Raw genomic sequence first — 56,917 nt, forward strand, 5'->3', positions numbered from 1 at the left:
CATTGAAGGAGTGGAAGCAATGAGGGACCTATCTACCGCCCAATGGTTCAAGAGTAGTAAGAGTAGTGGTCAGGGCGATTGCGTAGAGGTCGCGTTCCTGGACGGCGAGACGGTGGGGGTGCTACCCGCGTGGGGGGGGGGGCGGGGTGCGCGGGGGGGCTCGGGCCGCGCACCCTGCCCCGTGCCGCCGCATCCGGCGGTCCGGCACACCCGGGCAGGTCTGGCGAAAACAGATCGAAAGGGAATGCTGTGGGACGTGTTGAGGGCAAAGTCGCATTCATCACGGGCGCCGCGCGCGGTCAGGGCCGCAGCCACGCCGTACGACTGGCAGAGGAAGGCGCCGATATCATCGCCGTCGACCTGTGCCAGAACATGTCGACCATCGGATACCCGCTGGCCACGCCCGAAGACCTCGAGGAAACCGTGCGCCTGGTCGAGAAGACCGGCCGCCGGATCGTCGCGACCCAGACCGATGTCCGTGACGCCGTCGCACTGAAGGCGGCACTGGACGCAGGCGTCGCCGAATTCGGCAAGCTCGATATCGTGATCGCCCAGGCCGGTGTCGCCGGTATGAAGGGCCAGCCCGATATCCAGGCGTGGATCGACGTCATCAATACGAATCTCGTCGGCACGATCAATGCCATCCAGGCCGCGCTCCCTCACCTCGGTGAGGGAGCGTCCATCGTGGCCACCGGTTCCACCGCGGCGATGGTGGACGTCAGCAAGATGGACAATCCGGGCTCGGATCTCGGTGGTATGGCCTATGTGCACTCCAAGCGCGCGCTGTCGTATTACATCTTCGATATCGCCCGCCATCTGGCGCCCCGCGGTATCCGTGCCAACGCGGTGCACCCGACCAACTGCAATACCGACATGTTGCAGAGCGAGCCCATGTACCGCTCGTTCCGGCCGGATCTGGAGAACCCGACCCGCGCCGACGCCGAACCCGCCTTCTATGTCCAGCAGGCCATGAAGACCCCGTGGATCGAGCCGGTCGATATCTCCAACGCCATTCTGTACCTCGTCTCCGACGAAGCCCGCTTCGTCACCGGTATGCAGATGCGCGTCGATGCCGGCGGCTACCTGAAGTGGTACGACCACAAGCTCTGAGCCGCACCCGGCCACCCCGGCACAGGCGGCGCGCGCATTCGCAGGCGATCGACGCGCGCGCCGCCGGCCCGGGGGCGAGTCGGCAATCCGACGACTCCCGGAGCGGCGCAGAGTTCCGGGCCCCCGGCGAAGGTTCGCCGACCAGTGACCAGCAGAGGGACAACAGACCGTGACTTCAACGGATAACGACCAGCGCAAGAAAAACCGGTTCCATTTCGATCGGCACACGCCCGAATACCGCGAGCAGTTCACCGAGATCACCCACGAAATGCACGCGAAATGCCCCGTGGCCTGGACCGATACCTACAACGGACACTGGGTCGCCGCGAGCGGTAACGCGGTATTCGAACTGGCCCGCTGCCCGGAGGTCTCGGTCGACCACGATGTGCACAACGAGCGCCGGGGCTATGTGGGTATCTCCATTCCCACCCCGCGCCGCGCCGCCATGGTGCGCGGCGGCATGCTGGAGATGGACGATCCCGAGCACCGGACCTATCGGTCGGTGCTCAACCCGTACTTGTCGCCCGCCGCCGTGAAACGCTGGCAGCCGTTCATCGACGAGATCGTCCGCGCCTGCCTGGACGAGAAGATCGAAACCGGCCGTATCGATTTCGTCGACGATCTCGCCAATATCGTGCCCGCCGTATTGACCCTGGCCATGCTGGGCATTCCGCTGAAGAAATGGTCGGTGTACAGCGACCCGGTGCACGCCTCGGTCTACACACCCGAGGATTCACCGGATGCCGCCCGGGTCGCGGAAATGCACCGCACCATGGGTATCGATATCCTGACCAGCCTCAACGATGCCAAGACCGCTCCGCGGCCGGGCCTGATCAAGGCGCTCACCGAACTGCGGATCGACGGTGAACCGGCTCCCGATATGGAATTGCTCGGAATGATCGGCCTGCTCATCGGCGGCGGTTTCGACACCACCACCGCGCTCACCGCGCACTCCCTGGAGTGGTTGTCGGACAATCCGGACAAACGCGCGGAACTGAGCCGCGACCGCGACGAACTGCTCGATCCGGCCACCGAGGAGTTCCTGCGCTACTTCACTCCCGCCCCCGGCGACGGCCGCACCATCGCCGACGACTGCACCTATCAGGGCATCGACTTCAAGGAGGGCGACCGGCTGTGGCTGTCCTGGGCGATGGCCAACCGCGACCAGACCATCTTCCCCGACGCCGACGACATCATCATGGACCGGAAGGGAAACCGGCACTTCAGCTTCGGTCTGGGGGTGCACCGGTGCATCGGGTCCAATGTGGCCCGCACGGTGTTCAAGTCGATGCTGCTGGCGGTGCTCGACCGGATGCCGGACTACAAATGCGACCCGGAAGGCACGGTGCACTACGACACCATCGGCGTGATCCAGGGGATGCGTAATCTGCCGGCCACCTTCACCCCGGGTGAACGCGTCGGCCCGGGCCTGGACGAAACCCTGGACCATTTGCAGCGGATCTGCGACGAGCAGGGCCTGGCCGCGCCGGTCACCGAACGGCCCGACGCCGCGGTGATCGACTTCCAGTACTGACCGCAGGTGCCGGCCGACACCTGAACTCGGCCGGCACCCTCGATTCTCGACGAGGAATCGCGATGAAGAATCTGCCCGACGGCACCCGCACTCCGGTGATCGATACCAGCGTGCATATCTTCTTCCGCTCGAACGACGATATGCGCGCACATCTGCGTGAGCCGTTCAAGAGCCGCGGAATCCCCGACGCCGAAATGGACTGGTACGGCGCACCCGGCGGCGAATACGTCGAGGGTGCCCGCGGACCGCACAAGGGATACCCGGGTTCGGATCCGGAATTCGTGGGGCAGCAGTTGTTCGGTGAACGCGGTACCGATGTAGCAGTCCTGCATCCGATGACCCGCGGAATACTGCCCGATCGTCACCTCACCACGGCGGTACTGTCCGCCCACAACGACATGATGGTGTCGCGCTGGCTCGACAGCGGCACCTATCACGAGCGCTTCCGCGGCACCCTGCGCGTCAATCCCGAGGACATCAGCGGCGCACTGCGTGAAATCGACCGGCTGGGCGATCACCCCCGCATCGTCCAGCTCGGCATCCCGCTGCAATCGCGCGAAGTGTACGGAAAACCGCAGTTCTGGCCGCTGTGGGAGGCCGCCGCGGCAGCGAACCTGCCGGTCGCCGCCCATATCGAGACCGGGGAGAGTATCGGCCTGCCGCCGACACCGTCCGGCCATCCGCGTACCTATGAGCAGTACTACGGGTTCATGGGCCTGAACTACATCTATCACCTGATGAACATGATCGCGGAAGGTGTTTTCGAGCGATACCCGGGCCTGAAATTCGTCTGGGCCGACGGCGGCGCCGATCTGCTCACCCCGTTCACCTGGCGGATGGACACCTTCGGCCGGCCACACCTGGAACAGACCCCGTGGGCACCCCGGATGCCCAGCGACTACCTGCCCGGACATGTGTATTTCGTCCACGCCACGATCGACGGCCCCGGCGACGCTCCCTTCGCCGCGGAGTGGCTGGACTTCACCGGGAAGGACGAGATGGTGATGTTCGGGTCCAGCTATCCGCACTGGCATTCCGGCGATACCGACGTCCTGCCGGCCGCGCTGACCACCGAACAGCGCGAAAAACTGCACTGGCGAAATGCCGCGCGGCTGTACAGCATCGATGTAGACGCCGTGACGGCGGTCGGCTGAGGAGGCGCTATGACCACGGCTCAGGACCGAGCACGGGTTCCTTCCACGGAACTGGTTCCGGTACGCGTCGTAGATTCCGATGTCCACCCGGTCCCCCGCCGGGGCGATCTGGTGGAACATATTCCGGAACCATGGCGCAGCTCGTACTTTCTCAGTCGCCGCGTCGGTGACACCATCGTCTACGACGCGCCCGATTACGCACATTCGAAGGCCATGCGTGTCGATACCTTCCCCGAGGACGGTGAATTCCCCGGCAGCGACCCGGATATGGCCTTCCGGCAGCTCATCATGGACGCCGGCTCCGATATCGTGATCCTCGAGCCCACCGTGGTGGCCACCCGGCTACCCGAGGCCACCGCGGCAATGGCCACGGGAGTCAACGGATGGCTGAACGCGCAGTGGCTGGATCCGCACAACAACTGGCATCAGCGCTGGCGCGGTTCGATCTGTGTGGCGATCGACGATCCGGCCTCCGCGGTCGCCGAGATCGAGCAGTGGGCCGGGCATCCCTATATGGCGCAGATCCTGATCAAGGCCGAACCGCGGCCCTCCTGGGGCGACGCCCGATACGACCCGATCTGGGCTGCCGCGGTGAAACACGATATGCCGGTGAGCTGCCATCTCAGCCGCGGCGCCTTCGAGACCATGCCCATGCCGCCGGTCGGGTTCCCCAGCTACAACCACGATTTCATGGTCACCTACTCGCTGCTCGCAGCCAACCAGGTGATGAGCCTGATCTTCGACGGGGTCTTCGACCGGTTCCCCGCGCTGCGCATCGTATTCGTGGAACACGCCTTCACCTGGATCCTGCCGCTGATGTGGCGGATGGACGCCGTCTACGCGGCCCGCGGCTCGTTCATGTCGATCAAGCGGAAGCCCTCGGAATACGTGAAGGAACACATCAAGTTCACCACCCAGCCGCTGGACTACCCGGAGGACAAGACCGAACTCACCCGGGCGTTCGAATGGATGGAGGCGGACAGGATTCTGCTGTACTCCTCGGACTACCCGCACTGGACCTTCGACGACCCGCGCTGGCTGGTGAAACACCTCCCGCCCGCGGCACGGGAAAAGGTGATGTTCCGCAACGGTATCGAGACGTATCACCTGCCGGAAACCGTTCCGGCGCTGCCCGGACAGGTGCGGGTGCACTGATGGCGGACGCAAGCGAGACTCCCGTGCGCCCGCCGGGCCCGAGCGCATCGGCGGTACCCGGCAGCGCCGGCTCGGAGCAATCCGGCAGTTCCAGTTCCGGGGCGCGGTCCGTGGCTGCGCCCGATGCCCGGCTCGACAGCGCCGCTTCGGCACCGGTTGCCGGCACCCCCGAAGACCGATCCGGCGCTTCCGCGGCGGTTTCCGGGGATGCGGCCACCGACGTGCCCCTCGGCTCGGCAGTCGCCGGCAGCTCACCCGGCAGTCCCGCACCGGCGCCCGGCCCCCCGCCACGGCTGGCACAGGGGCGCGAGCATATCGTCGCCACCGTGGACGAGATTCCGCCCGGCTCGTCCAAAGTCGTGCCGATCGGGCGGCACGGGGTCGGGGTCTACAACGTCAACGGCACCTTCTACGCCATCGCCAACTACTGCCCGCACGAGGGTGGCCCGCTGTGTGCGGGCCGGGCGCGCGGGCGCACCGTGGTCGACGAATCGGTGCCCGGCGATTCGGTGATGGTGCGCGACAACGAATTCATCTACTGCCCCTGGCATCAGTGGGGATTCGAGCTCGCCACCGGTACCACCGCGGTCAAACCCGAATGGAGTATCCGCACCTACCCGGTGCGGGTGGTCGGCGACGACGTACTGGTCACCGCCTGACCCGAACAGCAGAGCCCGGCCGGCCGCTCGTCTGCGCCGGCCGCGGGAGTTTCCGCCCAGGGCGGCTCCCCGAACCCTTGGCAGGAGTGTGCTATGCCCGCGGCAACGGTCAACGGCGGCAAGGTGGTTTACGAGATCCTCGGCGACACCGGGGATCTCATCGTGCTCACACCCGGTGGCCGCTACAGCAAAGAGATCCCCGGGCTGCGGCCGCTGGCCGAGGCACTGGTCGTCGGCGGTTATCGGGTCCTGCTGTGGGACCGGCCCAACTGCGGCGCCTCCGATGTGCAGTTCTACGGGCAGACCGAATCGCATATGCGCGCCGAAACCCTGCACGGACTGCTGACCGAACTGGGTACCGGGCCGGTGATCCTGGCCGGCGGCTCGGGTGGGGCGCGGGATTCGATGCTCACCACGATGCTGTACCCGGAGCTGGTCACCGACCTCGTGCTCTGGAATATCGTCGGCGGGGTCTACGGCACTTTCAACCTCGGCGCCTACTATGTCCTGCCCAGCTTGCAGACGGTCCGGGCGCTCGGTGCAGAGGGCCTGTTGCGGATGAAGGAATGGCAGGAGCTGATCGCGGAGAACCCGGACAACGAACAGCGGTTGCGGGCGCTGGATTCCGACGAGTTCGTGAAACTCTCGCTGCGCTGGCTCAACGCCTATGTACCGAAACCGGGTCAGACGATCCCCGGGGTGGACGACGAGATGTTCGAACGGATCCAGGTACCCACCCTGATCATTCGCGGCGGCGCCAAGGATATGGACCATCCGAAACGCACCTCGCTCGAGGTGCACTGCCTGATCGAAGGATCACAGCTGATCGACCCTCCGTGGCCCGAGGACGCCTGGGAACGCGCCCTGGAGGACCGCGCGCAGGGCCGGGCGAAGCAGTACAACATGTTCGACACCTGGGTGCTGGCCGCCCCGGAGATCCTGAAATTCCTGGGCGACCGATGATCCCCGGCCCCGCGGCCTCATACCGTGCTGATCCGGACCTCACAGTTGGTCGAGGCTTCCAGCGCGGTGTGGACCCGGCTCTCCGGGACCCGCTCGAGATCGGCCTCGCGCAAACGCACCTGCAGGATGTCGTAACCGGCCGTACCCGGCACCCGGATGATCTCCCCGGTGAGGCCGAAACCGGCCAGCACCCCGTGCGCGTCGGCGTCGGTCCCGCGACTGACATAGGTGACGACGCCCGCAACCGGTTCGGTACCGAACACCCGCGCGCAGACCTCGACGACCCGCACCGTATCCGCGGCCGCGTCCGCGGTATCGAGCAGTACCTGCACCTCACGCCGGGAGCGCGGAGCGGCACCGAGATCCTTCTCCAGTACCTCACCGCCGGTATCGGCGAGCACGGCGGCCAGTTCCGCCATACCGCGGGCCAGCGATTCGCCGGTGAGCTCACCGGCCGGATCGACATTCACCCGCAACACCGCAGTTCGCATGCATACGAGCCTAACGGGCCCGTACGGGCGCAGCCCATCCCCGGAACGGGCACGGCCACAAGGAACGAGCCGGTCGCGGCGGGCCACCCGCCCCACATGGGACGCCGAGTGCCCCGTCGGCTGGTGTGGCGGGTGCACCGCCCACCGACCGGTACGGGCGGGTTCCGCGCAAGTACGCCGGGAACCACCCTGCTCGGGGTGGCGGGCGCGCCGCCCGGTGACGCGCACATTCGGAGCGAAGGCGGGGGTAGACACCATACGAGCGGCCCGGCGCCGCACCCACTCAGGAGGCACGATGCAGCACACCTTCTCGTCGGCCGGGGGCCTGGCGGTGGTTCCGTATCCCGGTAGCGAGCCACGGCTTCTGCGGCTCGCGACCGGGGCCGAGACCGCCTACGAATACCGCGACAGCGGCGGCTACCGGCCGATCGGCGCGGTCGCCGCACTGGCCGATGCCGTCGAACGCAGTGGGTTGCGGGGGCGCGGCGGTGCCGGATTCCCGTTCGCGGTGAAAGTGAACAGTGTGCGCGCGGCGAGCCCCGCCGGCGCCGGCGTGCCCGCCGGCTGGACGGAAACCGTTGTCGTCGCCAACGGCGAGGAGGGCGAACCCGCTTCCTTCAAAGACCGTTGGCTGCTCCGTAACCGCCCGCATCTGGTGCTCGACGGACTGCGGCTGGCCGCCGCGCTGGTGAGCGCCCGGCGCGGCTTCGTCTATGTTTCCGATCCGGAAGCCGAGCGGTCGGTGATTTCGGCACTCGACGAGCTCGGCGGCACAGTGCCCGGCGGCCCGGAACTCGCTGTCGTCCGGGTCGATCCCGGGTACGTCGCCGGTGAGGAAACCGCCGCGGTACAGGCGATCAACGGCGGCCGCGCCGTCCCCACCGACAAACCGCCACGCCCGTACGAAGCAGGTGTGGCCGGGTTGCCCACCCTCGTCAGCAATGTCGAAACCCTCGCCAACCTGCCCTTCCTGGACCGCTGGGGCGCCGACGCGTACCGCGGCGCGGGTACCGCGCTCTCCCCCGGCACCTTCCTGGCCACTGTCACCGCCGCGCACCGGCCACCGGCCCTGTACGAACTGCCCTACGGCCTGCCGGTCACCGATCTGCTCGCTCTGCACGGCATTCCGGCCGATTCGGTGCGCGGAGCCCTGGTCGGCGGATATTTCACCGGCCTGCTCGACCGCACGTTCACCGGTCTGGCCCTCGATCACGAAACCCTGCGCCGCGCCGGTTCGGGCCTGGGCTGCGGTGCCCTCGCCGTCCTCACCGAGGAGTGTCCGGTCGCCGTCGCGGCGGCGGTCCTGAACTACTTCGACCGGGAAAACGCCGGCCAATGCGGCTCCTGCTTCAACGGCACAGCCGCCATGGCCGCCGCTGCCACCGCACTCGCCGAGGGACGCGCCGCCGGGGACGACCTCGAACGCCTGCGCCGCTGGTCGACGGTCCTGCGCGGTCGCGGTGCCTGCGGCACCCTGGACGCCGCCTGCAATACCGCGGCAAGCCTGCTGGACCGCTTCCCGCAGGAGGTCGCCGCACATCTCGACAACCACTGCCCGGACTGCGCGGGCAGCCCCGCGACCGACCGAGCCCCCTACCGAGTGGAAACGAAGGCGCTGCTGTGAAGATCAAACTGGACCGCACACTCTGCGACGGTTTCGGTATCTGTGCCAAACACGCCCCGGACCATTTCCCCCTCGACGACTGGGGTTACGCCTCCCTCGCCGGCGACCCGGTCATCGCGCCCGGCGACGAGCCCGCGGTGCACCGCGCACTCCTCGACTGCCCGGTGCACGCCATCACCACATTGCCGGAGCGGAACCACTCTGTCGCCGAATCCGTCTCCACTACAACGCACTCCGCGCGGAAATAGCGTCCGGCGACGCATCCGCTGTGCCACGACGTAACTTCGCCTTGACAGCCGGATTCAGCATCGACCAGGGCACTTGGTATCGGCCGAGCACAACACAGCGGGGCGGGCGGCGCCGAAGCGCGAAGTGGCGCTTCGAGGGCTGGGCCGGAGCGGGATACCCGGTCGGATTGCCGGCCGTCGCGGTGCAAAGTAGACAAATGTCGGTGGCCCTGTGGTCCGGTGACGTCCCGGGAGAATCGGAGCAGTGGTACGGGTCCGGGGTCACATACACAGGCACCGCAGCCGGGGAACGCACGGCCGGTCACCGGATGAGAGCTCACCTGCGCAACAGGGTTTCCTCGTGCACCCGCGCGAGCTTGTCCGGGTTGCGCACGATATAGAGCCCCGTCACCCGGCCGGTGTCGATGCGCAGCGCCACGACATCGTCGATCTGCCCGCCGGATCGGACGATGAGGGCCGGCGAGCCGTTGATATGCACCGGTTCGGCAGTGAGCGCGTCGCCGAACCGCGGCAGGCCGAGCGTCAGCAGGCGGGCCACCGCTTCGGCCCCCACGATCGGTTGCAGGGCCGCTTCCTTCACTCCGCCGCCGTCACCGAGGAGCACCACGTCCGGGGCGAGTAGGTCGAGCAGACCCTGGAGCTGCCCGGTTTCGATCGCGCGCTGGAAGGCGGCCAGCGCATCGCGGGTTTCGGCGGGTGAGACGATCCCGCGTGGCCGGCGGGCGGCGACATGGGCCCGCGCCCGATGGGCGATCTGGCGGGCGGCGGCCGGGGTCTTGTCCACGGCCTCGGCGATTTCGTCGTATCCCAGATCGAATACCTCGCGCAGCACGAATACCGCGCGTTCGGTGGGTGCGAGCGTTTCCAGTACCAGCAGCATCGCCATCGACATGTGCTCTGCCAATTCGACATCCTCGGCGACGTCCGGAGTGGTCAGTAGCGGTTCCGGCAGCCACGGGCCGATATAGGACTCCCGGCGCCGGCCGAGCGTCCGCAACCGGGTCAGCGACTGGCGGGTCGTGATCCGCACCAGGTACGCGCGCGGATCACGCACGGTCCCGAGATCGACCCCCGCCCATTTCAGCCAGGTCTCCTGCAGCACGTCCTCGGCGTCGGCGGCCGAGCCCAGCATTTCGTAGGCGACGGTGAAGAGCAGGTTGCGGTGGGCGACAAAGATCTCGGTGGCCGGGTCCGTGCGCTCGCTCATGGTGACTCCTGATTGTTCCTCGACTCGGCAGAACACACACGGGACGCCGGCCGATCCCGTCCTGTGACATTCACGACCGGTGGTCCCCATCACACCGGTGCGCTGTCACAAGCGAAAGGCCGTCGGCATCTCATGGTCGTTCAACGCACAGCGACCACAAGTGAGGACCCAGTGAACAACCGAAACACCAACGGCAGGATCGCCCTCGTCACCGGCGCCAATAAAGGTATCGGCCGCGCGACGGCCGAACTGCTCGCCGCGCAGGGCACCACAGTCCTGATCGGCACCCGGGATCCGGAACGCGGCGAGGTGACCGCCGCGGCAATCCGCGAATCGGGAGGCGAGGCGCAGGCGGTCGTGCTGGATGTCACGGTCCGGGCCACCATCCAGGCAGCCACCGAACAGCTCGCGCAACGATTCGGGCATCTCGACATTCTGGTCAACAACGCCGGTATGACCGGCTATCGGCAGGTCGACCCCGACAAGGCCTACGACCAGGTACCGAGCACCGTGGATCTCGATATGGTCCGGGCGGTGTTCGAGACGAACGTCTTCGGCGTGATCGCGGTGACCAACGCCTTCCTCCCGCTGCTGCGGCGGTCGCCGGCGCCGCGCATCGTCAATGTCGGCAGCCACGCCGGCTCGCTGACCCTCATCGGCGACCCCGAAGGCCCCTTCTCGGGATTGCTGCCCTCAGCGGCCTATTCACCATCGAAGACCGCGCTCAATGCACTGACCGTGAACTACGCGAACGAGTTGCGCAAAGACGGCATCCTGGTCAACGCCGTGGCGCCCGGCTATGTCGATACCGACAGCAACAACCACACCGGATTCCTGACACCCGCCCAGGGCGCCGCGGTCCTCGTACGCCTGGCCACGCTCGGCGCGGACGGGCCGACCGGCGGATTCTTCGCCGAGGACGGCCCCCTGCCCTGGTGAAAGTCAGCGCGTTTCCTGCCAGCCGCACGGCATTCCGCAGGTGATATGCATTTCGCTGTCGGTCGTGCCGTCGGCGAAGGTACGCACGGTGGTCGACGCTTCGGCCGTGTAGCCGCAGCGCGGGCAGACCGAGAAGTAGTCGAGCACCGGATAAACCGTGACGAGCACCGGCGCTTCGGATCGGATCCGGGATGCGCGGACCGGGTCGCCGGTGTTCAGACGGGATCGAACGACGAGATCAGCCATGAGTCCTCTACCTTCGACAGCGTCACCCGGACGCTACTGGCGGCCAGCGCCGGATCGGGTTTTTCGGCGCTGGTGGTGGTCTGGTTGATGAACAGCAGCGCCACCGCCGAATCGGGATGCATCTCGGCCACCGCCGACCGCACGACGGTCGCCGACGTCTTCACCGATTTCTCCTTCGCGGCGGGCGCGATCACCTTTTCGGTGAACTGGGTGTAGTAGGTGAGGAAATCACCGGTCATCTTGGATTTCGCGGACGCGAAATCCTGGTCCAGCGATTCGGGGGAATACGAGAGCAGGGCGACGGTGCCCTCGGTCGCGGCGGAGAGCACTTCGTTCTTCGCCGCGTCACCGCGGGTGTCGGGCCGGTACTGGAAGACCAGCAGCGCGGCGGCGACGGCCACCGCGACCACGGCCACCAGGGCGAGCAGCACCGGTTCCGGGGACCGGCGGACCGTACGGAGGAAGCTGGGGATTGTCACGGCACGAACTCCACTTTCGACATCTTCCACTCCGAGCCCTCACGGGTAACGGTGACGCTGAGCCGCCATACCCGCGGTTCCTGCTGCGCGCCCGCCGAGTTGGTGACCCGGGAGACCGCCGATACCAGCACGACCGCCGATTCGTCGGTCATGGATTCGACGGCGGCCGCGGTGATCTCACCCTGCGTCGCGACCTTCGACTGTTCGACAACCTTGGTGAAGTCCTCCGACCGCGTCTGGAAATCGGTCCGGAAAGCCCCCGTGGAATGGTCCAGGACTCGTTTCACATCATCGACGGCCCGGCCGGAATCCAGCGTGGTGAGCGCGATGACACCTTCCCGGGCGGCATTGAGGAACTCGTCCTCCCGCGCCTGGTCCGCGGCGATCTGCTGGTGGTTCCATATCGAATACCCGCCGGTCACCAGGCAGGCGAGCACGATCACCGCCACCAGTACCCGAGCCACTGCCCGGCGACTCGGCCGCCGCACCGTGCTCGTTGTCAACCGCCTCCGGGCGGCCGCGAACCGGCCCGTCGCGGTATCGCCATCGGAATCAGCATTTTTCGACGAATCGGGGCCCTTCGTATCGTCGCCGGAGCCGGCGGTTTTCAACGAATCGGCGGCCGGATCCGGACTTGTCGCGGTGTCGCCCCCGGGCGTAGAACCCGGACCGGCATCCTCCGGCGCGGCCGTGGGCTCCGATCCGGGACTTTTCGACAACGACGCTGTTTTCGCCTCGGCGGGCACCGTCTCCGACGTCGCCCGCCCGGTGCCCGATGCGGAACGGGCGGCATCGCCCGTCACCGAGTCGTCCGCGACCGCACCCGTGTCCGTGGTGTTCGCGGTGGGCGCGGGGCCCGGTGTCCCCGAACCCGCCGGCACCGCGGCACTGCCGTCCGTGCCGGGCTCCGCGGCCGTGTCCGATCCCGCGGCCCGGTGTTCGCCCGCCTCGCGGCGCAGGTTCGCGGCCCGGGCCCGCGCTCGGGCCGCGGTCGCGGACGCCTGCGCGGCCAGCGCCTCGGCTTCCGCCGCCGCTGCCTCGGCATCGGCTTGTTCGGCCGCCAGGATCAGCGGGTCGGTGGCGGTTTCGGGCATCTATCCCACCTCGATCACTCGTCAGTCGCTTGCGGGCAGCGGCTTTGCTTCCTTGATGGTCAGCGGTGTGGTCCCCACGCTGAGGGTGCCGGCACCCGCCTTGGTCACCAGGACTTCCGCGCCCTGGTCGTCGACGTAGCGTTTACCGATCAGGTTGCCATCGGCGAAACCGTCCTGCGGTCCACCGTCCGCGGGGACCGCGCCACCGTCGATGGGCACCATCGGCACCCCACCGGCGCGCAGATCGTCGAGGCTGTCGGCGGCCCGCACGATGATCACTTCGGTAGTACACACCTGACTCCGTAGCCGGGTCCCGGTTTTGGCCATGATCGTTCTTCCTTTCGCGTGCGGCGCTATGCGCCGGCGGTTTCCCGGGTCAGTTCGGCGACCAGTTCGCGCCGCAGAATCTTCCCGGTCGGGGTGGCAGGTAGTTCGGGCCGGAACACCACGCGGTCGGGGGTGCGGGAACCGCGCAGTCCGGAGCGGACATAGCCGCGCAACTCTTCGGGGTCCGGGTGCCGGCCGGGCTCGGCGGGTACCACGACCGCGACGATGATCTGCCCCCATTCGGCGTCCTCGACGCCCACCACCGCGCAATCGTGCACCGCCGGATGTTCCACCAGCACGTCCTCGATCTCGGCGGGGGCGATGTTCTCACCGCCGCGGATGATGGTGTCGTCGCTGCGGCCGTGGATGAACAGGTAGCCGTCGGCGTCGAGGACGGCGAGGTCCTTGGTCGGGAACCAGCCCTCGGCGTCGAGCACCGAACCGATCCCGGTGTACCGTCCGGACACCTGCGGGCCGCGGACGAACAGTTCCCCGGCGACCTCGGCGGGCAGGACCGCACCGCTCTCGTCGCGGATCTGCACCTCGATCCCGGGCACCGGCTGCCCGACCGAACCGAGCCGCCGCGCGACCTTCTCGTCGCCGGAGGCGAGCGCCGCCCGATGGTCCTCCGGGCCGAGCACCGCGATGGTCGAGCTGGTCTCGGTGAGCCCGTAGGCATTGACGAACCCGACCTCCGGCAGCAACTCCAGTGCGGTCCGCACGAGCGGCAGCGCGACTTTGGAACCGCCGTAGGCCAGGGTGCGCAGGGTCGGCAGCTGCGACCCGGTCGTTTTCAACGCGCTGACGATCCGGTCCAGCATGGTCGGGACCACGGTCGCGGTGGTGACCCGTTCGGCCTCGACGAGCCGGATCCATTCGCGCGGGTCGAAATTGCGCAGGTAGACCATTCTGCGGCCGGCGTAGAGGTTCGAGAGCGCGGCCCCCACCCCGGCGACGTGGTAGGGCGGGACGCAGATCAGCGAAACGTCGTCGTCCGCGGCGGAGGCGAATTCCACCGTGCCGGTGATATAGCTGACCAGGTTGTTGTGGGAGAGTTCGACCGCTTTGGGCTGCGATGTGGTCCCGGAGGTGAACAGGACGACCGCGGGCGAATCGGGGTCGGGTTCCACTCCGGCCGGTTCGGCGCCGCGGGCGGCCGCCAGGAAACGCTCCGAATCCCACAGCAGTTCGGCGGTGCCGGTGACAGCGTCGGTGTAGGCGTCGTCGTGGATCACCAGCGGTGCGTCGAGCCGGTGGATCAGTTCGGCGAGTTTGTCGCCGCTGAGACGGTAGTTCAGCGGCGTGAACGGTACCCCGGCGCGGGCCGAGGCGAAGATCAGCAGCGGCAGGAGCGCTCCGCCGGTACCCACGTACGCGACACTGCGGGCACCCGAGGCGGCGACGGCGCCCGCACCTCCGTGGGCCAGGGTGTCCAGCTCGGCGCCGGTCCACCGCGATTCGCCCGATACGACGGCCGCCCGATCGGGATTGTTCGACGCCGCCATATCCAGCAGTAGCGAAATACTCATACGACTACTTCCTGAATGCCGGGCGCCGCGAGCCAGTGCCCGGCCGGTAGTGATATCGATATTCTCGAAAATCGAGAATAGCATATCCGCTGGCCCGGGAGCCCAAATCGACCAACCGGCCGGTCTGTATCCCGCTCACCCCCACGCGCCCCTGCTCAGCGCGCCGAACGCGCACAGGTTCCATACTTCCGCGGCGGTGATGGGATGAGCGCCGTCATCGGACCGGGCCCCCTGCGCCACGAACATCACCGTCTGCAATGTCATGGCCGCGAGCCGCCGCGGACGCGTCCCCGTGCGCAGGTATCCCGCGCCATCGGCGGCGGCCACCAGATCGGCGAGCAACTCGAACAGTGACGCATGCGCGACCTGGATCTCGATCGGATCCGACATCAGCAACTGGGGCGCGAATTCGGTGAACAGCGGCCGATGCGCTCCGGGATCCGGCCGGCAGAACTCGAACAGCAGTTCCACCGCCGTGCGGAGCTTGTCCAGCGGATCGGCGTCGTTACCGGTGGCCTCGCGGATCTGCTCGGCCACCTTGGCGATGGCCTCCTCGTAGAGAGCCAGCAGCAATTCGTGTTTACCGTCGAACAGCAGATAGAAGCTGCGCAGCGATTGACCCGCCTCGTCGACCACCTCGTGCATGGTGAAATCGGTACTGCCCCGCCGGGTGATCAGCGCACGCGCCGCATCCAGGAAACGCTGCACCTGCGCACTGCCGAACAGTTTGGTGGTGCGCACCGAACGCGCATCGATCCGCTGCTGCAGGGTCAGCCCGCTGCCGGTACTCCGCATGGCCGTACCTCCGATTGCCGTATCCGTCGATCGGTCCCGCGCGGAGCCCGCGCCGGCCGCTCACTCGTACCGCGGCGGGAACCACCGGAGTGGACCCGTTGCCCGGTCCGGCCACCGGCCGCGGAAACTAGAATATCCGGTTGCGAGAATGATATTCTCATATTCGGCCAAAGGAGGTACACAGTGCAGCTGACTTTCGACGAGGATGTGGAAGAGTTCCGCGCCGAGTTCATCGCGTTCCTCGACGAGCATCTGCCGCCCGAGGCGGTCGCCACCGAGCGCCCGCATTCGAGCTCACACGTGCCCGCATGGTCACGCGCCTGGCAGAGCACACAGTTCGACCACGGCTGGCTGGTCCCCGGATATCCACCCGAATTCGGCGGTCGCAACGCCACAGTTCTGCAGCAGTACGTCCACCGGGAGGAGCTCGGCCGGCGCAAGATCTACGAAAGCTGCAACCCGCAGGGGCAGGGCATCATCGCCGCCTCGCTCATCACGTTCGGCACCCCGGAACAGCAGCAGCGCTGGGCGGTACCGATCCTGCGCGGGGAAATGCCCGCCGCCCTCGGGATGAGCGAACCCGGCGCCGGTTCGGATCTGGCCGGCCTGCGTACCCGCGCGGTCCGCGACGGCGACCATTTCGTGGTCAACGGCCAGAAGGTATGGACCTCGGGCGCCCACGACTCCGATGTCGTCCTCACCTTCGTGCGCACCGATCCGGACGCACCGAAACACAAGGGCATCTCGGTGCTGTTGATCCCCACCGATACGCCCGGCGTACGCCGCCGCCCGTTCGCCTCGGCCTGCGCCGACGACGATCTGGACTTCAACGAGGTGTTCTTCGAAGATGCCCGGGTACCGGCGGAGAACCTGGTCGGCGAACTGAACCAGGGCTGGACGGTGGCCACCGGATCGCTCGGCCACGAACGCACCCTGCTGTGGATGAGTTTCGCGCAACGCCTGCGCATGCTGGTACAGGATTTCCGGCCGCGCACCGAACTCGAGGTCGACCGTTTCGCCACCGCGGTCATGGATCTACAGGCCCTCGAACTGCTCGGCTCGACGGCACTGGCCAGAGAAGCCCGCGGCGAAGCGGATGTGGCCGCGCTGTCGGTGCTGAAACTGCTGGGATCCGAAAGCGTGCAGCGCGGTCTGGAAGCCGCCCTCGATGCCGCCGGGGCCGAGGGACTCGAACATCCCACGGTCACCTCCCGGCACAGCCTGCTCAACCTCGAGGACCACGCACCGAGCTGGTTCGAACGGTATCTGCGCAGCTTCTCCGGAACCATCGCGGGCGGCACCTCCGAGATCCAGCGCAATATCATCGCCCAGCGCATCCTCGGCCTGCCGCGTAGCTGACCGAGGCGCAACGGCCTACCGCCAGGGCTGCTCATCCGATCAAGGCTGCAACCGACCGAGGAATCGCCATCTCGACAAAGCTGCTGGACTGATATCCGCCGACAACGGCGACACTTGCCCGGCATGGTCCATATGCAACATCAAGCGCGGCACGGAGCCGCGGGCGTACACGTCGAACTCCCACATGCCATAACCGATGTAGTACTTGCCCGATCCCATGGCGAATACGCTCTCCAGGAGCTGATATTCGCCGGCCACAACTAGTTCGGCTGTGATTCGTCGATCAGTTTCGGGCGGCAGCCGGTAGGCGGCCGCCCGGTAGCCGATACCGGACCGGCGCCAGAAGCGGATCCTGTCCCGCCACGGGGCCTCGACGACATACGGGGAGAACAGAACGGCGACCGGGTGAGTCAGCCCCGACCCGTTCTCGAGCAGCCGGCGCCGCAGGGCCCAGGTGCGTTGGGGAGTGTAAAGAAAACTCAGCCATTCGACCCGTTCACCACGACATTCGGCGCACCACTCGATATTCGGATCGACACCCCGCGCCGCATAATGCTCGATAAGTGCGGCAATCTTGGCGGCAGTGTTGAGTACTGTCGTGAGCCGCTCGGCGACAACCTGCACACCACCATCATTGTCGGGTGAGGTAGCCGGGCCGAAGGCTTCGGGAACCACCAGCCGGTAGCGTGGCGGCCCGGACCTACAGCGCTCGCGTACCAGCGCACCGGCGCTGCTGTCTCGAAGCACCCGGATCTGCGACGGCACGTTGTAAGGGCAATCCTGCGCATGCGGGTTGCCCACACCATCCTTCAGCTTGCCCTGACGCCGAAAATGGGGCCGGCACGGCCGCGACCGCTCTTTCGGCGTGGAATACACCGCATGGACCACCGCGGCACAGTAACGACAGCGCAGCGCTCCGCCCCACTCTCGTTTACGAGTCGGTATGTCCTCGGCACGCACGTACTCCGGAGGGTCGGTTGTCATCAGGCGCGCTATCGGCATTGCCAGCGTTGCGGTGTGCTCTTCTGGATCTACCCCCATCCACCAACTGTGCGGAGCAAGGCCCGGATGCGGACGGATTCGTTCGGAATGTTATCGAATTGTCCTACACGGCAGCGCTTTCGGAACTCTCGCACACGCATGGACCGAGACAGCGGAACAGGACTCAATGGGGGAGCATTTCCTCCCAGCTGCCATGGCTGTCGGCCACCAGGTCCGTCTGGCGGTACAGCTGACCGTCCGGTGCGAGGTATTCGCCGGTATTCGGGTCGTACTGGGCGTAGGCGACCGCCGGAGCGGTACCGGCACCCGGTGTCGTCGCGGCGGCGGGCGCGTTTCCGGGCGGCGGGTCGAAGCGTGAATCCGGCGGAATTCCCTGACCTTCCAGTTCCGGATCGCGCGGGTACGGCCCGACCACCGGCTGCTCCGGCGCCACGGGCACATACTCCTGGTCGCTGTTGCAGATGGCCGCGGTGGGGGCGCGTTTGGCGGGGTCACCGGCGCAGGGGATATTGCGCGCACCGCGTACCGCGACCGGATGATCCTGCGGCAGTTTGCAGTACAGGTTGTCGGGGGTATCGATTGTGGTGACGTCCTGCGGGGACCGCCATTCCGAAGGCGGTAGGAAGCCGACGGTACAGGCCGGCGGATCGGAGACACCGCTCACCCGGAAATCGCCGATACCCAGGCCGGACGCGTTCTTGGTCGGCTGGACGGCCTGGACGAGCGACACCACGGGCGGAAGCAGAACCAGCAGCTGTTCGAGACCGGCGTTGTAGGTGACACCGAGCTGCCCGACCGATGTCAGGTTGGACAGCAGGACCGGCAGTGTGAGATCCACCGAATCCAGCAGCGCCGACACCTCTTCGGCGAAACCCGGACCCGAATGCAATATCGTGCGGATCTGCGGATCGTTGGCCACCAGTTGCCCGGTGACATCCGCGGTGGCACGAGTCCAGATGCGGATCGCGTCGGCGGTCTGCACCTGTGAGTCCAGCAGGGGCTGCGTGTCCTGGACCAGGGTTCTGGCGGCATCGCCCACACCGTTCATCTCGGCGCTCAGTTTCTCGGCCGAGGTGAGCAGCGAATCGAGATCGTAGCTCGCGCCGTTGACTCCGGCGAACATCTCGTCGAGGAGACGGCGCAGATCGTCCTTGGGGATCGTGTCCACCAGGGCACTGAGTTTGTCCAGCATCGGGCCCACCGGCTGCGGGACGGCGGTATCGCGGCGTTCGATCGTCGCGCCGTCGTAGAGGTAGGGCGGGGAGTCGGTGCGCGGCAGCAGGTCCACGTACTGTTCGCCGACCGCCGAGACACTGCGCACCTCGGCGGTCAGGTCGGTGGGTATCCGGTAGGAACCGTCGATCGCCAGAGTGGCGCGGACACCGTCGCCGGCGAGCTCGACTCCGGTGACCTTTCCGACCCGGATCCCCCGGTAGGTCACATTGCCGAACCGGTACAGGCCGCCGGCCTCCGGGAGTTCCACGGTCACCCCGATGGTGCCGATACCGGCGAGGGTCGGCAGGCGCATGTACATCACCGACATCACCGCCAGCCCGATCACCGAGAGAATACTGAAGATGATCAGCTGGGTTTTGACGAAGCGGGACAGCAGCATCAGCCGCCTCCAATCCCGGGGATCTGGGGTAGCTGGATTTCCGGCAGCGGAAACGGCAGACCCGGCACCGGGGCCGGCGGGGGTGCCGGGGCGGGCGGTGGCGCGGGAGCGGGTGCGGGCGCCGGCGGGGCGGGGGCGGGTGCGGGTGCGGCAACCGGGGGCGGGACGATCCCGAAACCGAGTGGGTTCTTGGTCTGCTCGGCGTAACCGGGATCGCCGACGGCGGCCTGGATGACCGCGGTCGGATCACCCCACGGTGTACCGAGTAGCAGCTCCCGGCGCAACCGCGGAATGGTGAGGTCCACGGTGGCGAACAGGTTGATGAAATCGCCCCGGACCCCGTTGTCGACCAGATACTGCCCGTACGGGAACACCGTCGCGAACTGGATCGCCGAGTTGATATCCGGACCTACATCGGCGAGCGCCTTCAAGGTGGGTTCCAGGTTGCGGAGGTTGGTGAGCAGATCGTCGTGCGCGGCGGTCAGGACCCCGTTGGCGGTATCGCTGAAGGTGCGCAGGCGGTCCAGCGCGGTGACCAGATCGGGTCGTTCGGCGATGAGTACGTCCAAGGCGGGCGGAATCTTGTGCAGGGCCTCGGTGAGGACATCGCGCTGGGCTGCGAAGGTGCCGCCCAGCCGGTTCAGGCCGTCGATGGTGGCGACGATATCGGCGCGCTGGGCGTCGAGGGTGCCGAGGAAGAGATCCAGGCGGTCCAGCAGGGCCCGGATATTCGTCTCACGACCTTCGAAGGCGGCGCTGAGGCTGCCGACGATATCGCCGATCTGGCCCAGCCCGCCACCGTTGACCACCACCGACAGCGAGGCGAGCGTCTGCTCCGTCGACGGGTAGGTTCCGGTGTCGTCGAGGTCGATCCGCGACCCGGACGCCAGCTGTCCCTGCGGCGGTTGCCCGGGTGGCGGGTTCAGCGCCAGATGCATCGACCCGAGCAGGCTCGTCTGGCCGACCCGGGCCCGCGCGTTCGCGGGAACCACCTGACCGGGCTGGATGGATACCTCCACCAGGGCGTGCCAGTTCTCCACCGTGATATCGCCGATACTGCCGACCACCACATCGTCGATCAGCACCGGCGAATTCGGGGTGAGCGTGCCGACATCGGCCATCTCCACATACAGCACGGTGGCGTCCGGGCCGCGGCCGATGGCGCCCGGTAGCGGTAGCGAATTGACGCCGTCCCAGTTGCAGCCGGTGGCCGTCAGCGCCATGCACGCGCAGCCGAGCACCGCGTTGCGCAACGACTTCCTACGTTCCGATCTCGCCATGTGATCACCGCCCGCCGGGGAAGAGGATCTCGGCGAGCGAGGGCACCGGCGGAGCAGCCGGTGGCGGGGGCGCCGCCGCCGGGGCAGCGGATGCCGGCGGAACCAGATGCGGTTCGCTGTAGATGACGTTCTTCGGATCCGCCGACGGTCCGAGGGCGGGATTCACCGGGACCGGCAGATAGTTGAAGTTCAACAGCCCGAGGACCGGACCGAGGTAGTCGCGGCATTTACGCGCCGCTTCCTCGGCGCCGATGTTCTCCACGCTGGCGATCCCGCCGCAGACGAATTCGATCGGATTGGAGAAGTTGTTCAGCACGAAAACCCCTGCCTCGGTGCCGGTATCAGGGTTGTAGATGTTGTAGAAGTTGGCCAGGCTGGTCGGGAAGATATGCAGCAGTTCCTCGAGTTCGCCGCGGTTGTCCACCAGGTTCTGGGTGACATCGGCCAGCCGTCCCACCTGCTCGGCGGCCTTGTCCCGGTTGGCCGCGACGAACCGCTGCACCTCGCCCACCGCGATGGACAGATTGGCCAGTGCCGCGTCGAGGTCGGAGCGGCTGTCGGAAAGCACACTGGTCAGGGTCGCCAGCCGGTTCTGGAACTGCACGATCTGCACATTGCTGTCGCGCAGGGCGGTGACGAAGGTCTGCAGGTTCGCGATGGTCGCGGCGATATCACCGCTGCCGTCGGCCAGGATGCGCCCGACCCCCGACAACTGGGACAGTACCTGCCGCAGTTTGTCACCGTTTCCGGCCAGCGCGTCGGCGGCGCTGTCGATGAAGCGGCCGGCCGGCCCGGAGGCCTGGTCGCCGTCGGGTCCGAGTTCGGTCGCCAGCCGGGTGAGCTGGGTTTTGATCTGGTCCCATTCGACCGGGATCGCGGTGCGCTCCAGCGGAATCACCGTATCGTCGGCCATGGTCGGGCCGTCACCACGGTAGGCGGGGGTGAGCTGGACGTAGCGGGAGTCCACCAGGCTCTGCGCGACGATCACCGCGCCGGCGTCGGCGGGGATATCCACACCGCGGTCGATATGCATCGTCATTTCCACGGTGGCGCCGCGGGGTTCGATGGCGGCGATGGTGCCGACCTTCACGCCCGAAACCCGGACATCGTCACCGGGGTAGATCGCGGTGGCGGTGGTGAAGATCGCACGCACCGTCGCAGGCGCGAACAGCGTCCGATTCACCACGACGAACGCGGCGGCCAGCACCGCGACCGCCAGTGCGCCCGCCGACAGCCGGATGATCAGTGTCCGCTTCATCGTGGCGCTCCCGGTTGCGGTGCGGGTTGGGGTTGCGGAACCGAGCCGCCGAACGCCGCGTCGACGAACGGCCGGATCCATTGGGCTGGAATGAGGTTCGCGACGTAGGCGTTGTAGAAGGGTCCGCCGGATACCGCCTCGCCCTGGGTGAGCGAGGTTTTCGCCAGGCCCGGTATCGCCTTGGCGATATTGTCCCGGTTGCGCTGCAGCACTTCGGTTACCGAGTTCAACCGATCCAGTGCGGGTCCCAGTTCCGCCTCGTTGTCGGCCACCAGCTGGGTGAGCTGATCGGCGACAGCGGCCGTATTGGCCAGCAGGGTGGCGATCGCCCGGCGGCGCTCGTCGAGCACCCCGACCAGGGTGTTCGCATTGAGCAGCATGGTGTTCAACTGCTCGCTGCGATCGGCCAGGATCCCGGTGACCTCCTGGGCGGCGGTGAGCAGATCGCCGAGCGCGGTATTGCGGCTGTTGATCGATTTCGACAGCTCCGACAGGCCGTCGAAGGCTGGGCCGAGTTGCGGTGCGATCGAATCCAATGTCGTGGACAGCATGTCCAGGGAACTGTTCAGGGAATCGGTATCCATGGCCGCGGTGGTGCTGGTCAGATCGCCGAGCGCATCGGTCAGCGAGTACGGCGAGGACGTGCGCTCGACCGGGATCGTATCCAGCGGGCGCAGCCGCCGGTCACCGTGCGATATCAGCGTCATGATCCGTTTCCCCAGGAGAGATCCCGTTTTGATCTGCGCGGTGCTGTCCGCGCCGAGCGAGACGGATTCGCCGACGGTGAACACCACCCGCGCCTGTCCGCGGTCGAGCCCGACCTCGGTGACGGTGCCGACCTTGAATCCCGAGACGTGTACCTCGTCGCCGGCCTCCAATCCGCCGGCTTCGTCGAACACCGCCTGGTAGCGAACCGTTGTTCCCCAGGCGATCACCTGCTGCGACTGCAGGCCCAGCGAGATGATGCAGAGGATGAGCACGATCCCGACCAGGCCGTGCCGCAGTAGATGTTTTCCGCGGTATCGAAACATCTCAGGGAGCGCACCTTCCGTCGGTCTGTACGGCGGCCGGTATCTCCACGACCTGTCCGGACAGGTCGTTGACCCGCAGCGTCAAATCGCACAGGTAGTACTGGATGAAGTTGCCGTAGGCCCCGGTGCGCACCAGTTTCCGGAAGTTCTCCGGTGCTTTCTGCAGGGCGGTATCGAGTGTTTCCTTGTCGCCGTCGATATTCGCGGCGAGCTGGTTGACCTGGTCGATCGTGCCCGCCAGCGGCGCCCGGCCCTGGTTCAGCAGGTCGGCGACGGTGGCGGTGCCGGCCTCCAGCGAATCGATGGCGGCCGCGATGGGGTCACGGTCGTTGCTGAGCTGGCTGATGAGTTGTTCGAGCCGGTCGACCAGTCCCGAGAACTGCCCGCCCTCGTTCGCGAGGGTGGTCATCACGGTGTTCAGGTTGTCGATCAACTGCTCGACGATCTCGTTGTTGTCGGCCAGCGCCGCGGAGAAGGAGGCGGTGCGGCCGAGGATGGAGTTCACGGTTCCCTCCTTGCCCTGCACGATCTCGAGCAGCGACCAGGTCAGGGCGTTCACATCACGGGCGTTGAGGCCCTGGATCACCGGTTTCAGACCGCCCAGGAGCAGGTCCAGATCGAGTGCGCCGGTGGTGTTCTCGATCGGCAGCTCACCACCGGCAGGCAGTGTGTTGCCGGGCCGGTCGGTGATTTCGAGGTAGCGGTCGCCGACGAGATTCAGGTACCGCACCGCGATCTCGGTGCCGGTGGTGAGCGAAAGCGAGCGGTCGGCATCGAACTCGACCCGTACCCGGTGATCGTCGCGCAGTGAAACCCCCCGCACCGAACCCACGACCACCCCCGCGACGCGCACCGTATCCCCGGTGCTCAATCCGGAGGAATCCGCGAAAACCGCCGAGTACTCGGTGGTGGAGCCGCTGCGGTACTCGCCGAAAACGATGATCAGGCAGGCCGAGAGCACCACCATGATCGCGGCGAAGACACCGAATTTCAGCAGCGGCGTGTTGCGGTTGTTCATCGGGGTGCCCCCTTCCCGGTGGCGGCGGGTCCGAACAGTGCCTCGGCGAGCGAGGCGGTGTTCAACGTCAGTCCGGACCGGAACGGCCCGGCCTGAGGGTTGGCCCCGACATCGGCGACCACGAACGGCGGGAAATCCTCGTAGGCCACGGGCAGCATCGAGCACTGCGGACCGCCCGACGCCGCGACCTTCGGCAGATGCTCCGGGTAGCGGTACGGTTCGACACCCCAGAGGAAGTTCGCCGACAATCCGATTCCCGGCACCTGTACCGGGGTCACCGAGGACAGATAGCTCAGTCCGTCCAGAGCGCACGTCAGCGCCTGGTGATAGCGGTTGGTCAACTCGGTGGTCGGTGCCAGGACATCCATGGCACTCACCAGACCGGGGCCGCTCTCCCCCACCACCCGGTTACCGGTATCGGCCAGACCGATCAGGCTCATCAGCAGTACATCGAGTTGCTGCTGTTCTGCCACCACGGTCCGGCTCAGCCGGGTCGCGTTGCCGACGGTTTCCAGCAGTGCGGGCGCCGCGTCGGCATAGGTCCGGGTGACCTCCGGCGCCATCGCCAGATCCGCGCGCAGGGCGGGCAGCCCGGGTTCCAGTTTCGCCAGGAACGCCTCCAGGTCCACCATCATCTGGCCCACCCGGTCACCGCGCCCGCGCATCGCGGTGGCCAGCGCGCCCAGGGTTTCGTTGAGCTTCTCCGGTTGGATCTCGCCCAGTACCTGGGTGAGCTGTTCGAACACCGTGTTGATCTCGACGGTCACGTTCTCTGCGGCGAACACCTGCCCGGGCTCGAGGTGGCCCGTGCCCGGTTGCGCGGGCGGCACCAGTTGGATGTATTTCGCCCCGAATACCGTGGTAGAGGCGATATCCACGGTGACATCGCCGGGTATGCGGGTGAGATCGGCCCGGTCGATGGCCAGTTCGATCTCCGCCGTGCCGTCGGCGCGTTCGACGATCGAATCCACCGCCCCGACCGTGACCCCGCGCAATTTCACCTCGGCATCGGGGTACATCACCAGACCGGCTCGCGGCGCGTGCACGGTCACCGCCACGGTATCGGCGAACCCGCCCCGGAACAGGGCCACCGCGAGCACCACGATCGCCGTACCCGCCGCGATCGCCGCGAGCCCGGCGGCCGGACGGGCGAGCGGCTTCAGCCGGCCGGCCCAGCGCCGGCGACCGGCGGCTCGCGGCACCGGTACGTCCGGCGGCGGCGTGGCCGTCCACGGTTGTGTTTCGTTTCCCACCAGCGCCATCACTACCCCGACAGCTCGAAGTTTCCGTTGGACCCGTACACGGCCAGCGAGACCAGCAGCGTGACCGAGACGACCGCGATCAGCGAGGTCCGTACGGCATTGCCCACCGCGGTGCCCACACCCGACGGCCCGCCGGCGGCGAAGAACCCGAAGTATGTGTGTATCAACAGGATCGTGATCGCCATGAGAATCGCCTGCAGGAACGACCAGAGCAGGTCGATCGGATTGAGGAAGGTCGCGAAGTAGTGGTCGTACAGGCCCGAGGACTGCCCCAGGATCACCACCGTGGTGAACCGGCTGGCGAGGAAGGAGGCGATCACCGCGATGGCGTAGAGCGGGGTGATCGCGATCATCCCGGCCACGATGCGGGTGCCGACCAGGTACGCGATCGGCTCGATCGCAATGGATTCCAGTGCATCGATCTCCTCGTTGATCCGCATGGCGCCCAATTGCGCGGTGACACCGGCACCGAACGTGGCCGCCAGCCCGATACCCGCGACCACGGGCGCGGAGATCCGGACATTGATGAAGGCGGACAGGAAACCGGTGAGCGCCTCGATACCGATATCACCGAGCGAGCTGTACCCCTGCACGGCGAGGGTGCCGCCGGTGGCCAGCGTCAGGAAGCTGACGATCACCACCGTGCCGCCGAACGCCGCCAGCGTGCCCGCGCCCATACTGATCTCCGCGATGAGCCGGATCGTCTCGCGTTTGTAGCGCCAGGCCGCCATCGGCGCGAACGCCAGTGCCTTCACATAGAAGATCGCGTGATCGCCGACCCGGCCGAGTACGTCCACCGGTTTACGCAGCCGGCGGATCAGCATCGGATACCGCGTGGCGAGAACCTCGGAGGCTGTCATCGAATCCCTCCCCTCATCCGGTCGTCAACTGGATGCCGATCGCCGTGACCATCACATTGATGACGAACAGCGACATGAACGCATAGACGACGGTCTCGTTGACCGCGTTGCCCACCGATTTCGCGCCACCGGTGACGATCAGCCCCCGATAACAGGCGACGATCCCGGCCACCAGGCCGAACAGCAGGGCTTTCACCGACGAGATGATCACCTCGTTGATGCCGGTGAGCAGCGTGATCCCGGCGACGAACGCGCCCGGATTCACGTTCTGCACATACACCGAGAACACGTATCCGCCGAGCACTCCGATGATGCAGACCAGATTGTTCAGCAGCAACGCCACCAGCCCGGAGGCCAGCATGCGCGGCGTGACCAGCCGCTGCACCGGGTCGATTCCGAGGACCTCCATGGCCGCGATCTCCTCGCGAATGGTTCGCGATCCCAGATCGGCACACATGGCGGTGGCGCCGGACCCCGCCACGATGAGCACCGTGACCATCGGGCCGACCTGGGTCACCGCGCCGAAGGCGGCGCCGGCGCCGGAGAGGTCCGCGGCACCCAGCTCGCGCAGCAGGATGTTCAGGGTGAAGCTCACCAGTACGGTGAACGGAATCGCCACCAGCAGAGTGGGAACCAGCGAGACCCGCACGATGAACCAGGACTGTTCGAGGAATTCCCGGGTCTGGAACGGGCGGCGGAAGGCGAACCGCACCGCGTCGGCGGTCATGGCGAACAGGCCACCCACCGTCTGCAGTGGGCCCTCGAAACGGTCTCGGAGCCGGACCAGATAGGGCGTTCGGATGGTCATACCGGCCTCACGACATCGGATGCGGTTGCCGACATGCCGAGGAATTCGTCATCGAAGTACTCCTGTCGAACGATCGACGCCCGGTGGAATACGCCGGCGCGCGCTTCCACCGAGTCGGGCGGCTCGCGAACGAGCCGCGGCATGACGGGCAGCTCCGGCCGGCGGTAACGGAAGGCACTTCCGGCGTACGGCCGGGAAGTTCGACCCGATGGCTGGACCGTCCCAGCCGGTGCTGCTGTCACATCTCTCGGTGCGGAAATGTCATTCTCAATTTCGAATAGGATGGCATCCGATACTCGAGAACACAATACTTGCGGGCAAGTTTCCAGAAAACCCCAGGACGACTCGGCGCGCCCTCGGCAACCATCGGCCGAAAAGCCCGCGAACAGGCATGATAACCACAGGAGACCGCCTCCGAGGTGCGAGAATCCGCGTCGCACACGTCGGAGAATCGTGAAGATCAGCGTTTCAAAATTTGCCCACGTCTCGACCCCGGCGAGGCCGATCTGTGAATTCACACAATTGCCCGCGAACCCCCGGCGGAACACAACAGATAATTCTGCGGAAACACCCTCGGCAACACCGTAAAAATTCGATACCCGTCAACGGCGGAGCGCCTTGGAACCCGCCTCCGGCCACGCCCCCGCGGCCATTGTCCGGGTCAGCCCATCACCCACCGACCCGGCCGGCCGTCGTTCACCTCATGGACTTCGGAGCGGACCCGCGCTCCATCCATCTATTCCATCCATACCCACCCCGTGCCCGTCAGACCGCCGGAACGAGATCCGCGCAAACCGGCGCGTATTCCATGGCGCCGCTGCGGAATATCTCACTGGGCGTCACGGCAGCAGCCGAGAGCCCGGCCGCCACCAGAGCCTGCGCCTTGAACGCGCGGGCCGCGTAACTCAGACGGTGCAGTACCGGGTCGACACCGTGGTCTTGCCCGGCCGGCCAGCCGTCACCCCAGACGACGACCTCGATCCCCCGGTCCTCCAGCGCCCGCAGGACGCCTTTACGCGCTCGGCCGTCTCGACTACAGACATCGGCGTTCACAGCGAGCGCCTGCGGCAGCCGCCCCGGGACCTCGGTCGCCAGCACGGAGTCGAGTTCGCGGACCTCTGCGCCGAGGATTTTCAGCGGGCGGGTATCGGCGGGCTGCGCGAGCAGGACCGTCACCTCCCACCCGGCCACCGAGCGGTCGAACAACCACCCGCCGGCGAATTGGACCGCGTCGGCCACGGTCGCCGCCACCACATCGAGCCGGTACCTCATCACATCTCCTTCGCCGCCAAGTCGCGGGCCAGCGACTCGGTGTAACCGTTGAACACTTCGGCCAGCGGGATCGAACGATCGAGCAGCCACGAGATCTCCATTCCGTTCAGAAAGGCGACGATCTCGACCGCACGCATCCGCGGATCGACATCGCGCCGGTACCGGCCGCTGTCCTGGCCCCGCCGAATCGCCTGGGTGACGATTTCGACGGCCGTGCGCCACCGATCGAGCATGCGATCGTGCAGTGGCGCCTCGGGCATGAGGTTCTCGACGAGAAGGACGACGAAGGTGCCGACCAGCTCCGGAGAACGTTCCATCCTGGTGACGACTTTGCGGATCTCCACGATGAGGTCTCCGCTGATATCCGCGTCCTCCAGGTCTACGGCGTCGCGGGCGTCCAGGACTGCGTGTAGCAGCTGCTCTTTGGAAGAGAAGTGATGCAGCAGTCCCGCCGAGGTCACTCCGGCCTCGCCGGCGATCTGCGCCAGCGTCGTGCTGCGCCAGCCGTTGCGGGTGAGGAGTCGCTGAGCTACGGCAAGTATTCGTTGCCGGCGATCCTCCCCCTTGGCAAGGAGTGAGGCATAAGGACGAGGAGCTGTCATGGTCCGAACCCCGATCTGACAAACCTAGTGAACACACAGTAGGTTGGTTTCCCGCTTGTGACAAGGGTTACAAAGAAGTTGCGCCCGCAAGGGGCATTCACCTGCCCGTCGAGGGTGGGCGCACGGCGCGAATCAACCCCTCCGAGGGCCTGCCGGCGACCGCTCCGAGTCCCGATGAAAATAGCATTCTCCAGGCCTCAGCCGGGATCGAACGGGAAATCCGGCCGAAGTGTTAGAACGTCACTCTCCTATTGTGATAATGTCGTTTTCAGCTTGGCGGGTCAGCCACCCGGCTTCCGGCCGCCCACTCCGCCGGCGCGGCGGACGTTGCCACATAGCGGTTCGATATGACCGCCGCGACGAGGGTCGGCGGCCGCGGGAGACGACCGCCGACGGCAAATTCGCGAATCAAACGATCCATTGGAGGGTCACGATGCCGACTTCGCCCAGCAGCGCTCCGCTCTACCCCCCGCAGGGATTCGGTCCACCGAAGGACCGCCGGGGCCGGGCCGAGGGCAGCCTCGGACTACCCGCCGGCACAGAGGTCTTCTCCGCCGACAACCACATCTCCCTCGCGGACGACATCTTCTACGAACGCTTCCCGGAGGAGCTGCGGGACAAGGCGCCGCGGGTCTGGTACGAGGAGGGGGCCTACCAGATCGGGCGTAAGGGAAAGTCGTTCCTGCCCGGTGATTTCAGCCGGGTCCTGATGCAGTACGACCCCCTCGACGGGTCCGGTAGCACCAACCTCGAAGCCCGGATCGCGGATCTACGCGCCGACGGGATCGACAAGGAGCTGGCGTTCCCCAATTCCCTTCTCGCACTGCTGTTCTACCCGGACAAGGCGGTCCGCGAGCGCTGCTTCCGCATCTACAACGAATACATCGCCGAGGTGCAGGAACGATCCGGTGGCACGCTGTACGGGGTCGGATTGATCAACTGGTGGGATGCCGACGGCGCCCGCCGCACTCTCACCGAGCTGAAAGCGCTGGGGCTCGAGACCTTCCTGCTTCCACTGTCGGCCGGAAAGGACGACGACGGCGCCGTCATCGACTACGGCAGCACGTCGATGATCGGCGTCTGGGACGCCATCGAGGAATCCGGGATACCGGTATCGCACCATATCGGCGAATCTCCGCTGTCCGCGCCGTGCGAGGTGAACAGTGTGGTGGTCGGGATGATGCACAATGTGGCTCCGTTCCGGGAGCTGTTCTCCAAGTACATCTTCAGCGGCATCATCGATCGGCATCCCGGTCTGCAGATCGGCTGGTTCGAGGGCGGTATCAACTGGGTCGCCTCGGCCCTGCAGGATGCCGAACATATGCACGCGTCCTACCGGCACATGTACAACCGGCCGCTGGATCACGAGGTCCGCCACTACTGGGACAACCATATGCGGGCCTCGTTCATGGTCGACCCGCTCGGCCTGGCCATCATCGACCAGATCGGTGTGGACCGGGTGATGTGGTCATCGGACTACCCGCACAACGAGAGCACCTTCGGCTACTCGGAGAAGTCCCTGGCCTCGGTCGTCGATGCACTCGGGCCTGAGCAGGCGGCCCGCGTGGTGAGCGGGAACATCAAAGAATTCCTGGGCATACAGGCCCCGCGCGACGCCGAGAAGGACCGTATTCGATGACCGCATTCCCCGCCGCGACGACCGCGGCGATCGACATACCCGACCTCCCGGACCGTGCGCGGATGCGCCGGGAGACCGGGGCCCGCCTGCGTTCGGCCATGGCCGAGCGCGGGGTCGACGCGGCGATCCTGCTGCTGAACAACAATGTCGTGTACGCGACCGGAGCGAACTGGCCGCTCGGCGACGCCGGCCTCGCCCATGTCGAACGACCGGTGGCGGTGGTGACGGTCGACGACGAATGGCCGCATCTGTTCCTGCCGTTCCGTGCGGGCGCGGCCGCGGAGTCCGAACTGCCCGAAGACCATCTGCATCCACCGGTGTATCTCGAGTTCGACGAGGGCGTAGCGGATTTCGGCCGGAAACTGGCCGAGTTGGTGCGGCCCGGCGCCACCGTCGCGGTGGACGAGTTCACCGGCGCCATGCTGCGTGCCCGCGACCGGCTCTTCCCCGGGACCGTACCTGTGGACGCCGCCACGGTGATCGGTCCCGCCAAGTTGATCAAAACACCCGACGAGCTGTCCTGTATCCGCAAAGCCTGCCGGATCACCGAGGAGGCCATCGTCGACGTCCAGGCGGCCCTGGCGCCGGGTGTCCGCCAGATCGACCTGTCCGCGGGCTTCGTACGACGGGCCTTCGAACTCGGTGCCACCGCGACCATGCTGGACGCCATCTGGCAGGTCATGCCCGACAGCAAGGCCGAAGGGGTGTGGACCAGCCACGGCGATCTCGCCCTACCTCTGCTCACCACGGAACGTGAGTTGAAGGCCGGCGATGTGCTGTGGACCGATGTCAGCATCACCTACAACGGGTACTGCTCGGACTTCGGCCGCACCTGGATCGTCGGACAGGACCCGGCACCGCGCCAGCAGGCGCAGTACCGGCAGTGGCGCCACATCCTGGAGGCGGTACTCGCGCAGATCCGCCCCGGTGCCACCGCCGGGCAGCTCGCCCGGGCGGCAACCGAGGCGGCCGGTGGGCAACGCCCGTGGCTGCCGCATTTCTACATCTCGCACGGAATCGGCGTGAGCGCCGCCGAGACGCCGATGATCGGCACCGACCTCGGCGCCGAATTCGACGACAGTTTCGTGCTCCGACCCGGCATGGTGCTGGTCCTCGAACCCGTGGTGTGGGAGGACGGCACCGGCGGCTATCGCAGTGAGGAGATCGTGGTGGTAACCGACGGAGGCTGGATGCCTCTCACCGACTACACCTATGCCCCCTATGGCGACTGAGATCCTGCCGGACGATCGCGCGCTGCGGGCCGGGCGCCGCGAGCGTGTGCTGGCACAGATGCATGCCCATGATCTCGATGTGCTGATCGCCGGACGGCAGGCCAATGCCCGCTATCTGTCCGGGGCTCCCCAGCTGTGGGTCGCCGGGACGCGGCCGTTCGGCCCGGTGGCCCTGCTGATGCGGAAAACCGGTGCGGTCCATCTGCACAGCACGTGGGACGAGGGAATTCCCGAGGACATTCCGCACGAGAACCTGTACGAAACCATGTGGGATCCGCGCAATCTCATCGCGGTCCTGCGCGATATCGACGGCGCGGACACGGCACGCCGGGTGGGCACCGACGCCTTGTCCCCGGCTTTCGCGCAGCTGCTGCCCGTGGCTTTCCCGAATGCCGAGATCGTGGACGGCGAACTCGCGTTCCGGGCGGCCCGCCGGATCAAGACCGCCGCCGAGATCGAGACGATGCGCGCCGGGCTGCGGGTCGCCGAACAGGGGCTGTCCGCGGCACTGGCTCAACTCGCGCCCGGGGTCACCGAACAAGGGCTCGCGGGCGTACTGCTCGAGGCCTGCGCGGCCGGTGGAGTGAGCACGCCCGCCACCCAGGACGCGGCGTGGGTGACCGCCCGCGACCATCCGTGGCGGCGGGCGAGCGCCGACCGGCGGGTTCAGGAGGGCGATCTGGTCGCTTTCTCCTCCGGCGTGCTGAGCGACGGCTATATCGGGGAAGTCGGGCGCACGTGGCCGGCCGGCCCCGTGACTCCGGCCGTCGAGAAACTGTACGGTCGCTGGAATCTGCTGTGGGAGAGGTTGTTACAGGCCTGCCGGCCCGGCGCGGCCGCGTCCGGACTGCTCGACGCCTACCTCGACGGGGGCGAACCTCTGCCCGCCGCACCGGTCGCCCGCGGGCTCGGTATGGGGTTCGACCCGCCTGTCGTGGCGCCGGCCCTGCGCGGTACCGCCGATGCGGAGCAGCTCGAACCCGGGATGGTTCTGGCAGTCACCGGTTATGTCTGGGCCGAGGGTGTGGGCGCGGTATTCGGCCGCGACGCCGTGCTCATCGGCGACGACGGCCCGCAGGTGCTGACCTCGAGCCCGTACTGGGGACAGCAATGACCACCCGGAAGCCGGCCGCGAGCGCGCGGGCCGGAAACAAAGGAGCCGCGGATATGCCCGACCACGGGGCCGGGAACAAGGCCGGCGACAACGCCACCGGAAAGACGCCGGGCGCGGCGGAGGCCGGGCAGCACTCGGAACAGCCCGGCGCCGAGGAGATCATCCGGTACTCGAAGGATCCGGCGACCCGTATCGCGACCATCACCTTCGACCGCCCCGATCAACTCAACGCCCCCACCATGGCCGCACGGCTGCGCTACGGCGACCTCATCCACCGGGCCGGTATCGACGACGAGGTCAAGGTCCTGGTGATCCGCGGCGCCGGGGACGATTTCGGGTCGGGCGCCGATCTGGGCGAATTCATGGCCGTGCAGAACGATCCCGACCAGGGGCCGCGGCTGAGCGAATACAAGATCGGCCCCGACGAGGTGCGGTACCCGCCGAAGGAATCGTTCCGGCACGGCGCCAGTATCAGCCAGTGGTACGCCAACGCCCAGGCCGGCTGCCGGAGCCTGCAGGAGTTCAAGAAGATCAGCATCGTGGAGGTGAAGGGCTACTGCTACGGGTGGCACTTCTACCAGGCCGCCGATGCCGATCTGGTGATCTCCTCCGACGACGCACTGTTCGGGCATCCCTCGTTCCGGTACTACGGGTGGGGTCCGCGGATGTGGACCTGGGCACAGACCATGGGGTTGCGCAAATTCCAGGAGATGGTGTTCACCGGCCGTCCGTTCTCCGCGGCGGAAATGGCCGACTGCAACTTCCTCAACAGCGTGGTCCCGCGGGCGGAACTCGAGGCCGAAACCGCGAAGTACGCGCTGGCCTGTGCCCGTAACCGGCCCACGGACACGGTGTTCATGCAGAAGGTGTTCTTCGAGATCATGAAACAGCAGCAGGGCGAGTACATGGGCAGCCTGCTCAGCGGTTTCTTCGAATCGATGGGCGGTCATATCCACGCCGACGACAACGATCTGATGCTGGACAACGCCTTCGACGACGGTTTGAACAACTCGGTCAAGGACAACGACAGCCGCTTCCCACCGGAGTTCCGGCTCAGCAGGTCGGGCCGGCGGAAAGCCGAATAATGGATCAGGACGTGGCAGCCCACGAAGGTCGTGCCGGGAACGGGGTGCTCACCGGATACACCGTCGTCGCGCTGGCCGGTGGTATCGCCGGCGTCTACTGCACGAAGCTGCTCGCCGATGCCGGTGCCCGGATCGTCTTCGCGGAGCCGACGCAGGGAGTCGCCCTCCGCCGCCGGACATCGTCGGATGCGACTCCGGAGCCGGGCGTCGACGGTGCGCTGTTCCAGTTCCTCGCCGGAGCCGGGCACAGTGTCGTCGTCGATCGGTCCCGGGCGGACGACCATGATCTGCTCGACGCCCTGCTCGCCGACGCCGATGCCGTCGTCTGGTCGCCCGGCGGTGACCCCGGCGACGATCCGCGCTTCACCCCGGCGGCACTGCGGGACCGCCACCCGCACCTCGTGGTCACCGCGATCACCCCGTTCGGTCTCGACGGCCCGTGGGCCGGGCGGCCGGCCACCGAATTCACCTTGCAGGCCTGGTCGGGCGGCATTGTCGGACTCGGTCGCGGCGAGCCGGAACGCGCACCGGTCCATATCGGCGGTGAGGTGGGCGAATGGTTCGCCGGCGCCCACGCGGCCGCGGCGACCCTCACTGCCCGGCACCGCGCATTGCGCACCGGAACCGGGGAACTGGTCGACCTCTCGATGCTGGAAACCCAGATCCTGGGCCTGTCGTACTACCCGGTGTCGTTCTACGACACCGTGAACCGCCCCTTCCGCACCCAGCGCCGGCTGAGCCGGCCCGGCGTCGCCACCGCGGCCGACGGGCTCATCGCCGTCGGATGCGGTACCGCGCAGCAGTGGTTCGACCTGTGCGTCATGGTGGGCCATCCGGAATGGATCGACGAGGATCCCACCCCCGCGATCACCGAACGCACCAACGATAAGGCCGCCGAAATCGCCGCCTGGTTCGCCGAGCACACGGTGGCCGAAATCCGGGAACTGGCCACGGCATTCCGGATACCCAACAGTCCTGTGGCCAGCGGCGCCGACGTCACCGAGATCGACCAGCACCGGGCCCGGGAGTTCTTCACCGTGAACCCCCGATCCGGATTCGCGCAACCGGGTCCCCCGTTCCGGACCACCCCCACGCTGCTGCGCTCCCCCGAAGCGGCGCCCGCTCTCGGCGAACACACGGACCACTACCGGAAGACCGCAGGTACTGCCCGCATGCACAGTGCGGACTCCGCTTCCCACCGGCCGCCCACCGATACCGCGAACCCGCTGCCGTTCACGGGGTTGCGGGTGCTCGATATGACCACGTTCTGGGCCGGTCCGTCCTGCACCCATTACCTGGCGTTACAGGGCGCCGAGGTGATCCACGTGGAATCCGCCCAGCGGCCGGACGGTACCCGGCTCATCGCGGGTGTCCCGGTCGACGAGGACCGGTGGTGGGAGAAATCCGGGATCTTCTCCGGGCTCAATACGAACAAGCGCGGGATCACCGTCGATTTCCGCACCGACTCCGGCCGCGAGATCCTGCGCCGCCTCGTCGCCTCCTGCGATGTGCTCGTGGAGAACTACACCCCGCGGGTGATCGAGCAGATCGGCCTCGACTACGACACCGTCCACACTCTGCGGCCCGATGCGATCATGGTTCGGATGCCGGGTTTCGGGCTCGACGGACCGTGGCGGGACAATCCGGCCTTCGCCTACGTGATCGAGGACGCCTCCGGGCTCACCTGGCGCACCGGCTATCCCGATCAGAACCCCGTCGAGCCCTACAGCCTCGGTGACCCGAATGCGGGCGTCCACGCACTTGTCGGACTACTGCTCGCACTGGAACACCGGCGGCGCACCGGCGCGGGCATGCTCGTGGAGGCGGCCATGGTGGACGCGGCCCTGAACATCACTGCCGAACAGGTCATCGAGTACTCCGCGTACGGCAAGGTCCTGGATCGCGACGGCAACCGGGGGTCGCACGCCGCGCCGCAGAACCTGTACCGCGCGGCGGGAGTCGACGAATTCGGCCGGCCCGACAACTGGGTCGCCCTGGCCGTCGCGACCGACGAACAATGGACCGCGCTCACCGCGGCACTGGGTCGGCCCGACTGGGCATCCGCACCACATCTCCGTACGGCAGCGGGCAGGCGCGCGCAGCACGACGAGATCGACAAGCACTTGTCCGCCTGGTGCGCCGACCGCGCGGCCGCCGAGATCGTCGAGGTGTTCTGGGCAGCGGGTGTCCCGGTCGCCGAGGTGCGGCAACCACACCGGCAGGCCGAGATCCCGCAGCTCGCCCATCGGAACTTCTTCGAACCGGTCCCCCATCCGATCAATCCCACCGCGCGCCACAGTACGGTCCCGGCTCGATTCTCCGCCGGCCCCGAGCGCTATCACCGCACGCACGCTCCGTTACTGGGGCAGGACAACGACACTGTGCTGAGCGAGCTCGGGTACACGGCGCAAGAGATCGCGGCGCTGGAGAAGAACCAGGTGATCGGCGGCGCTCCAGATTTCTGAACCAATTGACAACAAGCTGTCATATTGACAGAATATTGTCATGACTCCGAAAACCGTGCACCTGGCCGTCTACGACACCCTCGCGGACTGGGAGGTGGGCGCGGCCACCGCGCATATCAACAACGGCAACTGGCACCGCGAACCCGGCCGATACCACATCCGCACGGTCGGGGCCGGGACCACACCGGTCACCACGATGGGCGGAATGCGCATCCTGCCCGACCTCGCCCTGGCCGATCTTTCCCCCGCCGACAGCGCCATGCTCATCCTGCCCGGCGCGGACGGCTGGGACAACGGCGACCTGGGCGCCTTCGCGGACAAAGCGCGGGAGTTCACCACCGCCGGGGTACCGGTCGCGGCGATCTGCGGCGCCACGTTCGGTCTCGCCGCGGCCGGGTTGCTCGACGACCGCGCACACACCAGCAACATCGCCGAATACCTCGCCGCCAGTGGTTATTCCGGCGGCGCCCACTACACCGACGAACCCGCCGTCACCGACCGCGGCGTGATCACCGCCAACTCCACCGCGCCGTTCGAATTCGCCCGCGAAGTACTGGCCGCCCTGGACATCTACGAACCCGCCGTACTCGACGGCTGGTACCGGCTGTTCGGCCAGGGCGATCCCGGCGGTTACGCGGTACTGGCGGAATACGAAGCCCGGCAGGCCGCGGTCTGAACAGGGCGCATTCGATGGAGAATTCCGAACAGCAGTTGTTCAGTACCGCCGCCATCACCTCGTTCCGGCTCAACGGCCAGTTCCTCGCCGTCGCCGAGAACCTGGCCGCACCGGCCGGTCTCACCGCCGCCTGGTGGCAGGTCCTCGGCGCGGTCCTGCACGAACCGCTACCAGTGGCCGGTATCGCCCGCACCATGGGCGTGACCCGCCAGAGCGTACAGCGGATCGCGGATCTCCTCGTAGCGCGCGGCCTCGCCGAATACCGGCCCAACCCGGCACATCGGCGGGCGAAACTGGTGGCCGTCACCACGGAAGGACAGGCGGCGATCGACCGTATCGGCCCGCGTCACGCCGAGTTCGCCGCCCGCCTCGCGAAACAGGTGGGCGAGGAACGGCTGACCGAGATCGTCCAGGCGCTCGCCGAACTCTCGGCCGCCGTCGAGACCATCGAGGCCGGCGAACTGCGTTAGCGTCGACCCGGCGGCGGCCGATCAGTGCCCGGCGGTCGCGGCTCCGGGCCCCGGACTGCAGTGGTATCGGCGTGCCGCGTCGACAGCAGCGGGCTTGCCGGACTGAGCACGTCCGGTGCCTACGACCACCAGGACCTGGCCGACCGATGCCGGATCAGATACCGGCGATCCGGCGCACGATCGGCAGTGGCAGCACCTTCATCGCGTAACCGAACGGAACCCACGGCCACGCCGGCGTGTAGGCCTTGAACCGGCGCTTCTCGATCGCCGACACCATGGAACGCACCCCGGTCGGGGTATCGACCATGAACTTCGGCGGATGGGCGGCCTTCTCGTTCATCTCCGACGCGATATAGCCCGGGTAGATGATGGAGACGTCCACACCCGGTACGCCTTCCGCGGCAATACCTTCGGCCATCGCCGCAACACCGGCCTTACTCGCCGCGTAACTGGTCATCGTCCTGGGCATTCCGCGGAGCGCGGAGATCGAGGAGATCACCACGAGGTGCCCACCGCCCTGTGCCCGGAAGATCTTCATGGCGGCTTCCGTCTGCGCCATCGCTCCGACGAAGTTGGTGATCGCGGTCTGCCGGTTCTGCCGGTCACCGCCTTTACCGAACGGCACACCCTTGCCGAGGCCGGCGTTGACGATCACCCGGTCCAGGCGGCCGAATTCGCCGGCGAATTCGTCGAACACCCTCGGCACGGCCTCGAAATCGGTGACGTCCAGTGCGGCTGTCCGGACCCGCACCGCCGGATACACGCTCGCGATCTCGGCGGCGAGATCGTCGAGCCGTTCGGTCCGGCGGGCGCACAAGGCCAGGTCGTAGCCGAGGGCGGCGAACTGACGCGCCATCTCGGCCCCCAGACCCGAACTGGCGCCGGTGATGAGAATCGAACCTGTAGCCACGGTGGTGCATCTCCTGGGGTCGGCCGTACCGGTCACGGCGCGGCAGTGGACGGCAAGTTCCGAGCGTAGTGTGCACTGCTCGGCCGGGCCGGTGATCGGCCCACCGATAAATTCCTACCGCCCGCACCGTCTGCATATATGTCCCCCGACCTTCCGAAGGACTGCCGATGACCGATATCGAAACCCGCACGCTGGCCGCCGCCGGCGCGACTCTCACCTACGATATCCGCGGCGACCTACCCGGACGTCAGCTGACGCCGCTGCTGATGGTGGGTTGCCCGATGGAGGCGACCGGTTTCGGGACCCTGGCGGAATACTTCACCGACCGGCCCGTGGTCACCTATGACCCGCGCGGTATCGGCCGTAGCACCCGCGACAACGGCGCCACCTCCGGCACACCCGAAGAACACGCGGACGATATCCGCCGCATCATCGAAGCGCTGGCAGCCGGACCCGTGGATATCTTCGGCACCAGTGGCGGGGCTGTCAACGCTCTCGCACTGGTGACCCGGCGCGGTGACCTGGTACGCGCGCTGGTCGCACACGAACCGCCGACAGCCCAGTTCCTGCCCGACCGAGACCGGGTGCTCGCCGTGTCCACCGATATCACCGCCACCTATCAGCGCGCCGGGCTCGGACCCGCCATGGCGGAATTCATCGCCCTGATCTCGCAGCGGGGTGAGCTCCCCGCCGACTACACCGACCGGCCCGCCCCGGACCCGGCCCAGTTCGGCCTCCCCACCGCCGATGACGGTTCCCGCAACGACCCGATGGTGGGCCCGCATCTGCTCTCCTGCTGCGGCCACGAATACGATCCCGCCGCACTCGCCGCCGCGCCCACCCGGATCGTGCTCGGTACGGGCCGCGCTTCGGCCGGCGAGCTGTGCGCCCGCGCCGCCATCGCCTTCGCCGCCGCCCTCGGCAGCGAGGCCGTGGTCTTTCCGGGTGGGCATGCGGGGTTCCTCGGCGGCGAATTCGGAATGACCGGCGAGCCCGAGGCGTTCGCCGCCGTCCTGCGCGAGGTTCTGGATCGCCCCCAATCCGCCTGAGAACGCGCTGCGTCAGCGGGCCGCCCGGATGTGCGAGGTCGCCGGAGTGACGAACGGGGCGAGCGCCTGCTGGACCTGCCGATGCGACAACCGGCTGTGCCGGCGACCCGGCAGTCCTTCCTCCGGCGCTCCGGCAGCCGCCCGGCAGGCGTCCGCTTCCGTCACCGCCGGGTCGGCCGCGAACTGTTCACCGGTGAGGTCGATCGCCGCCAGCCGGTTCCCGGTCCGGGCCTCGTACACGCTGAGCCGGTACGCCATCGCGAAGAGGTTCAACGTCCGGCCGACCGGATGACCGGGGGCCGGCGGATACTGGCAGGTCCGCACCAGCGCACCGAGCCGCCCTTCCGATACACAGGCAACCAGCTGCACCGACCGCGCATCGGCGGGATGCCATACCGCAGAGGGCCCGAAGGTGGTGATCTCGGAAAGTTCCCCGGCCAGATGCACGGGGCTGGGCCCCGCCACCGCATACGGCGCGGCGACCGTCGTCCCGCTCCCGCCGTGGCACAGGGCTCCGTACTCCGCCACCTCGAACCGGGCGAACCCGGACGCCGCGAACACGGTACCGGCCACCACCGCCAGCACCGCACCCGCCGCCCCCACAGCAGCCGCATACCGCGCACCACGCCCACCGGCAGCCGTGCTCTCCGCCGGCTGCCCGGCCACCTCCTCCGGCACTGTGTATTCCGACGCCCGCGAGCGGGCCGCCGACCGCCCGCGTTCCGGCACACGCAGGCCGCCGGCCGGACGCGCATGTTCTCGTCCCCGCGGACCTCCTGCCGGGCGCACCACCGACGCACGGTCCCGCACCTCGGCGGGCGCCCGCCGGAAGGCGGAAAGTCCACGTCGGACACCTACCGGAATTCGCACGGACTTCCCCGATCCGCGCTCAGCAGACCGGGGCTCATGCTGCCCCACCGGACCGCCGGCCGTGATCGCCGGGACGGCCACGCCACCGTCGGCTCGAGCGTTCTCGGCGGAAGCCGGCGGAGCTTCTTCTCCCGTAGGCGCGGGAACACGTTTCCGCACCACACCGGTCAGCCGACCGGAACGGAAATCGGCTGCCGCGGGCCTCGAGGTTTCCGGCGTGTGATCCGCGGATCGCTCCGCCGACCGCAGCCGACGCCCGTGTTCATCGGAGTCCGGGCCGGCGAGGAACTCCGCTGCACGGGAGTGCGGCCGGGCCTCCTGTTGCTCCCTCAGGCCCCCTTCCGACACCGACGCCGCGTGCGTCCTGCGCTGGGGATCCGATTGCTTCCGCCGCAGCTGGTCCGAATCGGTTTCGCCGGTGTTCTCCGGCTGTTCCCGCGATCCCGCCCGGACGTCCACCGCCGGCGGCTGCGCCCCATCGTTCCGCTCGGCGTCCGTATTCGTCTCCGACCCGTCGAAATCGGTGGTGCCGGGCATATCGAGTTCGCTCACGGCGGTATTCGAATGCCCTTGCCAGGGAGCGGAAGTCACCTGCGGCCGAGTACCTGATGCACCGGGTGGCGCATCCGCACCGTCACCGGACGCCCGTTCCCGATCGGCGTCATCCGCCGCGGCGGAATCGGGTACTGCCCGTTCGTCGTCGACTCCGGCCGGGCCCATACCCACCCCGGGGTCGACCTGCTCCTCTTGCTCGGCGGGTCCATGGACAACTCGCCCGGGCAACTCGGGAGCGTACAGCGGGGTCGTTCGGCGCCGGGCAGCCCCGAACAGCGGAAAAGCCGTCTTCCGCAACCGGTCCGCCGCAGAATCCGCCGGGACCGCCGCACCGATCATGGTGTCGTCCCCGGTCACCTCGAATCCTTCGGCCGCCGATTCCGCGGGATCCGGCGCGGACAGCGGTACACCGAGCGCCCCGAAAACCCGGGCGATATCGGCGGCACGCCAGCACGCGGCCCGGCCGGGCGAGTGCTCGAAATACTCGGTGAAATCAGCCGATTGCCCGATCCGGACCATGATCGTTTCTTCGCCCGCCTCCTGCGGAGGCCGGGTCCAGGTGATGCGTGATCCGGTTTTCGGGATCAGGACCACGAGCACATCGATCTGTTCGGGCACACCGTGCCGGCGGAATATCGCCGCCAGCTCCGCTCGTTGCCGCCGGGCCCGCAGCAGCGGATTCACCGCCCCGGAAACCGTACGCAGGTCGGCGGCGCGTTCGCCGACCTGCCACCGGCCACCCGGAGGGGTTTCGAGCAGGCCGTGCTGGACGGATCCGAAATCCGCCAGCACCACCAGCGTGCACCCGTACGGGGTCCAGATCAGCAGGTCGATCACCGTGGTGGATCGACGGCGTGGCCGGGGTAGCGGACAACCGAGTAGCGCGATACCGCCGATCCGCTCGGAACCCGTACCCCAGTCGCCGATCAGCCGGAGAACGAAGCGCTGCACGCTGGACAATTCGGCACTCTGCACGCGTACAATCACGGCAACCCCTACTTCGGTGACCACGAAACCCACGCACACCACGTCGGCGCCAGGGACGGTCGAATCCGCTGGCGCGCAACGTATTCGAATGCGCCGTCGTCCATGGTAGCAATCCACGGCACAGCGCACGAGAGCCTGCACCCGCACGCATGCGTACGCATTTGTGCATATCAGCCGAGGTAGATCCGAAGCACCGGAAAACCACACCCCGGCGTCCCGGTTCTGCTGCGCAGCCCGGTGCGCAGCAGACGACGCACCGTCGCCGGGAGGACCCTGACGCTCAGCTCTCGCCGTCGAGGGTCAGCACGACCAGCGGCATCGGCCGGTCGATCTTGGACTGGAAATCCGCCAGCAGGGGGTTGTCGGCCAGTACCCAGGCCGCGAACTCCTCGTATTCCGCCCCTTCGAGCACCTTACCGGTCGCCTGGTAGGTCTTGTCCCGGAGCTCGATCGTGACCTGCGGATTCGCCTTGATGTTGTACCACCAGGCCGGGTACTTGTCTTCGATGAACGAGCTCACGAACATGATGTCGTCCCGGTACAGGGGCCCGAGGGGAGTCGTGTGCCGCTTGCCGCTCTTGGCTCCCGTGGTGGTGAGCAGGATGAGGTCCCCGCCCGCGTAGGCACCGCCCACCTTGCCCGAGTTCTCCCGGAACTCCTTGATCACATCATCGTTCCAATTTGCGATGCCGTCCTGCTCATCCCAGGCCTGGTTCCACGGCGCGTTCGGATCGTTGTAGTCGGTGATCTCGGTCTGTTCCGGCTGTCCCGCAATCGCTTCGGTTTCGCTCATGATCAGAGTATGTCGCGGGATCCGGCCAGTTTCCGTCCTAATCGGCCGCCATGAGAGCCGATTTCGGCCCTTTTCCGGATAGTGCGTCCGGTGCCCGACGGACACGCCCGGCTTTGATCAACACGGCCCGAGCCGCCACCGCGCGCGGTACGTTTTATGCACCAGAGCCGATCTGGTAGTGCGGCCGGCCATCGGTGGTGCCGATGCGGTGAACCGCACGCGGTTGTCCGTGGCCGCTTCGAGGAGAACGTCGTATGCCGCAGTTCGAAGATTCCCAGCAAATCGTCTCCACGCTCGCGGAAGGTGAGGTGCTGCGACTCGACGCCCAAGCCGTCGACTACGCGATCGTCGCGCTCTATTTCGTGTTCGTCCTCGGTATCGGCCTGCTGGCCCGCCAACGCATCTCGTCGAGTATGGACTTCTTCCTGTCCGGGCGTTCACTGCCCGCCTGGGTGACGGGTCTGGCGTTCATCTCGGCCAATCTGGGTGCGGTCGAGATCATGGGTATGTCGGCCAACGGCGCAGAATACGGATTCCCCGCCTTCCACTACTTCTGGATCGGCGCGGTGCCGGCCATGCTCTTCCTGGGCGTGGTGATGATGCCGTTCTACTACGGCTCGAAGGTGCGCAGCGTGCCGGAGTTCATGCGGCGCCGCTTCGGTACCGGTGCGCATCTGGTGAACGCGCTCAGTTTCGCGGTCGCCCAGGTACTCATCGCCGGTGTCAACCTGTACCTGCTCGGCACCATCCTGAATGTGCTGCTGGGCTGGCCGCTGTGGGTCGCGGTGATCGCGGCGGCAGTGATCGTGCTCTCCTACATCACCCTCGGTGGCCTGTCGGCGGCGATCTACAACGAGGTGCTGCAATTCTTCGTCATCGTGGCCGCCCTGCTGCCGCTCACCCTGATCGGCCTGCACCGAGTGGGCGGCTGGTCCGGGTTGCAGGACAAGGTGGCGGCCTCCCCCGGCGGCCCCGAACAGCTGGATTCCTGGCCCGGTAACGCCCTGTCCGGATTCGCCAACGATTTCCTGTCCATCCTCGGCATCGTCTTCGGCCTGGGTTTCGTGCTCTCCTTCGGCTATTGGACCACCAACTTCGTCGAGGTGCAGCGGGCCCTGGCAACACATTCCATCGCCGCCGCCCGGCGCACCCCGATCATCGGCGCCTACCCGAAGATCCTGATCCCGCTGATCGTGATCATCCCCGGCATGATCAGCGCCGTGCTGGTACCGCAGATGGCCGAATACAAACAGGCCGTCACCGCGAACCCGGACGTGGACAGCGATGTCACCTACAACCAGGCGCTGCTGTACCTGATGAAGGAAGTACTGCCCAATGGCCTGCTGGGTGTGGGGCTGGCGGGTCTGCTGGCGGCCTTCATGGCCGGGATGGCGGCCAATGTCTCGGCCTTCAACACGGTGTTCAGTATCGACCTGTGGCAGCAGTACGTGGTCAAGGACCGGCCGGATACCTACTACCTGACGGTCGGCCGGCTGGCGACCGTGGGCGCCACCGTCGCGGCGATCTTCACCGCGTTCATCGCGGGCGGGTTCAGCAACATCATGGACTACCTGCAGACTCTGTTCAGCTTCTTCAACGCACCCTTGTTCGCGACATTCATCCTCGGCATGTTCTGGAAACGGATGACACCGACCGCCGGTTGGACGGGTCTGGTGGCCGGTACCGCGATCGCGGTCACCATTTTCGTGCTGAACGAGACGGGCGTGTTCTCGTTGTCGGGGCAGGGCGTCAGCTTCGTCGCGGCCGGCGCCGCCTTCGTGGTGGATATCCTGGTCAGCGTGGCGGTCACCATGGTGACCGCGCCGAAACCCGCGGCCGAACTCGTGGGGCTGGTCTATTCGGAGACACCGCGCGAACTGCGCACCGACCCGGAAGCCGCCACCCTGCCCTGGTATCAGCGGCCGGTGCTGCTGGCGGGTATCGCGCTGGTGCTCGTGATCATCCTCAATATCGCGACCGGATAGGACAACGCCCGTGCTCTTCGATATCCGCACCATCGTCGGAGGCCTGCTCGGCCTCTACGGCATCGTCCTGGTGATCACCGGACTGGTCCACGACACCGCCGCCGAAGAAGCCAAGACCGGCGGCATCAATGTGAACCTGTGGGCGGGTCTGGGCATGCTCGTCGTGGCCGTCGCCTTCCTGACATGGGCCCGGCTACGTCCGGTGGCTGTCGACCAGCCCGCCCCCGAGACCGAGAGCGAATCGGCGCCCGGCCGGGACTGATCACGATATTCGACGCCGGAACAGCAGCTACCGGTCCGCCCGCAGCGGACCGGTAGCGTTTCGGACCGGCCGAATCGGTGTCAGTCCGGCAGGCCGAGCGCGAAGCCGACGGCGATGAGCAGGCAACTGACGACTGATACAGCCACGATGATCCACATCAGCCAAGCGTACGAAATCGCGCGAGCACATCGATGACCGGGTCGGATACTCCGGACCTGGCCTGCATCCGCGCTCCGGTCAGGGCACCACCTCGACCACATCGCCGGGGTTCAGATAGTGGTATACCGCGACCGCACCCGGTTCGGTCAACCGGATGCAGCCGTGCGATTCATGCTCCACCGGGCCGATGTGGAAGGCGATATCGCCGTTGAAGAACACCGCGTAGTGCATCGGGGCGTGATGCATGGTGCTCCAGTGGTACGGGCGCTTGAAGTCCACGTCGAATACCCCGGGCGGGGTCTCGAAGCCGTCCATCCCGTGCGACATCGGCGTCGGCCCGTAGACGACCTTGCCGTTGTCCATCAACCAAACCTCGTTCGTGGACAGCCGCAGGCAGGCCCGCGCCGCCGGTGAGCACGGGGCCTGAGCCGGGATGATCGCCGGCACACCGGGAACATTGGGCCCGTTGGGCCACAGCGGCTCGGCGAAAGCGGGTGCCGCCGGCGCCAGGATCGCCGCCGCGACCCCGGTGAACGCAGCCATCCGATGTAACCGGTGGCGAAAATGTCCGTTGCTCATCTCGTACCGACCTCTTTTCTCGATCCGCCGCCGATCCGGCGGGGCCAGCAAATCCAGAGCGAAGATCAAGAGAACTATTCGACGGTACTGAAGTTCGATGACTCATGGGCCGCATTCGCCGTAGACTCGCCGATTCCGGCAGGAAATCCGCGGCGGATACGGCCCACCGATCAGGCCACGCTCCAGCTGTCGGAGGCTGCGCCACGTCGCCGGATACGCCGTCGGCGCTGGTAGAACACCTCCTCCACCGAGACATTGGGCACCTCTTCGACGATCCCGGTGAGCCGGTCGCCGAGCTCGAGTTCCGCGATCCGCCGATGCAATCCGGCGCGCCGCTCCGCTGGGAGCTGCGCCCACACCACGCCGATCCGTCGCTGGGCAGCGATATCGGCCACCGCGAGCAAACGCAGCAGCGGCGGCCAGAGATCGTCCGCGTTGGCCACCGACGGCAGCTCGGCAATCCGTTCGACAGGCATCCGCGCCACCAGTCCCACGACGAAACGCTGAACCTCGTGATGCGTATTGCCGGCCAGGACCAGCAGTCCCTTCCACGGACCGGTGTCGAATGCCACGACCAGGGATTCGACGATCGCCGTCAGCGCGGCCGTATTGGCGAAGATCGGGTTCATCGACAGCTGCCGCAGGGCCGGGCCGTGGAGTTTCGATACGAAGGTCATCAACTCCGGCGCCGCACCCTTCTGGATGACGTGCGCCGCCAGTTTTCCGAGCGATTCCGGAGAGGTTCGGGCGAGCAGCACATCACCGACCTCGCCGACCACATCGTCCTCGGCGCGCGAGAGCAGCGAGATCGCGGCCTCCTGCAACTCGGGCGAACCGTTCACCACCGTATCCATCATGCGCGGAATCCGTTGCGAGGTCCCGTGCAGCAATTGCCGCAGAATTCGGCTGATCGCGGGCGAGGAATAGGCGTAGGCGGCGGAAAAGAGCACGCCTTCGTCATCCATGGTCCCGAACTCGAATGCCTCGATCAGCCGCGGCGAGGCGTATTCGAGGAAAGGCCCGGCCGTGATGTGGTCACGGCGGCGCAGTACCTCGTTCAGAATCTCCACCAGCGGTTCGGACGCCATGATGTCGCCCAGCTCGCCCAGGGCTTTGGGGTCGACGTACGGCGTGCAGGACGCGGCGTACTCGGTCTTGAGCATGGTGAGCGTTTCGGCCGCCGCGTCCGGATAGTCGACGCCGACCGCGCCGGCCGCGCGGCCGGTCATCATGGGCGGCACCACCCGTTGCACCAGAGGTATCGAGATGGTGAGCGGAATGATCGGAATCAGTCGCCCGATCCGCTTGAACATCTCACCGTGGTACTCGTAGATCCGGCCCGAGATCCGTTTCTCCAGCTCGTGCAGATGCTGAGGACCGAGCCGTTCGAGATAAGCGATCCGTTCGACCGGAACATGCAGCGTACGCGCCAGCAGAATCATCTGCGCGCGGGTTACCAGGTCGCTCATCCTTCGAGTAGATCCCCGAACATGATCCGGCGGGTGATCGCCTTGAACGGCGGCGGGAAGAACCGGATCATCCCGTTGACAGCTTCGATGAGTAGTTCCTTCTCCATTTTCTGGGTATTCCGGAACAGTCCGAGCAGATCCTCGATCTCCTGATCGGAGAGCATCTCCGAGGCTGCGGTGGGTCCGTTCAGTTCGCGGACGAGTTCGGTCTTGGCACTCATTCTGCTCCTGTGTCTCACTCGCGGGCCGGCAGCCGCGAAACCACCGCCGATCCCGTGTATTACCCGCACGACGATATGCCGAATCCTCATGACCGTAAGGGCATTCACATCTGGTGTTACCTGCCTGCAATTTGTCGTGCCTCACATCATGCGGGGGTATGTGTGACGCTACCGGAGGATTCCATTACTGCCTCCCGGGGCGCCGGCCCGCGCCCGTGCCGGACACGGTTCCCGGTAGCAGGCATGCGCGACGTCCGCGTGGTGGCAGCGGCCGCGCGGCCCCGCACAGCGCGGCCGGCCCGGGAGAATCCACTGGTGTCGGCGGTGCATCCCGAGCGCGGGCTCCCGGGATGCGGTGTCCAACCGGTGGCCGCGTAGATATCTGCCGACGGACGGCCGCCGATCTGCCCGGACAACAACGGTCCGGACCCGCCGGACGGACGATCGCGCTCCCCTATACCGAAGCCCGGTCCGGCCGGTCGGCCGCGAGATGCCGGCGCAGGAACATCAGCTGATGGCGGACTGCCGGTTCGAAGAACGTATTGCCCGGCCAGACCCCGAAATGGTCGCAGGGGTAGTGCCGGACCTCGGCCCGCGCAGCGAAGGCGGCCTTCGCCGCGGCCTCCGGGGGCGCACCGCGGTCGAAATCGGCGATCTGCACCAGAATCGGCAGTTGCAGCCCGGCGGCCGCCCGGGCCGGGCGGTAGCCGGCCAGCTGTACCAGCACATTCGCGTCGATTTCGTTCCGCCAGGTGGGTCCGGCCAGGGCGCGGTACGACTCGTACCAGCCTTCCAGCGCCAGCGCCGCCGCTTCTCCGGGCCGGCCGACCAGCGGGATGAGGCCCGGCCCGCCGGTCACCGCGTCCAGCTGCCGTCGCACCGCGGTGCGGGCACCCCGCAGTGTGGCCGCGACCCCGCCGGATCGGATGGCCAGCGCGGCCGCGGCGCGGCCGTCCACCAGCGGTGTCAGCGAGACGACCGCGGCGAGCGCGGCCCGCGCGGTGGACGTTTTCTCCGGGGCGTGCCGGGCAGCCGCGGCCGCCGCGAAGACATGGCCACCGGACAACGAGACACCCCACAGCACGATGCGGCGCGAGTCGACCCCCGGTAGTTCGGCGGCCGCGGCTACCGCCGCCCGGTAGTCGGCGAGCTGATCGGCCATCCGGACCCGCTGCCGGGGGTGGCCGCCGCTGGCACCGAAGTACCGGAAATCGAAGGCGAGTACGTCGATTCCCGCGGCGGCGTAGGCACGGGCGAACGGTTCGAGACCGGAATCCTTGGTTCCGCCGAAACCGTGCGCCATCACCGCGACCGGCCGGCCGGCCGGGCCTTCCAGCTCGGCCGAACCGGCCGCGAAATACCAGGCGCGGCACCGGACGCCGCCGGAAACGAAGGTCAGTTCGGCGGGTCCGGCCGCAGCGGCCGATTCAGGGGTGTGATGCAGCGTCATGACGGTTCCTCGCGGTGGCGGGTTCGGCGGGTGCGTAGATCGAGCGCAGCCAGACCGTGACCACCGATTCGATATAGCGTTCCCGGTCGAGCTCCGTCCCCGAGGTCAGGCGCTCGAGCAGTCGTTCGTTGAGCAGGAGCAGGACATCGGCGAGGGTGGCCGCGTCACCGCCGGTGGGGGCGCGGCCCGCCCGGCGTTCGTCCTCGATCATGGCCGCTATCGAAGGGATGAAGGCTTGGCGCTCGGCTTCCCAGATCTCGCGTACCGCCGGCGAGGCGCTGCGCGCGTCCAGGACGGCGCTGTAGAGGTGCCGGTGCCGGTCCCAGAAATCGACCAGCCCGCGGATCGTGCGTTCGATGCGGTCGGCCGGTTCCCCGGGGCCGACGAGAATATCGTTGACCGCGAACACTTCCTGGTAGATGTCCTCCAGGGCGGCTCCGACGGCGGCTGCCTTGTTCTCGAAATAGAAATAGAAGGCCGAGCGGGTCAGCCCGGCCCGCCGGGAGATCTCGGCGATATCGACGGCCTCGAGCCGGCCCCCGTTATCGCGCAGCAGTTCGTCCAGCGCCACCAGCAGAGCCTCCCGGCGCTGTTCGCCGCGCGGAGGTCCGCGCCGGTCGGTACGCGAGCGGACCATCAGCGGGCCTGCCCGGCCGGCTGCCGACCGTGTTCGCGGGCCCGGCGCAGGCCGGCCGGCAGTTCGGTGCGCCGCAGATCGCGTTCGTAGACGAAGTAGTCCAGTTGCTGCGTATGCCGGGGGCGGTCCACGACGTGACCGGTGAAGCGACGACGGTCCTCCTCGATGACCCGCAGCATCGTTTCCGCCGACGGCGGCCGGTAGTACCCGGCCGCGTAGGCGGCGACCAGCCGGGCCTGGCATTCCACGAACGGGAACAGGGTGGGGAACGGCTGTGCGAAACCGACGAACGCGAGATTGTCCACGCCGGGTTTGAAGATGCGTTTGTACAGGGCGATCCGGTTGTCCGGTGCGCTGATGAATTCGGGGTCGAAGAACGGGAAGGTGATGTTGTAGCCGGTGCAGTAGATGATGACGTCGAAATCTTTGTGCGTCCCGTCGGTGAAATGCACGGTGGCGCCGTCGAGCCGGCTCACATCGGGTTTGGCCACCACATCCCCCGAGCCCAGCCGCAGCGGCAGTTCCACGGATTGGGTGGGGTGCGCCTCGAAGAACTTGTGGTTCGGTGCGGGCAGCCCGTATTTCACCGGGTCACCCGAGATATAGGGGGTGAAGGTTTGGACGAGTTTGCGCTGCCAGGACAGCGGAACGTAGGGCACCGTGCGGAAATAACGGTCCGCCGGGGTGCCCGCGAAATACTTCGGCACCACCCACGCGCTGGACCGGGTGGAAAGCCAGACGTCGTTGTCCATTGCCCGCGAGGACAGTTCGACGGCGATATCGGCGGCGCTGTTGCCGATGCCCACGATCAGGATGCGCTTACCGTAGAGGTTCAGCGGGGTCCGCGGATCGATATAGGCGTGGGAGTGGATGGCCTGGCCGGTGAATTCGCCCGGGAAATCCGGGAACCGGGGATCCCAATGGTGGCCGTTGGCGACGACCAATAGGTCGAACTTCCGGATCTCGCCGCTCTCGGTCCCGATTTCCCAGCCGTCGGCGACCGGGCGGGCGTGCCGGACGCCGTTGCCGAATTCGATGGACCGTTCGAGATCGAACGCCGCGGCATAGCCGTCCAGGTATTCCTTGATCAGGCTGTGGTGCGGGAAATCGGGATAGGAATCCGGCATCGGATAGTCCCGGAACGACAGCTGGTACTTCGAGGTATCGATATGCAGTGATCGGTACGCGCTGGAATGCCCGTTCGGATTACCGAAGGCCCAGTTACCGCCGATCCGGTCCGAGGACTCGAAGCAGGTGTAGGGGATCCCGTAGTCGCCGAGCATTTTTCCGGTGGTCAAACCGCTGATTCCGGCCCCGATGACCGCGACGGTGGGTTTCGGCATACGACCTCCTGCGTGTTCCGCCGTGGGGCGGAGACCAACCGGCAGTGACACCGGTCACACGCACAATAGGATCCCGTTTGACGTGTGTCAAGAAAAATCGACCCTTGTCAGTATCCGGCTCCCGGCCTACTTTGTGAGGCACGTCATAACGGCCGGTCCCCGGAGGAAATCCCATGCGCGCACTGCAACTCACCGAACCCGGCCGCCTCGAGATACGGGAGGTGCCGACACCCGAGCCCGGCCCGGGCGAACTGCTGATCCGGGTCGGCGCCTCGGGAATCTGCCATTCCGACTTGCACGTCCTGCACTTGCCGTTCAAGGTCCGCGACGAACCCCTGACCCTCGGCCACGAGATCGCGGGCACGATCGCCTCGGTGGGCGACCGGGTCGAGGGCCATACGCCCGGAGACCGCGGAATTGTGTATCTGTGCTGGTCGTGCGGGAACTGTCCGGAATGCGCGAGCGGGAACGAGAATGTGTGCCGCGCGGCGGGCCGGGTCGCGATGCCGCCGTGCCCCGGCCTCGGCCCCGACGGCGGAATGGCCGAATATGTTGCCGTCCCGGCCGGTTCGTTCGTGCCCATCGGCGATATGGATTTCGTCGCCGCGGCGCCACTGGCCGATGCCGCACTCACCAGCTATCACGCCATCCGTGGCGCCCGGGAACAGCTGTACCCCGGGTCGACCGCGGTGGTGATCGGCGCGGGCGGCCTGGGCCATGTGGGAATCCAGATCCTGCGCGCCCTCACCGCAACCCGGGTCGTCGCGGTGGACACCGACCCCGACAAACTGGATCTGGCCGTCGAATGCGGGGCACACGAGGCGCTACCGGCAGGCGAGGACACCGCCGGCCGGATCCTGGAGATGACCGCCGGCCGCGGGGCCGAGGCAGTATTCGATTTCGTCGGGGTGGACGCCACCGCCCAGCTCTCGGTGCGCAGTGTCGGCCCCAACGGGGCATACCGGATGATCGGCCTGGGCGACGGCGATCCCGGGATCACCGCCGGCCCCGCGGGTGGGCCCGGACTGCCGTGGGGAGCGACTGTCCGCAAGTCCTACGGCGGTACCAAACGCGATCTCATCGACAGCATCGCACTGGCGGGGGCAGGCAGTATCGAGGTCCGCACGCAACAATTCCCTTTGGAGGACGGCGCCTACGCCTACGAGCTGCTGGAACAGGGCCGCATCCGCGGACGCGCGGTCCTGGTGCCGTAGGCGCTACTTCTCGCCGGCCGGCGCCCACATATTGCTGATCAGGGTGTGACTCGGAGTATCGGTCAGCGACTGCGAGGATTCGTAGATCCGGACATAGGACGTGGCGGCGATCCGCCAGATACCGTCCGCACCCTTGCGATAGCGGTCGGTGTAGTAGCCGGACCCCCGGATCAGGGCCCCGAACTCGGTGGCCAGGACAGTGTCCTCGAACAACCAGCTCCCGGTCGCGGTATCGCCGTCGACAAGGATCTCCGGGTGGTTGGCGACATGGGTGGTCACGATGCCGGGGCCCATGTTGTCGCGCATGAAATCGACCACCGCCGCGCGACCGTCGAGGACGAGTTCCCGGCCCATCACATGTGTGCCGTAGCGGGCCTCGATCTCCGGGTCCAGGGTGGCGGCGAAATCGTCCCACTGTTTCAGGTCCAGGGTCCGGAAGTACCGATACTTGAGGGTGCGGAGTTGTTCGAGCGCCTGCAGATCCATGAGGTCACCTTGACACGAACCGCCACCCACGACAAGAACACGTTCCACTTTCCCGCCGCGCTCGTGGCGAGCAGGTCCACCAGCGGCACGCCCGGGCACACGGCTCCTGACCGTGTGCCCGGAGCGGAATCGCATCACCCCGCCACCGACCGGAGACCCTCGGCGGGTTTCGCGGCCTCTGCCGCGGTATCCCGCACGTCCGGCCGGACCGCCCATCGGCGCAGTCCGGGCGGAGCCCACCAGTTCGCCGATCCGGCCAGCCGCATGAACGCGGGGACCAGCACCGCCCGGATCACGGTCGCGTCCACCACGATCGCGACCGCGATCCCCACTCCGAGCATCTGCAGGTACATGACCCGGCCGGTGGCGTACAGCGAGAAGGACACGGCGAGCACCAACGCGGCCGATGTGACGAGCGGAGCCCCACGCTGCAACCCCTCGAGCACCGCCCGGCGATTGTCGCCGGTGATCCGATACCGCTCGGTGATCCGCGACAGCAGGAACACCTCGTAATCCATGGACAACCCGTAGGCGACACAGAAGAGCAGGATCGGGAAGGCGGGGTCGAGCGTGCCGATCGGCGTGAACCCGAGCACCTCGGCAAAGGCACCGTTCTGGAAGACGAAGACGAGGACGCCGAACATCACCGCCAGGCTGAGCAGATTCAGCACGATCGCCTTGGCGGCGAGCACGATACTGCCCGACATCGCCAGCAACACCGCGAAAGTCACCAGCGCGATCAGCACGGCGACCACCGGAATCCGCTCGGTGAGCACCGCCCGGAAATCGGTGAGTTCGGCCGGATAGCCGCCCACCAGCACCTCGTCGAAGGGCCTGGGTACCGCACGCAGTTCGCCGACGAAGGCGGGAACCTCGGTACTCGCCAGCATCTGCCGGGTCGGGATCGCCTCCAAGCGGGTTCCGGTATCGCTCACGAGCCGGCCGGGATTCGGGGCCGGTCCGGCGAGCACACCACCGACGAACACACCTGCGGTCGAATTCACCCGCGCCACCCCGTCGACCCGCGACAGCGCTGCCGCATACCGGCCGATGTCCTCGGGCGGTACCGCCCGGCCCCCGGGCGCCAAGAAATGCACGGCGTCGTTGGCCTCGACATCGAAGGCGGCCCGCAGTTCGTCGTAGGCCTGACGGGTGGAGGCGCTCGGCGGCAGCACCCGGTCGTCGGGCAGGCCGATCCGCAATCCGGCGGCAGGCGCGGCGAGCACGACGAGCAGCAGGATCGCGGCGGTCGCGGAACGCACCGGGTTCCGCATCACCACATCACCGAACCGGTACCAGAAACCCTGCTCGGGAGAGGTATTTGCGCGGGCACGGCGGGGCAGCGCCCCGTGGCCGGTGAGAGCCAGGGCGGCGGGCAGCAGCACCAGCGACCCGGCCACCGCCATCACCACGACGAGCACGCCGGCGTAGGCGAACGATCGCAGGAAGGAATACGGGAAGACGAGCAGCACCGACAGCGCCGCGGCCACGGTGAGTCCGCTGAAGATCACCGTCCGGCCCGCGGTTACCACAGCGGTACGTACCGCGACCGGTACTGCCGCTCCGGCCCGCAGTTCCTCCTGGAAGCGGGAGATGACGAAGAGGCTGTAGTCGACACCCAGCCCGATCCCCATCACCAGGGTGATGTTGGCGGCGAATGTCGATACCTCGGTGAACGAGGTGACCATCCGCAGAGCGGCCAGCGTCGCGAAAACCGCGAACAGTCCGATCGCCAGCGTGTACAGCGCCAACCGCAGCCGCCGGTACAGCAGGAGCAGCAACAGCAGCATCAGCGGGACGATGATCAGTTCGGCGCGTAGGAAATCCTGGGTTGCCTGGGCGCTGATCTGGCCGGATACGGCTTCCGCGCCGGCCACCCGGACCTGCACCGTGCCATCGGCGCGGGTGAACTCGGGCAGCAGTCGATCGATGATTTCCGCTCGCGCGGTCGTCGCCTCACCGGACACATGGGCGAGTACCACCGCATGTCGGCCGTCGGCGCTGCGCAGCGTGGGATCGCCGTGTGCCGACCAGTACGACCATGCGTCGGTAACGGCGCGGTCGTCACGGAGTTCGGTGGTCAGCGCGGCGCCCGCGGCCGCGACCTGGGCCGAATCGACCGAGCCGGCGGCAGCGGTGACGAGCAGGATCAGGTTCGCGTTGCCGGTGTGGAATTCGCGCTGCAGTACTTCGTGCGCGCGCACCGATTCGGTGCCCGGAGCCTCCCAGCGGCTGAGGATCATCTCCCCCATGGCACCGGCCCCGATCACCCCCGAGATCACGGTGAGCAGGATCCCGGCCACGAGCACCGGACGCGGTCGGGCGGCGAGCAGCGCGCCCAGCCAATTCAATGGGGACATGAGAACTCCGCGATCTCCGCTGGTAGAAATTTACGAGCGACCGCTCGCAAATCCGAGAATACGAGCCACTACTCGTATTTGTCAACGGAGCCCCGGCAGCGCGATGCTTGAGCATCCGTGCACTTGTTCGCAGCCGATGGAGGAGCCGTGGCCGACACCCGATCCGTTCGCCGCCAGGAACGGGGTAAGCAGCGTATGGCGCAGATCCTCGACGCCGCCCTGGAACTGTTCGGCGAACAGGGCTATCGAGCGGTATCCACCAACGCCATCGCGGCCCGTGCGGGCATCTCCCCCGGATCGCTGTACCAGTTCTTCCCGAACAAGGAGGCGATCGCCGAGGCGCTGTCGATACGGCTGGTGGAGTCCTTCCGCGCCGCGCACTCGTCGGCCTTCGACCGTAGCGACCTCGCCGAGATCGGCTTGGACGAGCTGGTCGATGCTGTCATCGATCCGCTCGTGGCCTTCAATGTGGCCCATCCCGGAGCGAAGGCGCTGTTCGCCGATACCGATATGCCGGCCGGCCTCGCCGAGGGCACCCGGCCGCTCCAGGAGGCGCTGCTCGGACGGGTGAATGCCGTTATCGGTGTCCGGGCACCGCAGCTCTCCGCCGAGGATCGTTCTCGCAGCGCGCTCGTCGCGGTACAGATCGTGCGGGCGATGACGGGGGCGATCGTGGCCGCGAACGGACCGGAACGCGCCGCGCTGGTGGCCGAAACGAAACGCGCCCTGCGCGGCTATCTCGCCGAACTCGAAACGACCTGACCGCCCGGCGCGGCCCGGTTTTCCGACGCCGGGCGGTGGTACTGCTGTCGGAAACGGAAGCAGAGCCGACCGTGGGAAGCGGCCCGTCGCACAGGAGCGCCGCTCCCGCACCGAGCGACGGAGAATCCATGAACAGCGCCGATATGCTCACCGATGCCTTCGAGCGGATCCGCGAGGTCGTGCACGAGGCGGTCGACGGTCTCGACGAAGAGGCCCTGAACTACCGGCCCGACCCGGGAGCCAATTCGATCTCCTGGCTGATCTGGCATCTCACCCGGGTGCAGGACGAACACCTGGCGGAACTGACCGGCGGCGAATCGTTCTGGACCGGGCGCGGCTGGTACGAACGTTTCGACCTCCCCATAGACCGCGGAGCCACCGGTTACGGCGACACCCCCGCCGATGTCGTCCGGATCCAGGCTCCGGCGGAACTGCTCACCGGCTACTACGACACCGTCCACGCCCACACTCTGCGATTCGTCGGCAACCTCACCGACAGTGACCTGGACGAAATAGTGGACGAGGCCTGGAACCCGCCGGTCACCATGGGCGTCCGACTGATCAGCGTGATCGCCGACGATCTGCAGCACGCGGGACAGGCCGCCTACCTGCGGGGTGTGCACGCACGCACGGCGGATTCCGCGGCCGTACGGCCCTGACCCACCACGCCACCCGGCGAGGCCGGAGGCGTCCGTCGCCGCATCGGGGGCGGTCAGTCCCGCAGCGCTTCCTCCCGCAACCACCCCAGCGTCCGCGACAGTATCCGGGATATATGCATCTGCGAGACACCCAGCCGCTCGGCGATCTGCGACTGCGTTTTGGATTCGAAGAAACGCATCCGTAATACCTGACGCTCCCGGTCGCTGAGCTCGCCGAGCAACGGTTCCACCGCCAGATAGTCCTCCAGCCAGCCGTACGACGCTTCTTCGCTACCCAGCGAATCCACCAGCGCCGGCGCGGCGGAATCGCCGTCCTCCCCGGCGGGTGCGTCCAGCGACGAGGTCTGGTAGGCATTACCCGCGATCAGCGCCTGGGTCACCTCCACCAGATCGATCTCGAGCTCCTCGGCGATCTCCCGGGCCCGCGGCACCCGACCGAGCCGCTGCGACAGGATCTCGATGGTGGGACCCAGGCTCAGCTGGATCTCCTTGACCCGCCGGGGCACCCGCACCGACCAGGTGTTGTCCCGGAAATGGCGGCGCACCTCGCCCATGATCGTCGGTA

The 56,917-nt window shown here is 67.2% G+C and carries 54 protein-coding genes and 1 pseudogene (1 of these 55 cut by a window edge); 24 read left to right on the forward strand and 31 right to left on the reverse strand.

Features of this window, described 5'->3' with window-relative positions:
- Positions 1 to 19: 19 nt before the first annotated feature.
- From QH195_RS08115 to QH195_RS08145, 7 genes and pseudogenes are all read left to right on the forward strand, one after another.
- Positions 20 to 103 (forward strand): annotated as a pseudogene (locus tag QH195_RS08115) (DUF397 domain-containing protein); the annotation flags it as partial.
- Between the two features lie 146 nt (positions 104 to 249).
- On the forward strand, positions 250 to 1,110 hold the full coding sequence (locus QH195_RS08120; RefSeq protein WP_280426180.1) for a mycofactocin-coupled SDR family oxidoreductase: 861 nt from the start codon (positions 250 to 252) through the stop codon (positions 1,108 to 1,110).
- 169 nt (positions 1,111 to 1,279) lie between these two features.
- Entirely contained in the window at positions 1,280 to 2,644 is a 1,365-nt protein-coding gene (locus tag QH195_RS08125) for a cytochrome P450 (RefSeq protein WP_280426179.1), read from the forward strand.
- Positions 2,645 to 2,706: 62 nt separating this feature from the next.
- Positions 2,707 to 3,798 (forward strand): amidohydrolase family protein, encoded by a 1,092-nt coding sequence (locus QH195_RS08130; protein ID WP_280434926.1) that lies wholly within the window; start codon positions 2,707 to 2,709, stop codon positions 3,796 to 3,798.
- A gap of 9 nt (positions 3,799 to 3,807) precedes the next feature.
- Positions 3,808 to 4,953 carry an amidohydrolase family protein gene (locus tag QH195_RS08135; RefSeq protein WP_280426177.1) on the forward strand — a complete coding sequence of 382 codons (1,146 nt, stop codon included), beginning with the start codon at positions 3,808 to 3,810 and terminating at the stop codon, positions 4,951 to 4,953.
- A 293-nt stretch (positions 4,954 to 5,246) separates the two neighbouring features.
- The gene (locus QH195_RS08140) at positions 5,247 to 5,612 is read left to right on the forward strand and encodes a Rieske (2Fe-2S) protein (protein ID WP_280426292.1); all 366 of its coding nucleotides are present in this window, start codon (positions 5,247 to 5,249) and stop codon (positions 5,610 to 5,612) included.
- 93 nt (positions 5,613 to 5,705) lie between these two features.
- Positions 5,706 to 6,575 carry an alpha/beta fold hydrolase gene (locus QH195_RS08145; protein WP_280434927.1) on the forward strand — a complete coding sequence of 290 codons (870 nt, stop codon included), beginning with the start codon at positions 5,706 to 5,708 and terminating at the stop codon, positions 6,573 to 6,575.
- 17 nt (positions 6,576 to 6,592) lie between these two features.
- Here the strand turns inward: QH195_RS08145 and QH195_RS08150 are convergent, their stop codons facing one another.
- Positions 6,593 to 7,066, reverse strand: a complete 474-nt coding sequence (locus QH195_RS08150; RefSeq protein ID WP_280426175.1) for a hypothetical protein — start codon at positions 7,064 to 7,066, stop codon at positions 6,593 to 6,595.
- Between the two features lie 295 nt (positions 7,067 to 7,361).
- On the opposite strand from QH195_RS08150, the gene QH195_RS08155 reads away from it, so the two are divergent.
- A complete protein-coding gene (locus QH195_RS08155; protein ID WP_280434928.1) occupies positions 7,362 to 8,690 on the forward strand; it encodes an NADH-ubiquinone oxidoreductase-F iron-sulfur binding region domain-containing protein in 1,329 nt (442 codons plus the stop codon).
- Positions 8,687 to 8,938, forward strand: coding sequence for a ferredoxin (locus QH195_RS08160; RefSeq protein WP_348536826.1), 252 nt, complete (start codon positions 8,687 to 8,689; stop codon positions 8,936 to 8,938). Before QH195_RS08155 ends, QH195_RS08160 begins: the two co-directional genes overlap by 4 nt.
- A 316-nt stretch (positions 8,939 to 9,254) precedes the next feature.
- Here QH195_RS08160 and QH195_RS08165 read toward each other — a convergent pair whose 3' ends face one another.
- The gene (locus QH195_RS08165) at positions 9,255 to 10,145 is read right to left on the reverse strand and encodes an RNA polymerase sigma-70 factor (RefSeq protein WP_280434929.1); all 891 of its coding nucleotides are present in this window, start codon (positions 10,143 to 10,145) and stop codon (positions 9,255 to 9,257) included.
- Positions 10,146 to 10,316: 171 nt separating this feature from the next.
- Between QH195_RS08165 and QH195_RS08170 the strand changes: the two genes are divergently transcribed.
- A complete protein-coding gene (locus tag QH195_RS08170) occupies positions 10,317 to 11,084 on the forward strand; it encodes an SDR family oxidoreductase (protein ID WP_280434930.1) in 768 nt (255 codons plus the stop codon).
- A gap of 3 nt (positions 11,085 to 11,087) precedes the next feature.
- Here QH195_RS08170 and QH195_RS08175 read toward each other — a convergent pair whose 3' ends face one another.
- From QH195_RS08175 to QH195_RS08200, 6 genes are all read right to left on the reverse strand, one after another.
- Complete coding sequence (locus QH195_RS08175) at positions 11,088 to 11,330, reverse strand: hypothetical protein (protein ID WP_280426171.1); 243 nt, start codon at positions 11,328 to 11,330, stop codon at positions 11,088 to 11,090.
- Positions 11,300 to 11,809 (reverse strand): twin-arginine translocation pathway signal, encoded by a 510-nt coding sequence (locus tag QH195_RS08180; RefSeq protein ID WP_348536827.1) that lies wholly within the window; start codon positions 11,807 to 11,809, stop codon positions 11,300 to 11,302. Before QH195_RS08180 ends, QH195_RS08175 begins: the two co-directional genes overlap by 31 nt.
- The gene (locus tag QH195_RS08185; protein WP_280434931.1) at positions 11,806 to 12,903 is read right to left on the reverse strand and encodes a hypothetical protein; all 1,098 of its coding nucleotides are present in this window, start codon (positions 12,901 to 12,903) and stop codon (positions 11,806 to 11,808) included. The genes QH195_RS08180 and QH195_RS08185 overlap by 4 nt, the downstream gene beginning before the upstream one ends.
- 21 nt (positions 12,904 to 12,924) lie before the next feature.
- The gene (locus tag QH195_RS08190; protein WP_280426169.1) at positions 12,925 to 13,230 is read right to left on the reverse strand and encodes a hypothetical protein; all 306 of its coding nucleotides are present in this window, start codon (positions 13,228 to 13,230) and stop codon (positions 12,925 to 12,927) included.
- A 26-nt stretch (positions 13,231 to 13,256) separates the two neighbouring features.
- Positions 13,257 to 14,759: a class I adenylate-forming enzyme family protein gene (locus QH195_RS08195; protein ID WP_280434932.1), complete on the reverse strand. Its 1,503-nt coding sequence runs from the start codon at positions 14,757 to 14,759 to the stop codon at positions 13,257 to 13,259.
- Positions 14,760 to 14,894: 135 nt separating this feature from the next.
- Positions 14,895 to 15,554, reverse strand: a complete 660-nt coding sequence (locus QH195_RS08200; RefSeq protein ID WP_280434933.1) for a TetR/AcrR family transcriptional regulator — start codon at positions 15,552 to 15,554, stop codon at positions 14,895 to 14,897.
- Positions 15,555 to 15,737: 183 nt separating this feature from the next.
- Between QH195_RS08200 and QH195_RS08205 the strand changes: the two genes are divergently transcribed.
- Positions 15,738 to 16,913, forward strand: a complete 1,176-nt coding sequence (locus QH195_RS08205; RefSeq protein ID WP_280434934.1) for an acyl-CoA dehydrogenase family protein — start codon at positions 15,738 to 15,740, stop codon at positions 16,911 to 16,913.
- A gap of 39 nt (positions 16,914 to 16,952) precedes the next feature.
- Here the strand turns inward: QH195_RS08205 and QH195_RS08210 are convergent, their stop codons facing one another.
- The 11 genes from QH195_RS08210 to QH195_RS08260 all read right to left on the reverse strand — a co-directional run bounded on the left by QH195_RS08210 (position 16,953) and on the right by QH195_RS08260 (position 28,921).
- A complete protein-coding gene (locus tag QH195_RS08210; RefSeq protein ID WP_280434935.1) occupies positions 16,953 to 17,954 on the reverse strand; it encodes a hypothetical protein in 1,002 nt (333 codons plus the stop codon).
- 124 nt (positions 17,955 to 18,078) lie between these two features.
- Positions 18,079 to 19,527: an MlaD family protein gene (locus QH195_RS08215; protein WP_280434969.1), complete on the reverse strand. Its 1,449-nt coding sequence runs from the start codon at positions 19,525 to 19,527 to the stop codon at positions 18,079 to 18,081.
- 2 nt (positions 19,528 to 19,529) lie between these two features.
- Positions 19,530 to 20,810, reverse strand: a complete 1,281-nt coding sequence (locus QH195_RS08220; RefSeq protein WP_280434936.1) for an MCE family protein — start codon at positions 20,808 to 20,810, stop codon at positions 19,530 to 19,532.
- Between the two features lie 4 nt (positions 20,811 to 20,814).
- Entirely contained in the window at positions 20,815 to 22,068 is a 1,254-nt protein-coding gene (locus tag QH195_RS08225; protein ID WP_280426163.1) for an MCE family protein, read from the reverse strand.
- The gene (locus QH195_RS08230; protein ID WP_280426162.1) at positions 22,065 to 23,099 is read right to left on the reverse strand and encodes an MCE family protein; all 1,035 of its coding nucleotides are present in this window, start codon (positions 23,097 to 23,099) and stop codon (positions 22,065 to 22,067) included. The genes QH195_RS08225 and QH195_RS08230 overlap by 4 nt, the downstream gene beginning before the upstream one ends.
- 1 nt (position 23,100) lies before the next feature.
- Positions 23,101 to 24,117: an MCE family protein gene (locus QH195_RS08235; protein WP_280426161.1), complete on the reverse strand. Its 1,017-nt coding sequence runs from the start codon at positions 24,115 to 24,117 to the stop codon at positions 23,101 to 23,103.
- Entirely contained in the window at positions 24,114 to 25,370 is a 1,257-nt protein-coding gene (locus tag QH195_RS08240) for an MCE family protein (RefSeq protein WP_280426160.1), read from the reverse strand. Before QH195_RS08240 ends, QH195_RS08235 begins: the two co-directional genes overlap by 4 nt.
- A gap of 11 nt (positions 25,371 to 25,381) precedes the next feature.
- A complete protein-coding gene (locus tag QH195_RS08245; protein WP_280426159.1) occupies positions 25,382 to 26,239 on the reverse strand; it encodes an MlaE family ABC transporter permease in 858 nt (285 codons plus the stop codon).
- Between the two features lie 13 nt (positions 26,240 to 26,252).
- Positions 26,253 to 27,047 carry an MlaE family ABC transporter permease gene (locus tag QH195_RS08250; RefSeq protein ID WP_280426158.1) on the reverse strand — a complete coding sequence of 265 codons (795 nt, stop codon included), beginning with the start codon at positions 27,045 to 27,047 and terminating at the stop codon, positions 26,253 to 26,255.
- A 765-nt stretch (positions 27,048 to 27,812) separates the two neighbouring features.
- Entirely contained in the window at positions 27,813 to 28,319 is a 507-nt protein-coding gene (locus QH195_RS08255; RefSeq protein WP_280426156.1) for a hypothetical protein, read from the reverse strand.
- Positions 28,319 to 28,921, reverse strand: coding sequence for a TetR/AcrR family transcriptional regulator (locus QH195_RS08260; RefSeq protein WP_280426155.1), 603 nt, complete (start codon positions 28,919 to 28,921; stop codon positions 28,319 to 28,321). Before QH195_RS08260 ends, QH195_RS08255 begins: the two co-directional genes overlap by 1 nt.
- Before the next feature lie 433 nt (positions 28,922 to 29,354).
- Between QH195_RS08260 and QH195_RS08265 the strand changes: the two genes are divergently transcribed.
- Genes QH195_RS08265 through QH195_RS08295 form a run of 7 tightly spaced genes read left to right on the forward strand, consistent with a single transcriptional unit; the run spans position 29,355 to position 37,602 of the window.
- Entirely contained in the window at positions 29,355 to 30,560 is a 1,206-nt protein-coding gene (locus tag QH195_RS08265) for an amidohydrolase family protein (protein WP_280434937.1), read from the forward strand.
- Positions 30,557 to 31,792 (forward strand): M24 family metallopeptidase, encoded by a 1,236-nt coding sequence (locus tag QH195_RS08270; protein ID WP_280434938.1) that lies wholly within the window; start codon positions 30,557 to 30,559, stop codon positions 31,790 to 31,792. The genes QH195_RS08265 and QH195_RS08270 overlap by 4 nt, the downstream gene beginning before the upstream one ends.
- A complete protein-coding gene (locus tag QH195_RS08275) occupies positions 31,782 to 32,906 on the forward strand; it encodes a M24 family metallopeptidase (protein ID WP_280434939.1) in 1,125 nt (374 codons plus the stop codon). The genes QH195_RS08270 and QH195_RS08275 overlap by 11 nt, the downstream gene beginning before the upstream one ends.
- A gap of 53 nt (positions 32,907 to 32,959) precedes the next feature.
- Positions 32,960 to 33,991: an enoyl-CoA hydratase/isomerase family protein gene (locus QH195_RS08280; RefSeq protein WP_280434940.1), complete on the forward strand. Its 1,032-nt coding sequence runs from the start codon at positions 32,960 to 32,962 to the stop codon at positions 33,989 to 33,991.
- A gap of 11 nt (positions 33,992 to 34,002) precedes the next feature.
- On the forward strand, positions 34,003 to 36,456 hold the full coding sequence (locus QH195_RS08285; RefSeq protein WP_280434941.1) for a CaiB/BaiF CoA-transferase family protein: 2,454 nt from the start codon (positions 34,003 to 34,005) through the stop codon (positions 36,454 to 36,456).
- A gap of 40 nt (positions 36,457 to 36,496) precedes the next feature.
- Entirely contained in the window at positions 36,497 to 37,132 is a 636-nt protein-coding gene (locus tag QH195_RS08290) for a type 1 glutamine amidotransferase family protein (protein WP_280434942.1), read from the forward strand.
- Between the two features lie 14 nt (positions 37,133 to 37,146).
- Entirely contained in the window at positions 37,147 to 37,602 is a 456-nt protein-coding gene (locus tag QH195_RS08295) for a MarR family winged helix-turn-helix transcriptional regulator (protein WP_280434943.1), read from the forward strand.
- A gap of 154 nt (positions 37,603 to 37,756) precedes the next feature.
- Here the strand turns inward: QH195_RS08295 and QH195_RS08300 are convergent, their stop codons facing one another.
- Entirely contained in the window at positions 37,757 to 38,512 is a 756-nt protein-coding gene (locus QH195_RS08300; RefSeq protein ID WP_280434944.1) for an SDR family oxidoreductase, read from the reverse strand.
- Positions 38,513 to 38,679: 167 nt separating this feature from the next.
- Here QH195_RS08300 and QH195_RS08305 point away from each other — a divergent pair, with 167 nt between their 5' ends.
- Entirely contained in the window at positions 38,680 to 39,561 is an 882-nt protein-coding gene (locus QH195_RS08305; protein WP_280434945.1) for an alpha/beta hydrolase, read from the forward strand.
- Positions 39,562 to 39,573: 12 nt separating this feature from the next.
- On the opposite strand, the gene QH195_RS08310 is transcribed toward QH195_RS08305, so the two are convergent.
- Both QH195_RS08310 and QH195_RS08315 read right to left on the reverse strand, forming a co-directional pair.
- Positions 39,574 to 41,973: a hypothetical protein gene (locus tag QH195_RS08310; protein WP_280434946.1), complete on the reverse strand. Its 2,400-nt coding sequence runs from the start codon at positions 41,971 to 41,973 to the stop codon at positions 39,574 to 39,576.
- 280 nt (positions 41,974 to 42,253) lie between these two features.
- Positions 42,254 to 42,766 carry a nitroreductase/quinone reductase family protein gene (locus QH195_RS08315; protein ID WP_280424946.1) on the reverse strand — a complete coding sequence of 171 codons (513 nt, stop codon included), beginning with the start codon at positions 42,764 to 42,766 and terminating at the stop codon, positions 42,254 to 42,256.
- A gap of 254 nt (positions 42,767 to 43,020) precedes the next feature.
- Here QH195_RS08315 and QH195_RS08320 point away from each other — a divergent pair, with 254 nt between their 5' ends.
- Together QH195_RS08320 and QH195_RS08325 are read left to right on the forward strand one after the other, a co-directional pair.
- Positions 43,021 to 44,751: a sodium:solute symporter family protein gene (locus tag QH195_RS08320; RefSeq protein ID WP_280424947.1), complete on the forward strand. Its 1,731-nt coding sequence runs from the start codon at positions 43,021 to 43,023 to the stop codon at positions 44,749 to 44,751.
- Between the two features lie 10 nt (positions 44,752 to 44,761).
- Entirely contained in the window at positions 44,762 to 45,013 is a 252-nt protein-coding gene (locus QH195_RS08325) for a hypothetical protein (protein ID WP_280434947.1), read from the forward strand.
- 237 nt (positions 45,014 to 45,250) lie between these two features.
- Here QH195_RS08325 and QH195_RS08330 read toward each other — a convergent pair whose 3' ends face one another.
- From QH195_RS08330 to QH195_RS08355, 6 genes are all read right to left on the reverse strand, one after another.
- Positions 45,251 to 45,715: a L,D-transpeptidase gene (locus QH195_RS08330; protein WP_280434948.1), complete on the reverse strand. Its 465-nt coding sequence runs from the start codon at positions 45,713 to 45,715 to the stop codon at positions 45,251 to 45,253.
- A 206-nt stretch (positions 45,716 to 45,921) separates the two neighbouring features.
- Positions 45,922 to 47,220 carry a hypothetical protein gene (locus QH195_RS08335; RefSeq protein WP_280434949.1) on the reverse strand — a complete coding sequence of 433 codons (1,299 nt, stop codon included), beginning with the start codon at positions 47,218 to 47,220 and terminating at the stop codon, positions 45,922 to 45,924.
- Complete coding sequence (locus tag QH195_RS08340; protein WP_280399349.1) at positions 47,217 to 47,441, reverse strand: hypothetical protein; 225 nt, start codon at positions 47,439 to 47,441, stop codon at positions 47,217 to 47,219. The genes QH195_RS08335 and QH195_RS08340 overlap by 4 nt, the downstream gene beginning before the upstream one ends.
- 454 nt (positions 47,442 to 47,895) lie before the next feature.
- Positions 47,896 to 48,891, reverse strand: coding sequence for an alpha/beta hydrolase (locus tag QH195_RS08345; RefSeq protein WP_280434950.1), 996 nt, complete (start codon positions 48,889 to 48,891; stop codon positions 47,896 to 47,898).
- Positions 48,869 to 49,528: a TetR/AcrR family transcriptional regulator gene (locus QH195_RS08350; RefSeq protein WP_280434951.1), complete on the reverse strand. Its 660-nt coding sequence runs from the start codon at positions 49,526 to 49,528 to the stop codon at positions 48,869 to 48,871. The genes QH195_RS08345 and QH195_RS08350 overlap by 23 nt, the downstream gene beginning before the upstream one ends.
- Complete coding sequence (locus tag QH195_RS08355; RefSeq protein WP_280434952.1) at positions 49,528 to 50,871, reverse strand: flavin-containing monooxygenase; 1,344 nt, start codon at positions 50,869 to 50,871, stop codon at positions 49,528 to 49,530. Before QH195_RS08355 ends, QH195_RS08350 begins: the two co-directional genes overlap by 1 nt.
- Positions 50,872 to 51,044: 173 nt before the next feature.
- Between QH195_RS08355 and QH195_RS08360 the strand changes: the two genes are divergently transcribed.
- Positions 51,045 to 52,085, forward strand: a complete 1,041-nt coding sequence (locus QH195_RS08360) for an NAD(P)-dependent alcohol dehydrogenase (RefSeq protein ID WP_280434953.1) — start codon at positions 51,045 to 51,047, stop codon at positions 52,083 to 52,085.
- A gap of 3 nt (positions 52,086 to 52,088) precedes the next feature.
- Here QH195_RS08360 and QH195_RS08365 read toward each other — a convergent pair whose 3' ends face one another.
- Together QH195_RS08365 and QH195_RS08370 are read right to left on the reverse strand one after the other, a co-directional pair.
- Entirely contained in the window at positions 52,089 to 52,571 is a 483-nt protein-coding gene (locus QH195_RS08365; protein ID WP_280434954.1) for a nuclear transport factor 2 family protein, read from the reverse strand.
- Positions 52,572 to 52,705: 134 nt separating this feature from the next.
- Entirely contained in the window at positions 52,706 to 54,931 is a 2,226-nt protein-coding gene (locus tag QH195_RS08370; RefSeq protein WP_280434955.1) for an MMPL family transporter, read from the reverse strand.
- 147 nt (positions 54,932 to 55,078) lie between these two features.
- Here QH195_RS08370 and QH195_RS08375 point away from each other — a divergent pair, with 147 nt between their 5' ends.
- Positions 55,079 to 55,693, forward strand: coding sequence for a TetR/AcrR family transcriptional regulator (locus QH195_RS08375; protein ID WP_280434956.1), 615 nt, complete (start codon positions 55,079 to 55,081; stop codon positions 55,691 to 55,693).
- 128 nt (positions 55,694 to 55,821) lie between these two features.
- Positions 55,822 to 56,352, forward strand: a complete 531-nt coding sequence (locus QH195_RS08380) for a mycothiol transferase (RefSeq protein WP_280434957.1) — start codon at positions 55,822 to 55,824, stop codon at positions 56,350 to 56,352.
- 53 nt (positions 56,353 to 56,405) lie between these two features.
- Here the strand turns inward: QH195_RS08380 and QH195_RS08385 are convergent, their stop codons facing one another.
- A protein-coding gene (locus QH195_RS08385; RefSeq protein WP_280424959.1) for a SigB/SigF/SigG family RNA polymerase sigma factor crosses the window boundary here: on the reverse strand, positions 56,406 to 56,917 show its 3' portion. It continues 304 nt past the right edge of the window; only the last 512 of its 816 coding nucleotides appear in the window; its start codon lies beyond the right edge, outside the window — the gene reads right to left on this strand; its stop codon occupies positions 56,406 to 56,408.

The sequence above is a fragment of the Nocardia carnea genome (assembly GCF_029868855.1).
GTDB classification, from domain to species: Bacteria; Actinomycetota; Actinomycetes; order Mycobacteriales; family Mycobacteriaceae; genus Nocardia; species Nocardia carnea_A.

What these genes read in the sequence shown, in the direction of transcription:
- QH195_RS08130 (WP_280434926.1), top strand. Translation starts at nt 2,707, where the DNA reads ATGAAGAATCTGCCCGACGGCACCCGCACTCCGGTGATCGATACCAGC.
- QH195_RS08135 (WP_280426177.1), top strand. Translation starts at nt 3,808, where the DNA reads ATGACCACGGCTCAGGACCGAGCACGGGTTCCTTCCACGGAACTGGTT.
- QH195_RS08145 (WP_280434927.1), top strand. Translation starts at nt 5,706, where the DNA reads ATGCCCGCGGCAACGGTCAACGGCGGCAAGGTGGTTTACGAGATCCTC.
- QH195_RS08150 (WP_280426175.1), bottom strand. Translation starts at nt 7,066, where the DNA reads ATGCGAACTGCGGTGTTGCGGGTGAATGTCGATCCGGCCGGTGAGCTC.
- QH195_RS08155 (WP_280434928.1), top strand. Translation starts at nt 7,362, where the DNA reads ATGCAGCACACCTTCTCGTCGGCCGGGGGCCTGGCGGTGGTTCCGTAT.
- QH195_RS08165 (WP_280434929.1), bottom strand. Translation starts at nt 10,145, where the DNA reads ATGAGCGAGCGCACGGACCCGGCCACCGAGATCTTTGTCGCCCACCGC.
- QH195_RS08175 (WP_280426171.1), bottom strand. Translation starts at nt 11,330, where the DNA reads ATGGCTGATCTCGTCGTTCGATCCCGTCTGAACACCGGCGACCCGGTC.
- QH195_RS08185 (WP_280434931.1), bottom strand. Translation starts at nt 12,903, where the DNA reads ATGCCCGAAACCGCCACCGACCCGCTGATCCTGGCGGCCGAACAAGCC.
- QH195_RS08190 (WP_280426169.1), bottom strand. Translation starts at nt 13,230, where the DNA reads ATGGCCAAAACCGGGACCCGGCTACGGAGTCAGGTGTGTACTACCGAA.
- QH195_RS08195 (WP_280434932.1), bottom strand. Translation starts at nt 14,759, where the DNA reads ATGAGTATTTCGCTACTGCTGGATATGGCGGCGTCGAACAATCCCGAT.
- QH195_RS08200 (WP_280434933.1), bottom strand. Translation starts at nt 15,554, where the DNA reads ATGCGGAGTACCGGCAGCGGGCTGACCCTGCAGCAGCGGATCGATGCG.
- QH195_RS08210 (WP_280434935.1), bottom strand. Translation starts at nt 17,954, where the DNA reads ATGGGGGTAGATCCAGAAGAGCACACCGCAACGCTGGCAATGCCGATA.
- QH195_RS08220 (WP_280434936.1), bottom strand. Translation starts at nt 20,810, where the DNA reads ATGGCGAGATCGGAACGTAGGAAGTCGTTGCGCAACGCGGTGCTCGGC.
- QH195_RS08225 (WP_280426163.1), bottom strand. Translation starts at nt 22,068, where the DNA reads ATGAAGCGGACACTGATCATCCGGCTGTCGGCGGGCGCACTGGCGGTC.
- QH195_RS08230 (WP_280426162.1), bottom strand. Translation starts at nt 23,099, where the DNA reads ATGTTTCGATACCGCGGAAAACATCTACTGCGGCACGGCCTGGTCGGG.
- QH195_RS08235 (WP_280426161.1), bottom strand. Translation starts at nt 24,117, where the DNA reads ATGAACAACCGCAACACGCCGCTGCTGAAATTCGGTGTCTTCGCCGCG.
- QH195_RS08245 (WP_280426159.1), bottom strand. Translation starts at nt 26,239, where the DNA reads ATGACAGCCTCCGAGGTTCTCGCCACGCGGTATCCGATGCTGATCCGC.
- QH195_RS08250 (WP_280426158.1), bottom strand. Translation starts at nt 27,047, where the DNA reads ATGACCATCCGAACGCCCTATCTGGTCCGGCTCCGAGACCGTTTCGAG.
- QH195_RS08255 (WP_280426156.1), bottom strand. Translation starts at nt 28,319, where the DNA reads ATGAGGTACCGGCTCGATGTGGTGGCGGCGACCGTGGCCGACGCGGTC.
- QH195_RS08260 (WP_280426155.1), bottom strand. Translation starts at nt 28,921, where the DNA reads ATGACAGCTCCTCGTCCTTATGCCTCACTCCTTGCCAAGGGGGAGGAT.
- QH195_RS08265 (WP_280434937.1), top strand. Translation starts at nt 29,355, where the DNA reads ATGCCGACTTCGCCCAGCAGCGCTCCGCTCTACCCCCCGCAGGGATTC.
- QH195_RS08270 (WP_280434938.1), top strand. Translation starts at nt 30,557, where the DNA reads ATGACCGCATTCCCCGCCGCGACGACCGCGGCGATCGACATACCCGAC.
- QH195_RS08275 (WP_280434939.1), top strand. Translation starts at nt 31,782, where the DNA reads ATGGCGACTGAGATCCTGCCGGACGATCGCGCGCTGCGGGCCGGGCGC.
- QH195_RS08280 (WP_280434940.1), top strand. Translation starts at nt 32,960, where the DNA reads ATGCCCGACCACGGGGCCGGGAACAAGGCCGGCGACAACGCCACCGGA.
- QH195_RS08290 (WP_280434942.1), top strand. Translation starts at nt 36,497, where the DNA reads ATGACTCCGAAAACCGTGCACCTGGCCGTCTACGACACCCTCGCGGAC.
- QH195_RS08295 (WP_280434943.1), top strand. Translation starts at nt 37,147, where the DNA reads ATGGAGAATTCCGAACAGCAGTTGTTCAGTACCGCCGCCATCACCTCG.
- QH195_RS08305 (WP_280434945.1), top strand. Translation starts at nt 38,680, where the DNA reads ATGACCGATATCGAAACCCGCACGCTGGCCGCCGCCGGCGCGACTCTC.
- QH195_RS08315 (WP_280424946.1), bottom strand. Translation starts at nt 42,766, where the DNA reads ATGAGCGAAACCGAAGCGATTGCGGGACAGCCGGAACAGACCGAGATC.
- QH195_RS08320 (WP_280424947.1), top strand. Translation starts at nt 43,021, where the DNA reads ATGCCGCAGTTCGAAGATTCCCAGCAAATCGTCTCCACGCTCGCGGAA.
- QH195_RS08330 (WP_280434948.1), bottom strand. Translation starts at nt 45,715, where the DNA reads ATGGCTGCGTTCACCGGGGTCGCGGCGGCGATCCTGGCGCCGGCGGCA.
- QH195_RS08335 (WP_280434949.1), bottom strand. Translation starts at nt 47,220, where the DNA reads ATGAGCGACCTGGTAACCCGCGCGCAGATGATTCTGCTGGCGCGTACG.
- QH195_RS08340 (WP_280399349.1), bottom strand. Translation starts at nt 47,441, where the DNA reads ATGAGTGCCAAGACCGAACTCGTCCGCGAACTGAACGGACCCACCGCA.
- QH195_RS08345 (WP_280434950.1), bottom strand. Translation starts at nt 48,891, where the DNA reads ATGACGCTGCATCACACCCCTGAATCGGCCGCTGCGGCCGGACCCGCC.
- QH195_RS08350 (WP_280434951.1), bottom strand. Translation starts at nt 49,528, where the DNA reads ATGGTCCGCTCGCGTACCGACCGGCGCGGACCTCCGCGCGGCGAACAG.
- QH195_RS08355 (WP_280434952.1), bottom strand. Translation starts at nt 50,871, where the DNA reads ATGCCGAAACCCACCGTCGCGGTCATCGGGGCCGGAATCAGCGGTTTG.
- QH195_RS08360 (WP_280434953.1), top strand. Translation starts at nt 51,045, where the DNA reads ATGCGCGCACTGCAACTCACCGAACCCGGCCGCCTCGAGATACGGGAG.
- QH195_RS08365 (WP_280434954.1), bottom strand. Translation starts at nt 52,571, where the DNA reads ATGGATCTGCAGGCGCTCGAACAACTCCGCACCCTCAAGTATCGGTAC.
- QH195_RS08370 (WP_280434955.1), bottom strand. Translation starts at nt 54,931, where the DNA reads ATGTCCCCATTGAATTGGCTGGGCGCGCTGCTCGCCGCCCGACCGCGT.
- QH195_RS08380 (WP_280434957.1), top strand. Translation starts at nt 55,822, where the DNA reads ATGAACAGCGCCGATATGCTCACCGATGCCTTCGAGCGGATCCGCGAG.